51 protein-coding genes (2 of these 51 only partly in view) are annotated in these 57,455 nt (G+C 63.0%); 16 read left to right on the top strand and 35 right to left on the bottom strand.

Annotated features, from left to right (window positions below; genetic code table 11):
- The 4 genes in view from MUY37_RS14555 to MUY37_RS14570 are tightly spaced (at most 52 nt apart) and all read right to left on the bottom strand, a layout consistent with a single transcriptional unit that may run on beyond the window.
- A protein-coding gene (locus MUY37_RS14555; protein WP_499196076.1) for a GNAT family N-acetyltransferase crosses the window boundary here: on the bottom strand, positions 1–230 show its 5' end (the start). It extends 679 nt beyond the left edge of the window; only the first 230 of its 909 coding nucleotides appear in the window; the start codon lies at positions 228–230; its stop codon lies off the left edge, out of view.
- A gap of 11 nt (positions 231–241) precedes the next feature.
- Positions 242–1,210, bottom strand: coding sequence for a polysaccharide deacetylase family protein (locus tag MUY37_RS14560; protein ID WP_499196077.1), 969 nt, complete (start codon positions 1,208–1,210; stop codon positions 242–244).
- 52 nt (positions 1,211–1,262) lie between these two features.
- The gene (locus MUY37_RS14565; RefSeq protein ID WP_499196078.1) at positions 1,263–2,021 is read right to left on the bottom strand and encodes a competence/damage-inducible protein A; all 759 of its coding nucleotides are present in this window, start codon (positions 2,019–2,021) and stop codon (positions 1,263–1,265) included.
- A 34-nt stretch (positions 2,022–2,055) separates the two neighbouring features.
- Positions 2,056–3,564 (bottom strand): flavin-containing monooxygenase, encoded by a 1,509-nt coding sequence (locus tag MUY37_RS14570; RefSeq protein ID WP_499196079.1) that lies wholly within the window; start codon positions 3,562–3,564, stop codon positions 2,056–2,058.
- 183 nt (positions 3,565–3,747) lie between these two features.
- On the opposite strand from MUY37_RS14570, the gene MUY37_RS14575 reads away from it, so the two are divergent.
- Both MUY37_RS14575 and MUY37_RS14580 read left to right on the top strand, forming a co-directional pair.
- The gene (locus MUY37_RS14575; RefSeq protein WP_499196080.1) at positions 3,748–4,788 is read left to right on the top strand and encodes a LacI family DNA-binding transcriptional regulator; all 1,041 of its coding nucleotides are present in this window, start codon (positions 3,748–3,750) and stop codon (positions 4,786–4,788) included.
- 17 nt (positions 4,789–4,805) lie between these two features.
- Positions 4,806–8,129 carry an amidohydrolase family protein gene (locus tag MUY37_RS14580; protein WP_499196081.1) on the top strand — a complete coding sequence of 1,108 codons (3,324 nt, stop codon included), beginning with the start codon at positions 4,806–4,808 and terminating at the stop codon, positions 8,127–8,129.
- 69 nt (positions 8,130–8,198) lie between these two features.
- On the opposite strand, the gene MUY37_RS14585 is transcribed toward MUY37_RS14580, so the two are convergent.
- From MUY37_RS14585 to MUY37_RS14625, 9 genes are all read right to left on the bottom strand, one after another.
- Positions 8,199–9,542 carry a methyl-accepting chemotaxis protein gene (locus MUY37_RS14585; RefSeq protein WP_499196082.1) on the bottom strand — a complete coding sequence of 448 codons (1,344 nt, stop codon included), beginning with the start codon at positions 9,540–9,542 and terminating at the stop codon, positions 8,199–8,201.
- A 57-nt stretch (positions 9,543–9,599) separates the two neighbouring features.
- Positions 9,600–11,402, bottom strand: coding sequence for a methyl-accepting chemotaxis protein (locus MUY37_RS14590; RefSeq protein WP_499196083.1), 1,803 nt, complete (start codon positions 11,400–11,402; stop codon positions 9,600–9,602).
- Positions 11,399–12,937 carry a putative bifunctional diguanylate cyclase/phosphodiesterase gene (locus tag MUY37_RS14595; RefSeq protein ID WP_499196084.1) on the bottom strand — a complete coding sequence of 513 codons (1,539 nt, stop codon included), beginning with the start codon at positions 12,935–12,937 and terminating at the stop codon, positions 11,399–11,401. Before MUY37_RS14595 ends, MUY37_RS14590 begins: the two co-directional genes overlap by 4 nt.
- A 105-nt stretch (positions 12,938–13,042) precedes the next feature.
- Entirely contained in the window at positions 13,043–13,906 is an 864-nt protein-coding gene (locus MUY37_RS14600) for a CheR family methyltransferase (RefSeq protein WP_499196085.1), read from the bottom strand.
- Positions 13,897–14,994 carry a chemotaxis-specific protein-glutamate methyltransferase CheB gene (gene cheB / locus MUY37_RS14605; RefSeq protein WP_499196086.1) on the bottom strand — a complete coding sequence of 366 codons (1,098 nt, stop codon included), beginning with the start codon at positions 14,992–14,994 and terminating at the stop codon, positions 13,897–13,899. Before cheB ends, MUY37_RS14600 begins: the two co-directional genes overlap by 10 nt.
- An 11-nt stretch (positions 14,995–15,005) precedes the next feature.
- The gene (locus tag MUY37_RS14610; RefSeq protein ID WP_499196087.1) at positions 15,006–15,371 is read right to left on the bottom strand and encodes a response regulator; all 366 of its coding nucleotides are present in this window, start codon (positions 15,369–15,371) and stop codon (positions 15,006–15,008) included.
- 56 nt (positions 15,372–15,427) lie between these two features.
- Positions 15,428–15,862, bottom strand: a complete 435-nt coding sequence (locus MUY37_RS14615; RefSeq protein WP_499196088.1) for a chemotaxis protein CheW — start codon at positions 15,860–15,862, stop codon at positions 15,428–15,430.
- On the bottom strand, positions 15,859–18,267 hold the full coding sequence (locus MUY37_RS14620; protein WP_499196089.1) for a chemotaxis protein CheA: 2,409 nt from the start codon (positions 18,265–18,267) through the stop codon (positions 15,859–15,861). Before MUY37_RS14620 ends, MUY37_RS14615 begins: the two co-directional genes overlap by 4 nt.
- Before the next feature lie 63 nt (positions 18,268–18,330).
- Complete coding sequence (locus MUY37_RS14625) at positions 18,331–19,674, bottom strand: MATE family efflux transporter (protein WP_499196090.1); 1,344 nt, start codon at positions 19,672–19,674, stop codon at positions 18,331–18,333.
- A gap of 131 nt (positions 19,675–19,805) precedes the next feature.
- Here MUY37_RS14625 and MUY37_RS14630 point away from each other — a divergent pair, with 131 nt between their 5' ends.
- Together MUY37_RS14630 and MUY37_RS14635 are read left to right on the top strand one after the other, a co-directional pair.
- A complete protein-coding gene (locus MUY37_RS14630; RefSeq protein WP_499196091.1) occupies positions 19,806–20,573 on the top strand; it encodes a class II aldolase/adducin family protein in 768 nt (255 codons plus the stop codon).
- 25 nt (positions 20,574–20,598) lie between these two features.
- Positions 20,599–21,150, top strand: coding sequence for a (2Fe-2S)-binding protein (locus MUY37_RS14635; RefSeq protein ID WP_499196092.1), 552 nt, complete (start codon positions 20,599–20,601; stop codon positions 21,148–21,150).
- A 203-nt stretch (positions 21,151–21,353) separates the two neighbouring features.
- Here MUY37_RS14635 and MUY37_RS14640 read toward each other — a convergent pair whose 3' ends face one another.
- Complete coding sequence (locus tag MUY37_RS14640) at positions 21,354–23,471, bottom strand: TonB-dependent receptor (RefSeq protein WP_499196093.1); 2,118 nt, start codon at positions 23,469–23,471, stop codon at positions 21,354–21,356.
- A gap of 162 nt (positions 23,472–23,633) precedes the next feature.
- Here MUY37_RS14640 and arsC point away from each other — a divergent pair, with 162 nt between their 5' ends.
- Positions 23,634–23,978 (top strand): arsenate reductase (glutaredoxin), encoded by a 345-nt coding sequence (arsC, locus tag MUY37_RS14645; protein WP_499196094.1) that lies wholly within the window; start codon positions 23,634–23,636, stop codon positions 23,976–23,978.
- A 4-nt stretch (positions 23,979–23,982) separates the two neighbouring features.
- Here arsC and MUY37_RS14650 read toward each other — a convergent pair whose 3' ends face one another.
- A complete protein-coding gene (locus tag MUY37_RS14650) occupies positions 23,983–25,332 on the bottom strand; it encodes an MFS transporter (RefSeq protein ID WP_499196095.1) in 1,350 nt (449 codons plus the stop codon).
- A gap of 121 nt (positions 25,333–25,453) precedes the next feature.
- Between MUY37_RS14650 and MUY37_RS14655 the strand changes: the two genes are divergently transcribed.
- Entirely contained in the window at positions 25,454–26,062 is a 609-nt protein-coding gene (locus MUY37_RS14655) for a class I SAM-dependent methyltransferase (protein ID WP_499196139.1), read from the top strand.
- Here MUY37_RS14655 and MUY37_RS14660 read toward each other — a convergent pair.
- Positions 26,059–26,883 (bottom strand): glycerophosphoryl diester phosphodiesterase membrane domain-containing protein, encoded by an 825-nt coding sequence (locus MUY37_RS14660; protein WP_499196096.1) that lies wholly within the window; start codon positions 26,881–26,883, stop codon positions 26,059–26,061. The two genes, MUY37_RS14655 and MUY37_RS14660, sit on opposite strands and share 4 nt — an antisense overlap.
- A gap of 59 nt (positions 26,884–26,942) precedes the next feature.
- On the opposite strand from MUY37_RS14660, the gene lipB reads away from it, so the two are divergent.
- Both lipB and MUY37_RS14670 read left to right on the top strand, forming a co-directional pair.
- Positions 26,943–27,614 (top strand): lipoyl(octanoyl) transferase LipB, encoded by a 672-nt coding sequence (gene lipB, locus MUY37_RS14665; RefSeq protein ID WP_499196097.1) that lies wholly within the window; start codon positions 26,943–26,945, stop codon positions 27,612–27,614.
- Positions 27,611–27,874, top strand: coding sequence for a hypothetical protein (locus tag MUY37_RS14670; RefSeq protein WP_499196098.1), 264 nt, complete (start codon positions 27,611–27,613; stop codon positions 27,872–27,874). Before lipB ends, MUY37_RS14670 begins: the two co-directional genes overlap by 4 nt.
- Here MUY37_RS14670 and MUY37_RS14675 read toward each other — a convergent pair.
- Positions 27,871–28,746, bottom strand: a complete 876-nt coding sequence (locus tag MUY37_RS14675; protein ID WP_499196099.1) for an HpcH/HpaI aldolase/citrate lyase family protein — start codon at positions 28,744–28,746, stop codon at positions 27,871–27,873. The two genes, MUY37_RS14670 and MUY37_RS14675, sit on opposite strands and share 4 nt — an antisense overlap.
- 31 nt (positions 28,747–28,777) lie before the next feature.
- A complete protein-coding gene (locus MUY37_RS14680; protein WP_499196100.1) occupies positions 28,778–29,890 on the bottom strand; it encodes an alkene reductase in 1,113 nt (370 codons plus the stop codon).
- Between the two features lie 55 nt (positions 29,891–29,945).
- Between MUY37_RS14680 and MUY37_RS14685 the strand changes: the two genes are divergently transcribed.
- Positions 29,946–30,854, top strand: a complete 909-nt coding sequence (locus MUY37_RS14685; protein ID WP_499196101.1) for a DMT family transporter — start codon at positions 29,946–29,948, stop codon at positions 30,852–30,854.
- A 4-nt stretch (positions 30,855–30,858) separates the two neighbouring features.
- Here the strand turns inward: MUY37_RS14685 and MUY37_RS14690 are convergent, their stop codons facing one another.
- From MUY37_RS14690 to MUY37_RS14720, 7 genes are all read right to left on the bottom strand, one after another.
- Positions 30,859–32,175 (bottom strand): DUF2254 domain-containing protein, encoded by a 1,317-nt coding sequence (locus MUY37_RS14690; RefSeq protein WP_499196102.1) that lies wholly within the window; start codon positions 32,173–32,175, stop codon positions 30,859–30,861.
- A 59-nt stretch (positions 32,176–32,234) separates the two neighbouring features.
- On the bottom strand, positions 32,235–34,367 hold the full coding sequence (locus MUY37_RS14695) for a prolyl oligopeptidase family serine peptidase (protein WP_499196103.1): 2,133 nt from the start codon (positions 34,365–34,367) through the stop codon (positions 32,235–32,237).
- 209 nt (positions 34,368–34,576) lie between these two features.
- A complete protein-coding gene (locus MUY37_RS14700; protein WP_499196104.1) occupies positions 34,577–34,876 on the bottom strand; it encodes a GIY-YIG nuclease family protein in 300 nt (99 codons plus the stop codon).
- Between the two features lie 151 nt (positions 34,877–35,027).
- Entirely contained in the window at positions 35,028–36,014 is a 987-nt protein-coding gene (gene nadA, locus MUY37_RS14705) for a quinolinate synthase NadA (RefSeq protein WP_499196105.1), read from the bottom strand.
- An 88-nt stretch (positions 36,015–36,102) separates the two neighbouring features.
- A complete protein-coding gene (locus MUY37_RS14710; protein ID WP_499196106.1) occupies positions 36,103–36,879 on the bottom strand; it encodes a hypothetical protein in 777 nt (258 codons plus the stop codon).
- A gap of 79 nt (positions 36,880–36,958) precedes the next feature.
- Complete coding sequence (locus tag MUY37_RS14715; RefSeq protein WP_499196107.1) at positions 36,959–37,642, bottom strand: DUF4230 domain-containing protein; 684 nt, start codon at positions 37,640–37,642, stop codon at positions 36,959–36,961.
- Positions 37,627–38,499 (bottom strand): MBL fold metallo-hydrolase, encoded by an 873-nt coding sequence (locus MUY37_RS14720; RefSeq protein ID WP_499196108.1) that lies wholly within the window; start codon positions 38,497–38,499, stop codon positions 37,627–37,629. Before MUY37_RS14720 ends, MUY37_RS14715 begins: the two co-directional genes overlap by 16 nt.
- A 118-nt stretch (positions 38,500–38,617) precedes the next feature.
- On the opposite strand from MUY37_RS14720, the gene MUY37_RS14725 reads away from it, so the two are divergent.
- Complete coding sequence (locus MUY37_RS14725) at positions 38,618–40,081, top strand: glycerol kinase (RefSeq protein WP_499196109.1); 1,464 nt, start codon at positions 38,618–38,620, stop codon at positions 40,079–40,081.
- On the opposite strand, the gene MUY37_RS14730 is transcribed toward MUY37_RS14725, so the two are convergent.
- Together MUY37_RS14730 and MUY37_RS14735 are read right to left on the bottom strand one after the other, a co-directional pair.
- Entirely contained in the window at positions 40,082–40,540 is a 459-nt protein-coding gene (locus tag MUY37_RS14730) for a DUF1465 family protein (RefSeq protein WP_499196110.1), read from the bottom strand. It abuts the gene before it with no gap.
- A gap of 92 nt (positions 40,541–40,632) precedes the next feature.
- Positions 40,633–40,842, bottom strand: coding sequence for a YdcH family protein (locus MUY37_RS14735; protein WP_499196140.1), 210 nt, complete (start codon positions 40,840–40,842; stop codon positions 40,633–40,635).
- A 165-nt stretch (positions 40,843–41,007) separates the two neighbouring features.
- Between MUY37_RS14735 and MUY37_RS14740 the strand changes: the two genes are divergently transcribed.
- The 5 genes from MUY37_RS14740 (at position 41,008) to tilS (ending at position 46,432) form a co-directional block, all read left to right on the top strand.
- A complete protein-coding gene (locus tag MUY37_RS14740) occupies positions 41,008–41,163 on the top strand; it encodes a YdcH family protein (protein ID WP_115416003.1) in 156 nt (51 codons plus the stop codon).
- A gap of 71 nt (positions 41,164–41,234) precedes the next feature.
- Positions 41,235–43,505 (top strand): phosphoenolpyruvate--protein phosphotransferase, encoded by a 2,271-nt coding sequence (gene ptsP / locus MUY37_RS14745; RefSeq protein ID WP_499196111.1) that lies wholly within the window; start codon positions 41,235–41,237, stop codon positions 43,503–43,505.
- A gap of 141 nt (positions 43,506–43,646) precedes the next feature.
- Positions 43,647–44,477 carry a helix-turn-helix domain-containing protein gene (locus MUY37_RS14750; RefSeq protein ID WP_499196112.1) on the top strand — a complete coding sequence of 277 codons (831 nt, stop codon included), beginning with the start codon at positions 43,647–43,649 and terminating at the stop codon, positions 44,475–44,477.
- A gap of 109 nt (positions 44,478–44,586) precedes the next feature.
- Positions 44,587–45,492 (top strand): tetratricopeptide repeat protein, encoded by a 906-nt coding sequence (locus MUY37_RS14755; protein ID WP_499196113.1) that lies wholly within the window; start codon positions 44,587–44,589, stop codon positions 45,490–45,492.
- Positions 45,488–46,432, top strand: a complete 945-nt coding sequence (tilS, locus tag MUY37_RS14760) for a tRNA lysidine(34) synthetase TilS (RefSeq protein WP_499196141.1) — start codon at positions 45,488–45,490, stop codon at positions 46,430–46,432. Before MUY37_RS14755 ends, tilS begins: the two co-directional genes overlap by 5 nt.
- 6 nt (positions 46,433–46,438) lie before the next feature.
- Here the strand turns inward: tilS and MUY37_RS14765 are convergent, their stop codons facing one another.
- The 8 genes from MUY37_RS14765 to rimO form a co-directional block, all read right to left on the bottom strand.
- A complete protein-coding gene (locus tag MUY37_RS14765; protein WP_499196114.1) occupies positions 46,439–47,137 on the bottom strand; it encodes a L,D-transpeptidase family protein in 699 nt (232 codons plus the stop codon).
- Between the two features lie 42 nt (positions 47,138–47,179).
- On the bottom strand, positions 47,180–47,791 hold the full coding sequence (gene eda / locus MUY37_RS14770) for a bifunctional 4-hydroxy-2-oxoglutarate aldolase/2-dehydro-3-deoxy-phosphogluconate aldolase (RefSeq protein ID WP_499196115.1): 612 nt from the start codon (positions 47,789–47,791) through the stop codon (positions 47,180–47,182).
- On the bottom strand, positions 47,788–48,759 hold the full coding sequence (gene glk, locus MUY37_RS14775; protein ID WP_499196116.1) for a glucokinase: 972 nt from the start codon (positions 48,757–48,759) through the stop codon (positions 47,788–47,790). The genes eda and glk overlap by 4 nt, the downstream gene beginning before the upstream one ends.
- Positions 48,760–48,761: 2 nt before the next feature.
- A complete protein-coding gene (edd, locus tag MUY37_RS14780; protein ID WP_499196117.1) occupies positions 48,762–50,579 on the bottom strand; it encodes a phosphogluconate dehydratase in 1,818 nt (605 codons plus the stop codon).
- A complete protein-coding gene (gene zwf / locus MUY37_RS14785; RefSeq protein ID WP_499196118.1) occupies positions 50,569–52,011 on the bottom strand; it encodes a glucose-6-phosphate dehydrogenase in 1,443 nt (480 codons plus the stop codon). Before zwf ends, edd begins: the two co-directional genes overlap by 11 nt.
- An 85-nt stretch (positions 52,012–52,096) precedes the next feature.
- Entirely contained in the window at positions 52,097–52,894 is a 798-nt protein-coding gene (locus MUY37_RS14790; protein ID WP_499196119.1) for a transglutaminase-like domain-containing protein, read from the bottom strand.
- Positions 52,895–53,120: 226 nt separating this feature from the next.
- On the bottom strand, positions 53,121–55,487 hold the full coding sequence (locus MUY37_RS14795) for an EAL domain-containing protein (RefSeq protein WP_499196120.1): 2,367 nt from the start codon (positions 55,485–55,487) through the stop codon (positions 53,121–53,123).
- 242 nt (positions 55,488–55,729) lie between these two features.
- Positions 55,730–57,103, bottom strand: a complete 1,374-nt coding sequence (gene rimO / locus MUY37_RS14800) for a 30S ribosomal protein S12 methylthiotransferase RimO (protein WP_499196121.1) — start codon at positions 57,101–57,103, stop codon at positions 55,730–55,732.
- Positions 57,104–57,180: 77 nt separating this feature from the next.
- Here rimO and MUY37_RS14805 point away from each other — a divergent pair, with 77 nt between their 5' ends.
- Positions 57,181–57,455 carry the 5' portion of a DUF1761 domain-containing protein gene (locus MUY37_RS14805; protein WP_499196122.1) on the top strand. Its footprint extends 124 nt past the window's final position, so 275 of the gene's 399 nt are visible here — the first part of the coding sequence; it begins with the start codon at positions 57,181–57,183; the stop codon falls past the right edge of the window.

The raw sequence follows: 57,455 nt of genomic DNA on the forward strand, positions 1-57,455 counted from the left end.
TCGCGCGAACCGATCAGGAAACCCGGCATCGCTGAGCGCAGGCGAAGCTCCGCCGCCGCCGGGGCGGAAAGCACCCGCAGCCCTTCGACACTGTTCAGCGCGGGCACCGGCGGCACCCGCCCGGCGAGAATATCCTGCAGCGAAAAGGCCAGCGTGGCGACCGAGCGCTCGATCGAGAACAGCCGTCGCGATCCTACCGTGAACGGGATGCGATATTCGGTGGAAGGCATGAGATCACCCGTCACGATGCGCCGTAAAGCGCATTGGAGGCGAGCTGTTCCATAGTCCGTGCCGCGGTGCGGAAGGGGCTGTGCGGCATGGCGGCTGCGCCGGTTCCGTCGCCGATTTGCGGCGGGTGGCTGGTGAAGGTCGCCCCGTGCGCCCCCGGCGTTGCCGCTATGCTCGCGCAGAACCTGGCGAAGCGATCGCGGACGATCGTGTTGGCGCGCGTGCGGTCGCGGCTCATCAGCTCGAAACTGTGGCTGACGATATTGAGCATGGCGGTGCCTTCGCGCACGCAGAAGCGCAGCGCCGCCGCGAGCTCGCGATGCGAAAGCGCGGTGATCTGCGCGTGGCGCTGGCCACCATGGCTGTGGATCGATCCTACGGGGACTTCGATCGTGCCGTGGTGACGAACGACCCGGCGGTCGTCGGCGGACAGCGAAATGCGGCATTCCGAACCAGCGATACCGGGCACATGGCTGCTATCGTAACGGATCCCCACCTTCGCCAGCGCGCGCAGTGTCGCATCGTCCGCACCGAAATTGCCCGCCCTGAAGGCGGTGGGGACGGGAGCCCCGGCCCGCACTAGAAACTCGCGCGCGATTTCGATCAGTTCGACCTGCTCCGATTCCATAAAATCGTGCATGTTGCGGCCCGTGCGTCCGGCGAGCGGGTTGGCATCGCCCGCCAGTTCCAGCCATTCCGGGTGAAGGTGCAATTGCACGTCGTGCCCCCGTTCCAGGATCGGTTCGACGACATCCGCGATCGCCCCGGTACCCCATAGCAGCGCGGGCATGGGATCGACGAAGAAAACGCCCTTGATCCCGTGGGCGTCCATCACGTCCATCTGATACCCGATCCCGACATCGCCGGTCGGCGTGCGGCAGGCAATCGAGCGGTCGAACACCTCTTCGCGCGCATGCGCGCCGAGGCGCAGGGCAAGCCCCGCCGAATACTCCGTGTCGATCGTGATATAGACCCTAGTCATCGCGCGGACCCTATCATGCGAGGGTTAACGGCATGATGACGAAGCCGGGCCGTCAGATGCCGCCCGGGGTGAAGTCGAAACCGGCAGTCGCAAGCCCGTCGCACAGGCTGTCGACGCAGCTCTGGAGCTCGTCCTCCCGCGTCGAACGGACGACGAAATTGGCGCCCACCCGCCCTTCGCGAAAGAAGGGATAGCTGCCGATCTGACACTGCGGATGGGCCTGTTCGACCTGGCGCAGAATGTCGGCGACCTCGCTTTCGGGCGTCCAGCATCCGACCGTTTGGGACAGCAGCGGGGCGCCGCCTTCGAGCGTTCCGGTCAGCGCATCGAGCATGCCGGCGGTGATATGCGGCACGCCGGCCATGAGATGCAGATTGCCGAGCTTGATCCCCGGTGCTCCCGACATCCGGTTGGGGATCAGTTCGGCGCCCTCGGGCACGCGCGCCATGCGCAAGCGCGCCTCGGTCAATTCCTTGCCGATGCTGGCGTAATAGCGTTCGAGCATGGCCTTCGCCTCGGGATGGATGACCACCGGAACACCCATCGCCTCTGCCACCGCATCGACGGTTATGTCGTCATGGGTGGGGCCGATACCGCCGGTGGTGAAGAGGTAGTCATACGCTTCGCGCAAGGCATTCACCGCTTCGACGATGCGATCCATCACATCGGGAACTACGCGCACTTCCGACAGGCGAATACCCTGCACTTGTAGCCAACTGGCGACCTGGGCGATGTTCTTGTCGTGCGTGCGCCCCGAAAGGATCTCGTCGCCGATGACGACCAGACCCGCAGTATAGATGCGTTCATTCATGGATGGCACGCCTAACGTGCTCGTCGCATGAATGCTACTCTGCTGCTTCCAGTTGCTGGTCGGCAGCGCGCGCATTGGCGCCGTGACGGCGGAATTCCAGCACGCCATCGTCGACCGGCTCTTCCTTCATGCGTTTGCGATCGACCACATATTCCTGATTTAGCCGCCAGGGATAAGCGACCGCGTTTTTCGGCATGATCGATTTGGCGCGCTGGATATAGCCCGAAGAGAAATCGAAGATGTCGTCTTCCTCGATCCGGCCTTCTGCCTCGGCTGTCAGAACCGGCTCGACCACATCGACGCCCTTCGCGCGGCTTTCGTTGAGCACCCGGCAGATAAAATCGGAATTGATATCCGCGCGCAGAGTCCAACTGGCGTTGAGATAGCCGAACACAACCGCCAAATTGGGCAGGTTCGAGAACATGCAGCCCTTGTAATAATAATGCTGGGCGAGATCGATGGCCTGCCCTTCGCGCGAGAGCTGGATCTTGCCCGCCACCGCGAGTTTGAGGCCCGTTGCGGTAACGACGATATCGGCGGGCAGGAAACGATCGTCGGTCAGCCGCACTCCGCCTTTTTCGAAGGCTTTGATATGGCCGGTGACTATATCGGCCTTGCCACTCTTGAGCGCGGTGAACAAATCGTCGTCGGGGACCAGGCACAGGCGCTGGTCCCAAGGGTTGTAGGGCGGGGTGAAGGGCGCGAGATCGTAATCCTCGCCCATCGACTTGCGAATACGTTTGTGAAGTGTCGCAGCCATTTTCTCGGGCTGCGTCCGCGCGCGTTTGAAGCCGAAATCCTGCAAGGTGATGTTCTTCCACCGCGTGATCCGGTAGGCGAGTCTCTCCGGCAGGATCTTGCGCAGGAAATTGGCCAGCGCATCCTTTGCTGGACGGCTGAACATCCAGGTCGGCGTGCGCTGTAGCATCGTCACCTTGGCCGCCTTGCCGCTCATCGAGGGGACGATAGTGACGGCAGTCGCACCCGATCCGATCACGACGACATTCTTGCCGGTATAGTCGAGGTCTTCGGGCCAGAACTGTGGATGGATAACCTGCCCTTCGAATTCGCCGAAGTCGAAGCCCGGATCGTAGGGTTCGTCATAGTCGTAATAGCCCGATCCGAGATAGAGCCAGTTGGCGGTAAGGTGCTTTTTCTCGCCCTCGCCGGTCTCGAGCGTTACGTGCCAGCGCCCATCGCTTTCGCGCCAGTCGGCGGCGAGCACTTTGTGCCCGAACCGCATATGCTTGCGGATGTCGCGTTCATCGACGATACGATCCAGATATTCGAGAATGGCAGGCCCATCGGCGATCGACTTCTCGTGTTTCCACGGTTCGAAATCGAAGCCCAGCGTGTGCATGTCGCTATCCGAACGGATGCCGGGATAGCGGAACAGGTCCCAGGTGCCGCCCAGGTTCTCGCGGCGTTCGACGATGACGAAATCATGGCCCGGCGCCTTTTCCTTCATGTGCGCTGCCATGCCGATGCCGGAAATTCCTGCACCCACGATCATAACATCGAAATCGGTCGCCGTGTTCGTCATCTGTCTCTCCCAAGTTCCCGGAACCTAGCTCAGTCTGAACGAAAGCACCAGCCTCAGTTGCAGGGCGCAACCTAATCTGCGGGGTCGGTTCCATCGACGAGCGGATCGCCTCCGCGTCCTGCTTGGCTATCGCTTTCGCGCAGAGGCTGCGTTAGGGCGGTCGGAAAGGGGAACCTTCGCAGCATGTCTAGCAGCGCCAAGCAGAGGCCGCGGCGGGTCACTTCGATAGACGTGGCCGAACGCGCCGGGGTGAGCCAGTCGACCGTCAGTCGCGCGCTGGCCGGTTCGGAAACCATCACCCCGGCAACTCGCCGCCGGGTCGAGCTGGCGGCGGAGGAACTGGGCTATCACGTCAATATGCGCGCTGCGGGCCTGCGGCGCGGTGAAACGGGCACGATAGCGATCGTGGTCATCGGGCGCGAGGGACAGGGTCCCGCAGCCATCAACCCGTTTTACTACAGCCTGCTGGGAAGCACCTGCGCTGCGGCGGCAGAGCGCGGATACCAGGCGCTGGTTTCGTTCCAGGCCAAGCCGGAGGAGCTTTTCGGACATTATGTCGCGCGCCGCCAGGCCGACGGTGTGGTCGTCATCGGGACGGCGACCAATCACGCAGCCTGGGATTATTTCCGTGAACGCGCGGAAGATACCGATGGCATCGCTTTTTGGGGCTCGCCCTTCGACGACAGTGTCTGGGTCCGCTCGGACAATCGCGACGGGGGGCGGATTGCAGTGGAACGCCTTGTGAGCAGTGGTGCCCGGCAAATCGTGTTCGTCGGCGATACCGCATCTTCCCAGCGGCAATTTCGCGAGCGCTACGATGGCTATCGCAGCGCTATGGAAGCGGCGGGGCTTGCGCCGGTGGATGCCGTGGTCAGCGAAGGCGGTGATCGCGTCTCTCAGGGGCGCAACGCCATAGCGAAGTTGGTGGACAGCGGTGCACGCTTCGATGGCCTTTTCTTCGCCTGCGATGCGATGGCCTTGGGCGCGCTGGAGAAACTGGCCGCGCGCACCATCGATGTGCCGAACGATGTTGGCGTTATCGGCTTCGACGGTCTCGGCTCGGGCGAGTTCAGCTCGCCGCCTCTCACCACGGTCGAACCCGATTTCGCCCAGGCCGGCATGCTGTTGGTCGATACCGCCCTTGCATCGCAGGACGAACGCCCCGAACGCCGTGTTGCTGTCCATCTCGTCGAGCGCGCCAGCGTGCGCCGACCAATCGAATAATCCACCCGGAGAGACCCATGAAAACCAGTATTGCCTCCGTGCTTGCCGCGCTGTTCGCCAGCCAGGCCGCCCATGCCCAGGACCCGCAGCCGAGCCCCAACCCGGTGGAGGAGCAGGAAGTCGACGCATCGGCGGAAGAGGGGCCGACCGAAGGCAGCGGCATGGCTGTCGATGCGGCGCCCGCGACGGCCAATCCGGCAGCCGAGGCCGAGGACGAGCCATGGGACATCACCGCACCGCGCGGAGCGACGATCAGGCAGGTCCCGATCCGGACGGACGAAGGCACGTGGATGGATGTCGACGTGTCGCCCGACGGGCGCATGCTGGCCTTCTCGCTGCTGGGCGATATCTACACCATGCCGATCACGGGCGGTGCGCCGACGCGCATTGCCGACGGTCTCGCATGGGAAGTGCAGCCGCGCTTTTCGCCCGACGGTCGCCGGATCGCCTTCACCTCCGACCGCGGCGGCGGCGACAACATCTGGATCATGAATGCCGACGGGTCTGACAAGCGCCAGCTGACGAAGGAAGATTTCCGCCTTCTCAACCAGCCGAGCTGGTCGCCCGACGGGAACTACATCGTCGCCAAGAAGCATTTCACCACCCAGCGCTCGCTCGGCACGGGTGAAATCTGGCTTTACCACGTTTCGGGCGGCGGCGGCGTCAAGCTGGTCAAGCGCGCCAGCGAGACGTTGCAGAAGGAACTGGGGGAGCCGGTTTATGCGCCGAACGGCGAGGCGATCTATTATTCGCGCAACGTCACCGGCGGCCCGATCTTCGAATATGCGCAGGATTCGACGCAGGGCACCTTCGCGATCGAACGCTACGAGCTGGCCACCGGCGAGGTAACCACTGCCGCCAGCGGCTTCGGCGGCGCGGTGCGTCCGCAACCTTCGCCCGATGGCAACAGCCTCGCCTTCATCCGCCGCGACAAGGACCAGACCGAGCTGTGGGTCAAGGACCTTGCGACCGGCGAACAGCGCATGATCTATGGCGATCTCGACATGGATATGCAGGAGACCTGGGCGGTCTATGGCTTCTATCCCCTGATGGACTGGACGCCCGACGGCAATTCGCTCGTGCTCTGGGCAGGCGGCAAATTGAAGCGTGTCGCCGCAGATGGCAGCGGCGCGCGCGACATTCCCTTCACCATTAACGACACGCGCGGCGTCGCCGATGCGCCTCACCCCGTGATCACGGTTTCGCCTGACAGTTTCACTGCAAAAATCCCGCGCTTTGCCAGCGTCTCGCCCGATGGCCGCACGGTCGTGTTCGAGAGCCTCGGCAGGCTCTATTCCAAGCCGGTAGCAGGCGGCACGGCGAGCCGCCTTACCTCGGGCAATGACGATGCGCTCGAGCTATGGCCTTCGTGGTCGCGCGACGGGCGCCGCATCACCTATGTCCGCTGGACCGATGCCGGGCTCGGCCAGATCATGACGGCCAATGCCAATGGCTCGGGGGCGAGGGCGGTCACTTCGATGCGCGGCCATTACGCGAACCCGCGCTTTTCGCCCAATGGCAACACGATCGTGTTCGAAAAGCGATCGGGCGGATACCTGACCTCGCCAGAATTCTCGGAGAACGAGGGTGTCTATCGCGTCAGCGCCTCCGGCGGCACGCCCGAACTGATTGCGCGCGACACGTCGAACCCGCAATTCGGCGCCGATAGCGACCGCGTGTTCATGCTGGGCCGCAAGGATGGCAAGCTGCAACTGCTCTCCGCCGATCTCGACGGCGAAGCGCGGCAGGTCCACGCCGAGGGCGAACTGGCGACCGAATATCACGTCAGTCCGCGCGGCGATTTCGTTGCCTTTCGCGAGAATTACGAGGTCTTCGCCACGCCGCTTATGCCCGGTGGGCAGGCGGTGACGGTGGGCGAAAAGGCCAGCTCGCTGCCCGTGGTGCGCGCGTCGAAGGGCGGGGCGGATTATATCGGCTGGACGCAAGGCGGCGATATGCTGACCTGGTCGATGGGGCCGGTCCTCTACCGCGCCAGCATCGCCGCGATGTTCGCCAATGCGCCGAAGGACAAGGACGCACCCGAATTCGTCCCGCCGACCAGCGGGACTTCGCTCGAACGCATGGTCGCCGCCGACAAGCCGCGCGGCACGGTGGCGATCACCGGCGCGAAGATATTGACCATGGCGGGTGAGGGTGCGGGCGAGATCACCAATGGTACCATTGTCATCATCGGCGACCGGATCGCCGCGATCGGTCCGGCGTCCTCGGTCCAGGTCCCGCAGGGTGCGAGAGTGATCGACGCAGCGGGCAAGACCATTATGCCGGGCCTGGTCGATGCGCATGCGCATGGGCCGCAAGGCACGGGCGATCTGGTGCCGCAGCAAAACTGGTCGCTGGTCCAGAACCTTGCGATGGGCACGACGACGATCCATGATCCGTCCTCGCAGGCGAGCATGATCTTCGCCGCGGCCGAACGCCAGCGCGCGGGGTCGCTGCTCGCGCCACGCATCTTCTCGACGGCGGAAATCGTCTATGGGGCCAAGGCGCCGAGCGTCTATGCGCGGATCGACAGCTACGAGGATGCGCTGGCGCATATCCAGCGGATCAAGGCGCAGGGCGGCATTTCGATCAAGAATTACAACCAGCCGCGGCGCGACCAGCGCCAGCAGGTGGTGGCCGCCGCGCGTGCGGAGAACATGCTGGTGGTGGCCGAAGGCGGATCGCTGTTCGGCATGGACATGAACCTCATCGCCGATGGCAATTCCACCCTCGAGCACAATGTTCCCGGCGAAGTCTTCTACGAGGATGTGCTGCAATTCTGGGCTGGGTCGAACGTCAATTACACGCCCACGCTGGTGGTGACCTATGGCGGCCTGGCCGGCGATCCTTACTGGCGGCAGGCGACCGATGTGTTCGCCAACCCGCTGATGGTCCACACCCCGCCGCGCCAACTGATTGCGCAAACGGCACGGCGCGTGAAGGCGCCCGACTGGGCTTTCGTCGACGACGAGGCCGCGCGTGAGGCGAAGAAGCTCGCCCAGCGCGGGGTCAAGGTCAGCATTGGGGCGCATGGCCAGCAGGCCGGTGTCGCCGCCCATTGGGAGCTGTGGAGCTTTGCCCGGGGCGGCATGTCGGCGGTCGAAGCGCTGCGGGCGGGAACGATCGAGCCTGCCAAATCGCTCGGCATGGAGCGCGATATCGGCAGTCTCGAAGTCGGCAAGCTGGCCGATCTCATCGTCCTGGATGCCGATCCCAGCGAAAATATTCGCAATTCGGACAAGATCGACCGCGTGATGCTGGGCGGTCGCCTTTACGATGCGCGGACGATGAACGAGGTCGAGACCGGCGACGCCCGGCGCCTGCCCTATTGGTGGGAATGACCCCGGCCGAGACGGGCGGTGCGGATTGCGGTTTCGCGCTGCCCGTCTGCCGGGCCTGCATGACGGCTTCTATTCCGCGCGGATCTGCCCCAAAAACGCCTCCACGCGCTGTTTGAGCGCGCTGGCCTGACCTTCTAGCTCGGTTGCCGAATTAAGCACTTGGCTTGCGGCGGTACCGGTGGTGAGGCTGGTTTCGCGGAATTCGTCGATATGCGATGCGACCTCGTCGGTCGAACGGGCGGCGAGATCGATGCTGCGGGCGAGATCCTGCCCGGCGACCGATTGCTGGTCCACCGCGCTTGCAATCGAAATCGCGGTCGACTCGAGTTCCTTGATCTGCCCGGCGATCGAACGCAGCGCGCCGACGCTGGCGCCGGTCGAATCCTGCATTGCCCGGATCTGGGCGGCCACGTCCTCGGTCGCGCGGCTGGTCTGGGCGGCCAGTTCCTTGACCTCGCTGGCGACCACCGCGAAGCCGCGGCCTGCCTCCCCGCCGCGCGCCGCCTCGATCGAGGCGTTGAGGGCGAGCAGGTTGGTGCGCTGGGCGATCGACTGGATCAACTCGACGATTTGCCCGACCTGGTCCGCCGAAACCGCAAGGGCGGAAATGGTCTCGTCGGCCCCGTTGGCGGCGTCGGTCGCCTTGCGCGCCAGTTCGGCCGAATGGGCCGCCTGACGGCTGATTTCACCGATCGACAGGGCGAATTCGTCGGAGGCCGCCGCCGCGGCGGTCACGCCATTATTCGCCTGGTTCATCGACTGGGAAACGCGCTGCGACTGATCGGCTGCACGCTCCGCGCTGGTTGCCATCCCCGAGGCGGTCACATTCAGTTGGCTCGCCGCAGTCGCCACGCCGCTGACCACATCTGCGACTTCACTCTCGAAGGCGCCGGCCATGCGCATCAGTTCAGTCTTGCGTTTTTCCGCCGCTTCCTTGCGGTCGGCGAATAGTTCGTCGAGCTTGTGACCGGATTTCAGAAACACTTCCAGCGATCGGGCAAGATCGCCGATTTCGTCTTCGCGGTCGAGTCCTGCCACCTCGATGTCGCGGGAGCCCCGGGCCAGGCGCGACATGCCGTGCGACACGCGGAGAAAGGGTTCGATGACCTGATCGAGTATCAATTTGAGGCTTACGATGCCGCCGGCAAGAGATGTTGCGGCGATGGTAATCACCGCGAAACGGGCCGTTTCCGCAAATTCGGGATAGGTCAGACCGATGGCGGCGAGAACCGCAATCACGAGCAGGCCGCCGAGCGTGATACCCAATGCCAGCTTTGCCTTGCGCGCCAACGACAAATCCATGAACCAGCGCGACAGCGCCGAATTGCGAGTTCGCGATTGCGAATAGTCTATATCGACATCCGCGATTTCCTGGACCAACTCGTCGGCCATGATCGAACTGTATGCGGTCATCCCCGTTTACCCCTTTAAGGCTGCGTCAACCGTAAGGGCGGATTGCTTGCAATCGAGTTAAGCGGCGCGCACGTGTTGAAGGAATTGCGACACCTGCGTCTGAAGTGTCATCGCCTGAGCCTCGAGCTCGGTCGAGGAATTGAGCACCTGGCTGGCGGCCGCTCCGGTCGCGTAGCTGGTCTCGCGAACCTGCACGATATTGGATGACACTTCGTCGGCGGATCGTGCGGCAAGGTCGATGCTGCGGGCGAGATCCTGCCCGGCTACCGATTGCTGATCCACCGCGCTGGCGATCGATGTGGCGGTACTTTCGAGTTCCTTGATCTGCTCGGCGATCGAGCGCAACGCGCCGACGCTGGCACCGGTGGAATCCTGCATGGCGCGGATCTGCTCGGCGACTTCCTCGGTCGCGCGGCTGGTCTGGGTGGCCAGTTCCTTGACCTCGCTGGCGACCACCGCGAAGCCGCGCCCCGCTTCCCCTCCACGGGCCGCCTCGATTGAAGCGTTGAGGGCGAGCAGGTTGGTGCGCTGGGCGATCGACTGGATCAGTTCGACGATCTGGCCGATCTGGTCCGCCGAAACGGAGAGGGCGGAAATGGTTTGGTCGGCACCGCTGGCGGCAGCGGTTGCCTTGCGTGCCAAGGCAGCCGAATGGGACGCCTGGCGGCTGATTTCGCCGATCGACATGGCGAATTCGTCCGAGGCGGCGGCGGCAGCGGTCACACCATTCGATGCCTGCTCCATCGAATCGGTGACATTGGTCGTCTGGACGGATGCCTGCTCGGCGGTGGAAGCCATCGAGTCGGCCGTGGTCTTGAGCTGAGCGGAGGCAGACGCCACCCCGTTGACCACTTCGCCCACAGTCGTTTTGAACCGCTGCGCGAAGCGCGCCATTTCCTGTCTGCGTTCCTTGCGCAGGGCTTCACGTTCCTGCGCCATGCTCTCGATCTGTCTTGCTGCCTGAAGGAATACCTCCAGCGCACGGGCGAGGTCGCCGATTTCATCGTGGCGGTGTGTGGCAGGGATATGGATGTCCTTTTCCCCATCGGCGAGGCGCGTTGCGACCGCGGTCATCCGGCCAAGGGTCTGCGATACGTCGCGGCCGAGGAAGCGCGCGCTCATCCAGACAGTGGCAATTCCGGTGGCGGCGACGACGAAGAAGGCAACGAACAACCACATGATCATGGTTTGCGAACGCGCATCGGATACTTTTCCGATCGCTTCGATGTCCTCGCGGGTCTTCATGGCCCGGTCCACGAAGTCCTGGCCCTCGAAATAGACGCTGTCGGCGAATTCCTGCCATTGCGTTTGTGAGCCGCGCGATTGCTGCGCTGCCTCGACCCGTGTTCGCATCGAGGCCAGCATCGCGTTGAGCTGCTCGATCTGTGGCAGGAGGATCGGCGCGGCTTCGGTGACGTGATTTGCCAATCGGCTGAGATCGCGGTCGGTCTCGGTGAAAGCATCCTGCGCCGAGACGAGATCATTGCGATCTCCCGAAACGGCATAGCGCTGTACGAAGACAAGACCTTCATTGGTGTCCGCCACCATCCGTTCGCTCAGAAGGGCAGCGGCCGAGATTTCCATTCGCTCGGCCCGCGCACCGAGCGCGAAATATCCGCCCAGAAGCGTTGCGATCAGGCAGAGCAACACCACTGCGGCATTGCCTATCGAAATCGCCCGCAGCTTTCCGCCGACCGAAAGGCGCGACGGCCATCGGGCGGTAGTCTGCGCGTCGATCCCTCCATCGCTGGGATGCGCCCGAGCGGACGCTGCGCGCGACGCGGTTTCCCTCGGGCGATCCTCGGGAGATATCTCGTGTTCGGCGACCATGCCGTTGACCATGTCCTGGAGCGCGCTCATGCGACTTTTTCATTCCTGTTACTGGAGAGGTTCGGAAGTCCGGCCGGCTTGCCGAGATGCTGGGCGATGTCTTCCGCCGGCATGGCCTTGAAGTAGAGCCAGCCCTGGATTTGATCGCATCCCGCGGCACGGACCATGGCCGCCTGCTCTTCGGTTTCGACGCCTTCCGCAGTCACAGCCATCTTCATGGCGCGCGCGACGGTGATGCTGGAAAGCATCATTGCCCGGCTGCCTTCGTCCTCGCTCGCCTGAACCACAAGGCTGCGATCGAGCTTCAGCTTCTCGAAGCGGAACTGCCGCAGGAAACCGATCGAGGCATAGCCGGTACCGAAATCGTCGAGCGAGATTTTCACGCCGAAGCGCCGGACCACCGCCAGACTGCGTTCCGCGACCACGGGTTCGAGTACGAGGCAGGTTTCGGTGATCTCCAGCTCGAGGCGTTCGGGGTCGAAGCCGGTTTCCTCGAGGATGTGGCCGAGCTGGATCGGGAATTCCGGATTGCGCAATTGGGCGGCCGAAATATTGACCGACAGCGTAATGTCGTCCCAGGCGAGCGCATCGCAACATGCCTTGCGCAAAACCCAAAGGCCGATCGAGTTGATCAGCCCGCTTTCCTCGGCCACTGGAATGAAGATGTTCGGGCCGACATGTTTCCCGTCGGGGCGTTCCCATCTCAACAGGCATTCCACTGCCACGATCCGGCGTGAATGGCTGTCGACGAGCGGTTGGTAGTTGAGGCGAAACTCGTTCCTTGCCAGCGCTTCGCGAAGCTCGTCATTCATCTCTCTGAGCTGTTCGCGGCTCTTGTCGAAACTCGAGCTGAACCATGTGCAGCGCATCTTGCCGCCGCGTTTGGAAGCATACATTGCGATATCGGCGCGCCGGAGCAGTTCGGACGACGCGACCTCTTCGCGGGGGCTATGGCGGGCAAGGCCCATGCTCGCCCCCAGAGTAAGCCTGCGGTCCTCCACCTGGACGGGTTTGGCAAGGCGTTCGATAATGCGCCGACACACCCCCTCGAGGAGCGTGCCTGCAACCGGACCGCCGATCATCATCGCGTATTCGTCGCCGCCGAGGCGGTAGACCCGGGCTTCGCCATCGCTGACCTGCTTGAAGATTTCGGCGCATTCGCGGATCGCCGCATCGCCGACGAAGTGACCATAGTGGTCGTTTATCAGCTTGAAACCGTCGAGATCGATCATGGCGAGGGCGACTTCGTGGCCCTGTCTGTATTCATGCTGGATATCGGAATGCAGCGCACGGCGATTGGGCAGAAGTGTCAGACTGTCGCTGCGAGAAAGCTGTTCGACGCGGCGGATGTAGCGGATCCCGATAAATGCTGAAATCGCGGCTGCGATGCTGAACGCCACGGCGCCGAAAACGAGGATCGAGGACGAAGTCGCGAAGCCGAGAAAGCGATTGGCCAAGGCCACGGACCATGTCAGGAGAAAACTCCCGCCCAGCGCCGCCATGGGGCCAAATAGGATGGCCCGCGTACCGTCGCTCGCATGCGAGATGTCCGTGCTGGCAGTCATCCTTCCCGACGCGTCCCTCTTACGACCCTTGGCGACGGAGTAAATTGCATTCGCTAAAGAAGCGTAAACCGGCGGTTTACCTTGTCCTGTCGTCGTCCTTGCGGGCTAGGTGGCCGCTGCGCGCAGGCGCGGCCGGAGATTCGCCCGCTCCGCCAGAACAGGGCTGTAAAGCGAGGATCCGAACTCTGCCGGTTTGAATTTCGCGGTCTGCCCCACCACGGTTTCCCCCGCGCCGAGCATCAGCCATCCATCGGGGGCGATACCGCTGGCCAGCCTGTCGAAGGCGACGGCGCGCGTTTCGGGATCGAAATAGAGCAGCACGTTTCGGCACATGACCAGATCGAAGCGGCCCGGCGGTGGCGGAGCATTGAGGATGTTGTGTTGCTGGAACCGGGTCATGGACCGGATGCTGTCGATCGCCTGCCAATGGCCGTTGTCCTCGACGAAGAAATTCAGCATTTGAGAGACGCTGATCCCGCGCTGGATTTCGAATTGGGTGTAGCACCCGCTGCGGGCATGATCGATCGCCTTGCCTGAAACATCGGTGCCGAGAATCTCGATCTTCCAGTCTTTCCACCGGTTGGGCTGTTCGGCGAATATCATCGCCAGGGTCAACGCTTCCTGCCCTGTCGAACAGCCCGCCGACCAGATGGTCAGCCGCTTCTTCCCGTCCCGCTTGCGCGCGAGATCGGGCAGGACCTGATTGGCCAGCACCGAGAAATAGGCCTGATCGCGGAAGAAATAGGTTTCGTTGTTGAGCAATGCCTCGACCACCCGCGTAGCGAGATGGCGTTCGCCGGGGCGCTCGAGCATGCATGCGAGCTGGTCTACATTCTCTATGCCGAACTCGCGGAACAGGCCGGCAAGGGCGCTCGACACACGCCAGCGGCGCCCTTCCGTCAGTTGCTGTCCCGTACGCTGCGCAAGTAAATCGCCGATAATCCGATGCGCGGCGTCGTCTATCGCCATGCGTCGGCTCCCGCGCCAGACAGCAATTTGTCGGCAAGGTCGGCGGGGGGCAGGACGGCGCTGGCAAGGCCCAATTCGGTAACGGCACGGGGCATGCCCCAGACTGCGCAGGTTTCGGCGCTCTGCGCGAAAATCGTGCCGCCGGCCGATGCGATGGATTGCGCGCCGTCGGTTCCGTCGCGCCCCATGCCGGACAAGAGTACCGCCGCGACATGTCCGTCGTAAGCTTCGGCCAGGGTCTCGAACATCGGATCGACCGATGGCATGCACCCGCTTTTGACCGGATGGTAGGCCAGTCCCAGCACGCGGCAGCCCGTTGATTTGCGGGCAACCATATGGCCGTGGCCCGGTGCGATATAGATCTTGCCTCGTTCGATCTCGATCCCTTCATCCGCAAGGATCGCGTCGCGGCCTGCGGCCAGTTTCATTTGCTGCGCGAAGACCGGGATGAAGCTGGAGGGCAGATGCTGGGTGATCAGGATCGGCAGATCGAAATTGGCCGGTATCTGGCGCAGGAACAGGTTCAATGCATGGATGCCGCCTGTCGAAGCGCCGATGGCCACGACCTTGGGGGGCTTGCCTGCCCCCTTCCTGGTGCCCGAGGCCCGGACCATCTCGGACGGGCCGGGTTCCGAAACACCCTTGAGCGCCCGGATCTTGTCGAGCAGAGTGGATTTGTATTCATCATCGAAACCGCCGGGGCGGGGCTTGAGCATGGTATCCGCAGCGCCCAAAGACAGGGCGCTCACCGTTGCTTCCGCGCCATCGGCGGTGAGCGAGGAAATCACCAGAACCTGCGTGTCGGGCGCCGCTTCGAGGATTTTGGGCAGCGCTTCCAATCCGCCCATTCCCGGCATTTCCAGATCCAGCAGGATCACGTCCGGCTTGACCGAAGCGAGTTCGGCGAGGCCGCTTTCCGCAGTGCTTGCGGTTGCCACGATGCGCATGTCGTTTTCCTGGGCGATCATGCGCGAAAAGACCGTGCGGACGGTGAGTGAATCGTCGACGATCATGACTCTCACCGGATCGGCGCAGGACTTGTCCTGTGTATCCGATGTCAGGTCTGCGGAATTGAAGAGTGCGCCCATTTCGAGCCTCCTCAGGCCATTCCGACAAGCTGCAGCTTGATCTGCAGGGTTTCGTGATCGAAGGGCTTCATGACGTATTCGTCGGCCCCCGCGCTGATTGCCTCGCGAATGTGGGCGACATCGTTTTCCGTAGTGCAGAACACCACCTTGGGCTTGTCCCCGCCCTCGCGCTGTCGCAACTGGGTGATGAATTCGATACCGGTCATGACGGGCATGTTCCAGTCCAGAAGGACTACGTCGGGCATGCCGTCATTGCATTTGTCGAGGCCTTCCTGGCCGTTTTCAGCCTCTTCGACAGTGAAGCCGAGAGTTTCGAGAATGTGCCTCGAAACCTTCCGGATGACGCGCGAATCATCGACGATTAGGCAGGATTTCATTTCTATGACCTCTGGAGTGTTCGGCTGGTTGCTAGCGCCTGTAGGTAACTATTCGCTTAAGCTGCCCGGGCCACGGGGCCGGCGACGAGCACATCGACATCGATCAGCAGAGTGGGGCCGCAATCGGTTTCGACCATCCCCCTCGCGGCCATCTGCCATCCGCGACCGAAACCCCCTGGCACCTCGATCGGCTCGCTTCGGGCCTCGCCGACATCATATGCTTCTTCGACCAGCAGGGCGTAGGAATGCCCACCGACCTGGACGACTGCCGCTCGGCGGTCGGAATCCGGCTCCTGCCCGCCAAATCCCAGCGCAATCTGGCAGTCTATCACGGTGAGCGCCTGGCTGCGCATGGCGGTCAGGCCGAGAATGAAATCGGGTGCTCCGGGAATCGGCGTGATTTGATCGATCTCGATCACCGACTGGACACGGGCCGCGGGGATCGCCGCGCGACGGCCCGCGATAAGGCACATCAGAAGAAGATCGTTCATGCCGTTTTCTCTACTCTGGCTCGTTTCAACGCGCTCAGCAGCGCCTCTCGGTCGTATCGATAAATGCTCTCATCATCGTTCTCGGCTGGCTCGGGCTCCGGGCGCAGGCGAATGACGTGGCGGGCGGGGGATGCAGGCCGCAGATCGTCATCGACCAGTTCGATTGCGACGTCGGTCTCCTCTTCCGCCTCGGTCGACACGCGATAGCCGGCCGCCTCGACCAGTGGTTCCAGAATGGTGCGTGCCCAGTCGCTGTTCGCAGGCAGGCGGCAGGACGCCGTCCGCCCGGTCTTGCGCGCGGTGTCCTGGGCCGCGAACAACCCATGGCCGTCGATGACCGGCACGGGTTCGCCGTCGATGAGCGTAACGCCTTCGACAGCGGGATCGGCACTGGAAGGAACGATTTCGCCATCCATATCGGCGGCGTCGAGCACTTCGCTTACGGCATAGACCACTTCGTGTTCGCCATCGGACAGGCGCAAGAGGCGGCATCGGCCTTCCGGCAGCTCGCCATATTCCAGCCCGAGAAGCGAGAAGATGGCGCCGTCGATCACCGCCTGCTTGCGCGACCCCTCGATATCGATCGCCTCGCGGGAAATGGTGTCGATCCTGCGGACCAATTCGAGACGAACGGCGCGGCGGCGTCCGTCGAGGCCGGTGAACAGCATCACAGGCCGGGCCTTGCGTTGCTCGGTCTGTTCCTCCTCGGGCAATGTTCGGGCCATGCTGCGCATCTCGTCGATCAGCCGGTACTTTTGCGCAATGCTGGGGAGGTCGAGAAGCATCATGGGTCGACCATCGTCCAGCAGGGTCGTGCCCGCATAGAGGCCGGTTTCCATGATCGCGGGTGCGATCGGTTTCACCACGACATCTTCGTGATCGTAAACCCGGTCGACCGCGAGGGCGAAGACATCGTTCGAGGCCATGCGGACGAGAACGAGCGTCATGGTTGCCCAATCGATGCTGCCGGGGTCCTCGCTTCCGAGAATTTCGCCCAAAGCGAGGCAGGGCACGCGTTTGCCCCTGAAGGTGACGAGGCGGCGATCTCCGGCCTCGGCGAAATCGACATGGTCGCTGGATCCGAAGACGATCTCTTCGACATAGCTTCGCGGAATGGCATAGCGCTGGCCGCCGCTCCCGACGGTGAGCGCGGCGATGATGCTCAGTGTCAGCGGCAGCTTGAGATGAAAGCTGGTGCCTTCGCCTGATTTGGTCGTGACGTCGATCGAGCCGCCGACATGTTCGATATTGGCGCGCACCACATCCATGCCCACGCCGCGCCCCGATACGGAACTGACTTTTTCCGCAGTGGTAAGGCCCGGTTCGAAAATGAGGTGGTGTTTGCGCCTGTCCGACATCTCGTCGATTTCCGCCTGGCTGTATATCCCGGCCGCCACGGCCTTGGCTGCCAGGCGATCCGCATCGATACCGCGCCCGTCGTCGCTGATCGCCAAAGTGATTTGGTTGCCCGACTGGCGGGCGGCGAATTTGAGCAGGCCGATCTCGTGCTTGCCGGACTTGATACGCTCGCCCGGCCCTTCCAGGCCGTGGTCGATCGCATTGCGAATGATGTGGGTCAGGGGATCGCGGACCATTTCGATCATCTCGCGATCCAGTTCCACTTCGCCGCCTTCGAAATCGACCATCACCTGTTTGCCGAGTTCCGTCGAAAGATCGCGCACCAGGCGGGGCAGGGAGCTGAAGAGATGTTCGAGCCGCTGCATCCGCATGCGCGTGATGGAGCTGCGAACTTCGGCGAGAATGGTACTCAGACGATCGAACGGGCCGTCGATCTGCGGGTGATCTCCGGCGTCGCGCAATCGGCGGGCAAGGTCGTTGCGAGCCAGAACCATGTCCGACACGCCTTTCATCACCTCGTCGAGCAGTTCGGTCGGCAGGCGAATGGTGCGCTGGACGCTTGCACCGCGCGCCGCTTTGGGGGCAGCATCCGCCTTGCCCTCAGCGGGCGATGCGGCTGTGACCTGTGTGGTTTCTGACGATTTGTGTGGCTCGGCCGAGGGCATGCCAGGCACATCGGGATGCGGGTTCAGCGCGGCGATCAGCGCATCGTCGCCGCCTTCGGGATGGTCCTCGCCCGCTTCGATGGAATCGATCATTTCGCTGATCCGATCGATGATGGCGAGCACTGCGGAAACGAGAGTGCTGTCGGCTTCGCGGCGGCCGGCGCGGCAATCGGCCAGCGCGTCTTCAGCCGCGTGGCTGAGCTTTTCCAGACGCGGAAAGTCGAAAAAGCCGCAATTGCCCTTCACCGTATGGACGAAGCGGAAAATGGTATCGAGGCGCGCCCTGTCCGACGGATCGGCTTCCCAGGCGACGATTTCGCCGCCGCTCGCTTCCAGCATTTCCCGGGTTTCCGCGACGAAATCCGCCAGCAGGTCATCCATGATACAAGGCCCCTCGTACGATCGGGAAAGGCTATGGACCAGGATGGTTAACGTTTGGTTTGACTATCGGCGCCCATCGTCGGGGCCGGAACGCAGCACTCTCCAGACTATGAGGGCCGCAAGGAGGCCGCCCGCCAGATTTGCCACCAGTTCGGCGGCATAGATCGCATCAGAGCCCCATTCATCCCTGAAAACCCAGCCAAAAGGCAGCATGACAAGGAACACGCGCGCGGCGCTCTGGGCCAGAGCGAACCCGGCGCGGTCGACGGCGTTGAGCGCGCCATTGGCCACGATCAGAAGGCCGAACCCAACATAGCCCCACACCGAAATTTCGAGATAGCGCGTGAACTGTTCGATGACCGCGGGGTCTTCGGTGAAGAACCGCGCGAACCAGCCTCCCGTGGCATAGAGCAATACCGCTATGCCGAGGCCGTAGGCGATGCAGAACAGGCCCGACCACCACATCGCCCGGCGCGATCGGTCGGCGCGGCGGGCGCCCCAGTTCTGGCCCACGATCGCCCCGATCGAGCCGGACAGCGCGAGCAGCGGGACGACCGCGAAACTCTGCAACCGCCCCGCCGCGCCGAAACCCGCGACGGCGGATTCGCCCTGGCTCGCGAGCAGCGCAGTCAGCACCGAAAGACCGATCGGGTTGATCGCATTGGAGAAGGCGGCCGGCCCCGCCACCGACAGGATTGCCTTGCTCGAGGCACCGACATCGCAGTCGCGGATCGCCGCCGGGTGGATCTGCAACTGCGCCCCCTTGATCAGCCATAGGGCGACGAGAACGGCGATGAAGAACCCCGCAATCGTCGCATAGGCGGCGCCCGCCACGCCGAACCCCGCGATGCCGAAGGCCCCGGTGATCAGGATCGGGTCGAGCACCCAGTTGGCGATCGAGTACGTGATCGAGACATAGCTGGTCTTGCGCGCCTCGCCCTGTCCGCGCAGCACGCCGTTCAGCCCCATCTGCAACAGCATGACCGGCAGCCCCAATGCATAGGGCCGCATATATTGCCCGATCAGGGGTAGCAGGTCTTCCGATGCCTGCATCAGGCGGAACAGCGGGTCGAGGAGGATGTAGAGAACCAGGCCGAGGACCACGCCGGTCGCCAGCGCGAACACCGCGCCGAAATTCGCTCTCCGCTCTGCACGCTCTGAATCGCCTTCGCCCAGCGCGCGGGCGATGACCGAATTGATCCCGACCATGACCCCGACGCCGAGGCTAGAAAGCGCGATGGTGATCGGGAAGATGAAGCTGACCGCCGCCAGCTCTTTTGCCCCAAGCTGGCCGATGAAATAGGCGTCGATCAGGCCGACCGACATGATCGCCGCGACGCCGAATATCATCGGCATGGTCTGGCTTACGAGGTGGCCGCGAATGCTGCCGCGGGTCAGTTTTGCCATCTCGCTCATCGCTTGGGGCGGTAGCGGTCAGCGGCGAGCTTGCCTAGCGCGGAGTCCTGCCCGCTTGCCGACCGCCGTATCCTCATGCGATACAGGTCTCGAAACAAAACCCCTTACGGAGAGACGACGCCATGGCCACGCAGATGAAGACCCGCGATTTCGAATGCAGCGATGCCGAATGGCAGGCGCGGCAGGACCTGGCAGCGTGCTATCGCATTTTCGAGCATCTCGGCTGGGGCGAAAGCATCTATAACCACATCTCGGTTGCCGTGCCGGGCGAGGACGATACTTTCCTCATCAACCCTTTCGGGCTGCTCTATGATGAGGTGACGGCTTCGAACCTCGTGAAGATCGACGTGGAAGGTAACAATGTCGGCCCGTCGCAATATATGGTCAACAAGGCCGGCTTTACCCAGCATGCGTATTTCCACAAGCATCTGGGCACCCGCGCCACTGCGATCTGCCATGTGCACACCACCGCGACCATGGCCGTATGCAGTCACAAGGACGGGCTGGTCCCGACCAATTTCTATGCCTGCAATTTCCAGAACCAGATCGGCTATCACGATTTCGAAGGCGTCACGGTGCGTCCGGAAGAGGGTGAGCGGTTGGTCGAGAATCTGGGCGATCATTCGATCCTGATGCTGCGCAATCACGGCCCGGTGGTGATGGACAAGACCATCCCCGGCATGTTCGTGAAGATGTGGGCGTTGCAGCGCGCCTGCGAGATCCAGATCGCCACGCTCAGCCAGGGTTCGGCCAATATCGTCCCGCAGGAGGTGGTCGATGTGCATCAGCGCGACCTGTCCGTGATGCAGTCGCAGGGCGGGGCGGGCGTATTCGATTTCGAAGCGTGGAAGCGCCGCGTGTCGAAGATCGACGATAGCTGGAAATACTGACGCCTAGCGTCGAGGCGCCCGCTGCATGACCAGCATGACTGTCAACGGGAAGCCGGTGCGCTTTCTGATGGATCCCGACACGCCACTGCTATGGGCGCTGCGCGATGCTGCCAATCTGACCGGCACGAAATTCGGCTGCGGCGAGGGCGATTGCGGCGCCTGCATGGTGCATGTCGACGGCGAGGCGCTGCGATCCTGCCTCATCACCATTGCCGAAGCCGAAGGGCGGTTCATTACCACGATCGAAGGGCTAAGCCGCGATCGCTCGCATCCGGTGCAGCAGGCGATGGTGGCGGAACAGGCAATCCAGTGTGGCTATTGCACGCCGGGAATTGTCATGGCGGCGAGTGCTCTTCTGGCAAAAACGGCGGCGCCAACCGAGGCGGAAATCAAGGCCGGGATACCCAATCTTTGCCGCTGCGGCGTATATCCGAGACTGGTCCGCGCCATCCAGCGCGCGGGCCGCGTGGCCCGGCGCAGCGAGACGATCAGCGCGGCTCCAGCGCCCGGTATCAACGCCGGGGACGCCGCGCGGGAAGTCCCCGCGATCAACGCACCTGCGGACCAGTCGGATTAGGGTGACGAAGGCGACACCCTGTCATCCGGGCTATGTGGCTCCATAACTCTGAAACAAAAGAGTAATTCTGGGATGCGGGCGGGTGACGCATGGTGCTGGACGCCCCCCCGGACAGCACGGCACGACAGGAAACGGCGGGCACCATAGGTACCCGCCGCTCGTGTAGGAAAGCCTGTTATCTTCCGCGAAGGCGGAGGCTTTCGTCAGATTTCTAGGCGCACACCGATCCGCGCGCTGAAGGGTTCGGCGGGCTGGATATTGTTGTTGCCGTGCGCGCTCGGATAGTAGGTTTCGTCGAACAGGTTTTCGATGTTGAGCTGGACGCTGAAGCGATCGTTGACCGTGTAATAGGCCGCCGCATCGACGCGCCAGTAGCTGGGCAGTTCGACCGTGTTCGAGAAGCTGGCGTACTGATCCGCCTGATGGATCACGCCGAGGCCGAAACCGAGTGCTTCGGTCACGTCGAAGCGGTTCCAGGCAGCGATTTGGTGCTTGGGCGTCTGCTGGAGGCGCTGACCGGCGGGGCCGAAGCTGCTGGCCGTGCGCAATTCGCCGTCGAGATAGGTGTAGCCGATATTGGCCTTCCAGAAATCGGTGATCTCGCCCACGGCGCCAATTTCGAACCCGTCGACGCGGCTCTCACCCGTCAGCGTGGTGTTACCGAGGGTGTCGGTGAAGGGGGTCTTGCTGCGATCGAGGCGGAAGATCGCCGCCGTCACCAGCACCTTGTCGAGCGGCGCCCATTTGAGGCCGAGTTCGTAATTGGTGAACTTCTCAGGCTCGAACTGCGCCGAGGTTGGGCTGAGCAGGAGGAACTGGTCGCCCGCCTGCGGCAGGAAGCTCTCCGCATAAGAGGCGTAGATCGACAGGTCCGGGTTCGGCTTGACGATCAGGCCGAGGCGTGGGCTGACCTTTTCGTCCACCCGGTCGCCGCTGATGCCGGTGTTCACATTGACGGTCTCGAGATCGAAGCGATCCCAGCGCAGGCCGCCAACCAGTTCGATATGATCGCCGATCTGGAGCTGTTCCTGGATGTAGAAGCTGAGTGTTTCGAGCTGCGAATCCCGCAGGCGCGCACCCACGTTGAGCGCAAAGGGCGGCACGAAAATCGTGTCGGCCAACGGGGTTTCGTTGGGATCCAGTCCATTCGGGTCCGGCGCGCGGGTGAAACTAACCGTGTCGCGACCATTGAGCGTATCCTGGCGGCTGGCCTCGAAGCCCAGCAGCAAGGTCGATTCGATCGTGTCGCTTCCGGTCTGCCAGACGAGGTTGCCCTGGCCGATCCAGTTTTCGCGATTGGTGTAGTCGCGATAGCCACCGAGGAAGACGGTGTTGTCTACCGTATCGACGCCGGTCGGCAGGATATTGGCATAGACCTTGTCATAATCGGCATACTGCACCGTGGCATTGGCAGTCAGACCGCTGCCGAAATCGTGTTCCAGGCGGACGCGGCCGATATGAACCTGCGCTTCGGCTTCGTTGAAATCGCGATCGCCGAAGAAAGTGTCGTCGAAGCCGCGCAGCGGGCCGGTGCCGCCGACCGACGGCACGCCGCGATCGGTGACGCGCTTGTCATCGTCATACGTATAGCTGGCGATCAGCGTGGTTTGCGGCCCCAACTGAGCGGTCAGGGTCGGCGATATGCCGAAAAAGCGGCCTTCGTAGAAATCGCGGTGGCTGTCGAATTCCTCATAGGTGCCGTTCACGCGCAATGCGACGCCATCGGATAGCGGCTGGTTGACATCGGCCAGCAGGGCGAAGGCGCCGAAGCTGTCGACCGACGCCTCGCCGGAGATGGCCTGCCCCGAGAACTTGGCGCGTTTGGCCACGCGATTGATGGCGCCACCACCAGCGCCGCGACCGAAGATGAGCGCATTGGCCCCCTTGAGCACTTCGACGCGTTCGATGTTGTAGAGCGAGCGGTAATACTGCGCATCGTCGCGCAGACCGTCGATATAGAAATCGGCGGTGCTTTCCTGGCCGCGAATGAACACTTCGTCGCGGTGCCCTTCGCCGGTTTCCATACTGATGCCGGGAACGTAGCGCAGCGCTTCGTTGAGCTGATGGATCGCCTGGTCTTCCAGTTGGTCCTCGGTGATGAAGCTGACGCCCTGCGGAACGTCGATCAACGGGGTAGGCGTCTTGGTCGCACTCGAGCCGTCGTCATTGTCATATCCCGTACCGCGATCGCCGGTAACGACAATGTCGGTCGGCAGATAGTCGCGTTCGGGCTGGTCTGCATCGCGTGCTTGGGCAGCGCTGGCTGTGAAGACGAAGGCTGCACCGGCGAGAAGCGCGGCGCGCGAGACTTGATCCCTCATAATGTACTTTCGAATCCTGCGAATGATTATCAATTGCTCGCGGCCTGCTATTGAGAGCTATTCGCATTTGCAAGCTTCATCTGCGTGAAAAAATCGCAAGGGTCGCTTTCACTGATCGCAACACTCGCTTAGGCGACGGCGCAAACGAAGGAGACTCGACCCATGAAAGCGACCATCTGGCACAATCCCAAATGCGGCACCTCACGCAAGACGCTCGCCATTCTCGAAAACCTTTCGAAGGTGGACGTCGAGGTCGTGGAGTATCTCAAGGACCCGCCCAGCGCCGAAAAGCTCGCGCAGCTTTACAAGGATGCGGGCATCGCCCCGCAGCAGGGCTTGCGCCTGCGCGGAACCGACGCCGAGGAGCGCGGCCTGCCCGCGGCTGACGATGCCACCGTGCTGGCGGCCATGGCGGCAGAGCCCATTCTGATCGAACGCCCGCTGGTGGAAACCGAGAAGGGCGCGCGCCTGTGTCGTCCGCAGGACCGGGTGCTCGAAATCCTCTAGCCGCTCAGCGCCGGTCGAGCGTCAGCGTGCTGTCGGCCTGTAGCGCTCGCGAGCCATAGGCGAAAACGACCACGCACAGGGCGACGATCAGGCCGAAGCCCAGCCAGTCGGAATAGTTGTAGAGCCAGACGCCGAGCGCCGGGGCGTAGATGAAGCTCGCCCCGGCGACCGAGGCGGTGACGCCGCCGGCCTGGCCCTGTTCGGCCCGCGAGACCGCGAGCGATGTGCCCGAAGTATTGCCCGGCCGAAACAGGCCGAAGCCGAGCGAGGCGATCGAATAGCCGAGCGCGATCGTGTGCAGGTTCTGTCCCACGCCCAGCACTACCGTACCGAGCGCCGCAATGGCGATCCCCCATAAAGATGCCGCGCGCGGCCCCAGCTTAAGCCGCGGGATGAGCCCCCATTGGGCAAGCAGGGTGGCAATGGCACCGGCCATGAGGACAAGACCGACCGGACCTGCCCCGGCAGTCGGATCGCCGCGCAGTCCCAGCCGGTCGAGCACGAGGAAGCCTGCGATCCCGAGGATCATCGCCTGGGCATGCCCACCGATCAGGCCCGAGATGACCCACGGGCGCAGGCGCGGCTCGAACCAGCGCAATTTCGCCGGAGCGTTTTGGCTCTCTTCCTGCTCCTCTTTCGAGACCTCGGCGGTCGGGCTGCCTGAATAGGGCGCGTCATAGGCACTGCCACGGGCGGGAAACCGGGGCACGTCGTCGGGCAGCCGCAAGCGCAGGGCAATCAGCGTGACCAGGCCGATCAGCGCGAAGATCAGGAACGGGCCGGCAAGCCCAAAGAAGGGAAGCACCATAAGCGGAGCGAGCGCGGGGCCGATCACCGTCCCCAGGCCGAAGCTGGACGCGACCAGCGACAGCGCCTGCGTGCGCTCCGACCGGGGCGTGCGGCTGGCGACATAGGCCTGGACTGCGGGCGGTGCGGCGCTGCCGAACCCGCCATAGAGGCTGCGGGCAGCCGCGAACAACAGCAAGGCCCAGAAGGCTGGAAGAACCCCCGCAAGCCCCATCCACAGCATGATCCCGCACAGCAGGAAGCTGGCGATGAAGCCGAGCATCCCCAGCGCCATCATCGCCTTGCGCCCACGCCGGTCCGACCGCTGCGCCCAGATCGGGGCGCAGATCACCCATAACAATGCCGACCAGCTATAGGCCAGGCTGATCCAGACATCGTCGACGCCCAGCGAGGTTCCGATGGAGGGCATGACCGACTGCATTGCGGTATTGCCTGCCGCAGTGGTCAACATGACCGTGAACAGCAGCGCCATGCGCCCACGCGGAATGGCGTGCTGCCCGGCCGCCGGAGGCGCCGTATCAGAACTGGTGGGGTCGAAGTCTGCCATTGTGAGGGCGGTAGGGGGGTGCCGGTCAGCTTGCAATGGCGCAGCGAGCCTGCCAGACCGCCACCCCAACGAAATTGTCACAGGGTTTGCGATTTTGACCGGACATCAGGGCTTTGGCGTTATCGAACGCACGAGCTGGCGCAAGCGCGCGGCGCGGCTTTTCGGCCAGTGGGGCGTGTTCTTCCGCGGGTTTCTCGAAGAGCCGCGCATGGTCGGCTCGATCATCCCATCCTCGCGCTTCACCATCCGCAAAATGCTGGCGCCGGTCGATTGGGAGCGGTGCGAAGTGTTCGTCGAATACGGCCCGGGTGTCGGAACCTTCTGCCAGCCCGTCCTCGATCGCTTGCGGCGCGACGGCACGCTGATCGTGATCGACACCAATCCGCTCTATATCGACTATCTCAAGAAGCACTTTACGGACAGTCGTTTCCACGCCGTGCACGGTTCGGCTGCCGATGTGGTCGAGATCGTCGAGGCGCATGGTCACAACGGGGCGGACTACGTTCTTTCCGGCCTGCCTTTCTCGACCCTGCCCGATGGCGTCGGGCCGGCGATCGCGAAATCGACTTACGACGTCATCCGGCCGGGCGGCGCCTTTCTGGTCTACCAGTTCTCGGCCAGGGCGCGTGAGTTCATGGCCCGGCATTTCAAGCGCATCGATAGCGGTTTCGAATTCTGGAACGTGTTGCCGTGCCAACTCTTCTGGGGCTGGAAGGACCGCGAGGACTAATCCTCGGTCGCGGCGTCCGGATTGTCGGACAGACGGCCGAGCTGGGTGTGAACGGCCGCCAGGACGCACACGATGACCACGATCATGATCGCATTGAGCAGGCCTGAAATCACTGCCTCGCCCAGCAGCGCGGCCTGTTCTCCCGCGATCGCGAAGGCCAACCCCAGAACCAGCGAGATCACGATCGAGAGCACCACGAAGGCGGCGAGCAGCAGCAGGTAGAAGAAAAACAGCCGGATGCTGTTGCCGCGGGTCAGCGCCCAGGACCGTTGCAGCGCCCTGATGGGATTGAGTTGACCCTCGATCGCGATCACCGGCGCCGCCAGCGAAAGCTTGGTCACGATGTAGCACACGACCACGAAAGCGATCACGCCGCCCAGCACCGCCAGCGCCGGCAATCCGGTGACTGCGCCGACCCCGATGAGAAGCCCCGCGACAATGGCGAACAGAGCGGTTTGAAGCAGTTGCGCCGCTATGTAGGTCGGGACCGATTTCACCCCGGTCGACAATGCCTCGCCCACAGTGGGATTCGCGCGCCGGCGCACCAGCGCCAGCATGGCCAGCAGCCCAGTACCCTGAACGATTGCGAGTATGAGGTAGACCCACCAATAGCTGGCATAGAGATCGTTGATCGCGCCCATCATCGCGTCCAGGTTGCCGCTCGCCTGGGCAGCCTCGAGATCGCCCATTCCGGGCAAGGCGATCGCCAGCGCGGCATAAGGCAGAAAAAAGAACACGCCGGCAATGACGGCCAGCAGACCCCGATTGCGGGACAGCAGCCCCATGGCGTCTTTCCAAGCGGTGTCGAGATCGAATTTCATGCAGCGGTTCTCCCGTTTGCCCCTTGATAAGCGCTTCTCCAGTCGCCACGCAATCGCGCATGTCGTCCAATTTACCCGAAAATATCGAATGGCATGCCGAAGCGAGGCCAATCGGCTATCGCGAAGCGCTCGAACACATGACCGCTCGCAACCGGGCGATTGCCGAGGGCGAGGCGCGCGAGCAGGTCTGGCTGCTCGAACACCCGCCGGTCTATACTGCCGGAACCAGCGCCGACGGGGCGGAACTGCTCGACCCGCGCTTCGAAGTGATCGAAGCCGGGCGCGGCGGACGCTATACCTATCACGGACCGGGCCAGCGTGTCGGCTATATCATGCTGGACCTGAAAGAGCGGGGCCGCGACGTGCGGTGTTTCGTCCATTCGCTCGAAGGGTGGGTCATCGCCACATTGGCCGATATCGGGGTGGAGAGCTGGCGTAGCGAAGGGCGGATCGGCATCTGGACTCGCGACATTGACGGGCGCGAGGCCAAGATCGGCGCTATCGGTGTGCGGGTAAGGCGCTGGGTAACGATGCATGGATTTTCGGTGAACCTTGCGCCCGATCTGTCTCACTTCACCGGAATAGTCCCCTGCGGCATCGAGGAATTCGGCGTCACCAGCCTGGCGCGGCTCGGAATCGACCTTGCGCCGTCCGCTTTCGATGAGGCATTGCACGCGCGCTTGGGCGATTTCCTCGCATCTCTCGCCGGTCAGGAGTGCTGCTTGCCATGATATTACGGTCTGCCTTTCTACTCGCATGCGGTGCCGCGTTGCTCACCGCATGCAGCAACGAGACCCCGGCGGAGGAAACGGAACAGGAAGCGGATCGCGATGCCAAGGGCGATGTGATCGGCGGTACGATCAGCGACGATATGATCCCGCTGGACCGGCTGCGTTCGCAGTCGCCGCCAGTGCGCGCGGCGCAGGATTCGCCCCAGTCCGAACCCGCCGCTGATTCGGATGACGGCGAGGCAACCGAACCGGAAACCTAATCCTCGCCGAGCAGCCGCCTGGCGCGTTCCAGGTCGCTGCGATCCACGCGCCGGTCGCCTACCGTAAGCATGGTCGCGCCGGGATTGGTCGAGAATGCCGAGACGATCTTGAGCGCTTCGGACATCTCGCTTTCGAGCGGTGCGAAGGCCGCGTTGATCCCGGGAAGCTGCGAAGGATGGATCGCCAACATGCCCGTGAAGCCATCCGCCCGCGCCGCCTCGGCGATACGGGCGCAGACATCGTCATCGCGTGTGTCGCGAAAGGGATGTTCGATCGCGCCGATGCCGCGGGCGTGGGCGACCAACAAGATCTGCGCGCGGGCATAGGCGAACCCATCGCTCCAGCGACCCGCCGGACCACGCAGGCGGCGCGCGCCGAGAGAATGGGCCAGCCCGACGGCGTCCCAAGTCAGTGCGGAAACCCGGGGGTGCAGTTCATCGGCAAGTCGCCCGATCGCCAGGGCGCTGGCGGGGGTCGATCCGAGTTCAGGCATAATGCGGGTAATGTTCGCCGCAAGGCCGCGGTGATCTTCGATTTCGTACAGGACCGAAGCCAGTTGACGGATATCGTCCGCGCCGCGGCACCGGCTCAGCACGATGCCATGCGGCGATCCCTCCATCGCGGCGTCGAGATCCGCGCGCCAGTCGGCGGTGTCCATGCCGCCGATCCTGGCCCAGCGCTGAAATCTGCGCGTGGCCAGAACCTGTTCGCGATGCGAGCGCAGCCAGTTGGCCGCCTCGATTCTGGCTCGTGCCTTCTGCGCCGGCGCGCCGGAGCGAGCGAGATCCAGAACGATTGCATCGGCCCCGGATCCGGCTATCGACTCGAGCGCCTCGCGCTTATCCGTCGGGACCAGGATCCACGAACGCATGACCGCCTCCAAATGATCGCCGCACGGCGAATCACTCGGCGGCAGCTTGCTCTTGCGCAATTAGCACAGGGTAATCGACATACCCTTCGGGACCACGTCCATACCAGCTATGCGGCACGTTTTCATTAGGCGCTATCGCTGCGCCGAGGCGGAAGCGTTCCGGCAGGTCGGGATTGGAGATGAAATCCCGGCCCCAGCTAATCGCGTCGGCCCGGCCCGCCTCGATGTCGGCGACGGCGCCCTCGGGCGAATAGTCGCTGTTGAGGATGAGCGGTCCCGAATAGATCTGGCGGATGAGCGGGCTCTGTTTGGGAACCTCGGTGGCCCCGAACGTCCCGTCCGGTCCCGGCTCGCGCAGCTCGAGAAAGGCGATGCCGAGATCCTCGATCACCCTGGCTGCGGCGCCGAAGGTTGCTGCGGGATCGCTGTCGTCGCACCCTTGCGTTTCGCCATTGGGTGACAGACGAACGCCGACGCGGTCCGCACCCCAGACATCGACGAGCGCGGTGAGCACTTCCCGCAGGAAGCGGGTACGGTTTTCCGGGCTGCCGCCATATTCGTCGGTGCGCAGATTCGTGCTGTCGCGCAGGAACTGGTCCACCAGATAGCCATTCGCCCCGTGTAGCTGAACGCCGTCGAAGCCTGCCTTCTTGGCGTTTTCGGCAGCGTGGCGGTAGTCTTCGACGATCCGCCTGATGTCCTCGGTCGTCGCCTCGCGCGCCTGTTCGTAATCCTTGCGGCCCTCGAACGTGTGCGCATGACCCGGCGCGGTCGTCGCGCTGGCCGAAACCGGCGGATTGCCGCCGAGGAACAGCGGGTGGACGAGGCGACCCATATGCCACAGCTGGAGGACGATAAGCCCCCCTTCCTCGTGCACTGCATTGGTGACCAGTTTCCAGCCCTCGACCTGTTCTTCGCTCCAGATACCGGGCGCCGCAGGCCAGCCGAGACCCTCGACGCTGATGCCGGTCGCTTCCGAAATGATCAATCCGGCGCTCGCCCGCTGGCGATAGTAGGTCGCCATCATTTCGTTGGGGACCGAGCCGGGCTGGGTCGAGCGACCGCGCGTGAGCGGTGCCATGAAAACGCGGTTTCTGGCTTCGAGTGCGCCCATGGTGAGCGGCTGGAACAGGGTATCGTGCATGCGGGGACAAATCCTTTTTGCTGGCGCGACTTGGCCCTTGAGCTAAGGGCGGCCCATGAGCAGCGCAACCATGCCACCGGACAAGAATGGCTTTCAGGCAAGTGCGTGGCACTTTGTCGCGCTGATCGCTGGAAACGTTGCGCTTGCGCTGGGGCCTTGGCTGGTGCGCCTGTCGGATAGCGGGCCGGTTTCGGCCGCCTTCTGGCGCCTGTTGCTGCCCGTTCCGATCCTGGCGTTCCTGGCGTGGCGTGCGCGGTCACCCGGCCCGCTCGACCGCAGGCTGGCGCTTCTGTGCTTGATGGGCGGCGCCTTTTTCGCCCTTGATCTGGCTAGCTGGCACGTAGGTATCGAACAGACCCGGCTGGCGAATGCGACGCTGTTCGGCAATTCCGGCGGGGTTATCCTGATGATCTGGGGCCTGATCGCGGCGCGCAGGGCGCCCACGGGGAAAGAAGGCGCCGGGGTGCTGGCGGCGCTGATCGGGGCGGCGATTCTGCTTGGCCGCAGCCTGGAGATTTCGGCCGCTACTTTTGTCGGAGACCTGTTCTGCCTGGCGGCGGGCGTGTTCTATGCCTTCTACCTCCTGCCCGCGCAGCGTGCCCGGGCAGTGCTTGGGCCATGGACGGTTTTGCTGCTGGTCAGCCTCGCGGCTGCGCCATTGCTCCTCGGCATGGCGCTCGCTGCGGGGGAACCTATCCTGCCGGGCGAGGCCGGTTGGACGCCGCTGGTGACCCTTGCCGTCAGCAGCCAGGTGGTCGGGCAGGGCCTGCTGGTTTTCTCGCTGCGTCATTTCCCGCCGCTCATCATCGGCATGGCCTTGCTGACACAGCCTGCCCTCGCGGCGCTTGTCGGCTGGCTGGCGTTCGGCGAAATGCTCGTCCCGCTCGACATTTTGGGTATGGTTCTGGTCGGCGCGGCGCTCGTCTTGGCGCGGGCGCCAGGCCGGGGCGGTCGGGTGCGCTAAGCCATCACCAGAAGGACTGGTTGAACTGGGCCACATGGGTCTCGAACCGCTCGAGATCCGGGCCGACGAGGATCAGACGCGCCTGTTGCGCCAGGTGCTCCGCTTCTTTCTTGAGCAGACCCTGCCGCCGTTCGTCCTTGATCGGCACTGCCGTGTTGGCGAGCGTGTCGAGCATCACTTCCGCAGCGATCGGCGAACTGGCCACGGCACTGCGGATCGCCCCGAACCCGCGCTTCACATAGTGATCGAAATCGTCCGGGACGGGAATGACGGGGCAATCATCCCTATCTTCGCCGCAAATATCCTTGCGCAAATCGCGTCGGCCGATCTCCGCCGTCGCGGCGCCAAGCCAATGGAGCGCGGTGATGGCCGTGAAGGGGTCGTTGATGCCGGGCGACAAGGCGCGCAAACCGATCTCGACCAGTTCGTCGATAAGAAACTGTGGGTCCTGTTCGGGCGTGCGTGTCGAACCGAGCGTGAAGCAATCGCGCACGCGCTCCTCGATACATTCGGGCTCGCAGCCCTCTATGTCCATGAAAGGCACATCGCGGTGCACGAAATCGCCGGTGCGCACGCGGAGCGAAAAGGTGCAGCCACAGTCGCGGGCGATCTTCGCCAGTTCCTCGAAGTCGATCAGTTGGACATAACCGGTTCCCCAGGCAGTGATCGGCTTGCCGGCAACGGACTCGACGGCATCGCCGAAGGTGTCCTCGACCGGATAGGTTTCGCGGATTGCCTCCAGCAGGCGTTCGCCGATGCCCTTGAGCACCTTGTTGATGCGGATACTCGAGGGAATATGGTTGAGAAAGAAGACCAGCACGGCCACGCACAGGCCCATGAGAATATAGGCAACCAAGAGCGAGAGCTGCGGGGTAAAACCGGGCAGGGCCGTGGCTGCGGCATCCGCGCCGGTCGCCGCGGTCTCGTCCTCCGCCCGAACGGCGCGCAGCACGATGATCGCATAGACAAAGCTGCCGATGAAGGTCGCGAGGCTGAGCTGGTTGCCGCGATCCTCCATGAAATTGGTCAGCAGGCGTGGCCCGTAATTGCCGCTGGCATAGGCGACCGCGGCAATGGTGATCGAGAACACTGTCGACGCGACCCCGATCATGCTGCCTGCCATGACGGTAAGCATATCGGCTGCGCCCTTGGGGCGGGCGGGCACGATCCAGTCCACGTCGTTCAGAAACTCTGCGAAACCGGCCCGATCGACCGCCACCATCGCAAACGCCAGCGCCGCCGCAACGAGCGAGAACAGCGCCGGATAGAACCAGTAATTCGCGTTTAGCCGTGCCCAGAAAAAACGTATGTCGGCGGTCAAGCGGGCATCCCCTGCCAGTTGCGGTCAGGGGATGAACGCGCGAATCGCAATTGGGTGCCTCACTCCGCTCCGCTGCCGATTTCGCGGTTGAGATAGGCGAGTAGCAGCGCGGCGCGCTTGGCGTCCTCCTCGTGGTCCGAACCGACCGAATGCCCGCCCTCGCGATATTCGTGATAGTAGAAGGTCTGGCCGAAGGCCTCGTGCTTGGCCGCCGCCTTGCGCGCGTGGCCGGGATGTACCCGGTCGTCGAGCGTCGAGAGGTAATAGAAGGCGGCGGGGACATCGGGGCCGTCGCGCATGTTCTGATAGGGAGACCAGGCGCGCATGAAGGCCCAGTCCGCAGGCACATCCGGGTTGCCGTATTCGGCCATCCACGATGCACCCGCGAGCAGCTTGTTATAGCGCTTCATGTCGATCAGCGGGCTGCCCGAAATGATCGCGCCGTAAAGGTCGGGCCGCTGGTTGGCGACCGCGCCTACCAGAACGCCGCCATTCGACCGGCCCGAAGCGGCGATGCGGCCGGGATCGGCGAGGCGGCTGGCCACGAGGTCGTCGGCCACGGCATGGAAATCGTCGAAACTGTTCTGGCGTTTCTCGCGCAGCGCATCCTCGTGCCAGCGCGGACCGTATTCCCCACCGCCGCGGATATTGGCGAGCACATAGGCATTGCCGCTTGTCACCCAAAACAGGCCCAGCGGACCGCTGCGATAGGGCTCGGCGGTAAGATATTTGGGCGTCTGCGCGGCGCGGAACCCGCCATAGGCGTGGATCAGCGTGGGCAGCGGGCCTTCGGCGCCCTTGGGCCGGACGAGGTAATAGGGGACCTTGGTCCCGTCCTTCGAGGTCGCGAATTTCTGTTCGAAGGTAAACTTGTCCGCATCGAACTGCGCCGGTTCGCTGGCGATGGCGAGGGGTTCGCCCTCGCTCGGCACCGCCCACAGCGTCGGCGGGGTCAGCATGTTTTCGACTGTGACGAAGGCGGTATCGCCCTCGCCGCTGGTCTCGGCGATCTGGACCGTGCTGTTGGCGGGCAGGTCCATGGCGCGCGCGGCCCAGCCCTCGGTTCCCGGGGTCAGCGCGATCAGCTTGCCCGAGACATCGTCGAGCACCTTGACCCAGAGTTTGTTTTCGGATGCGGCGACTTCTTCGACGGCCTGTGTCTCGCTCGGGCGGAAAACGACGACAGGATCGGGATCGGAACCGCGCAACACGTCTTCCAGCGACCATGCGAGCAGGGTGCCAGGCTGTGCGACACCGCGCGAGGTTTCGAAGGCGGAATTGAGCTTGGCGATCACCTGACCGCCGAGAACCGCTTCGAATTCGGCGTCCTCGGGCAAGGGCAGCGGTACGAGCGTGCCATCCTCGCGCGCGAGGCTGTACTGGCTCGTCCAGAAGCTCGGCCCCCGGCGCACGAAGCGCCAGCGGGTGTCGCCGTCGAGGATCGAAAAACCGTTCATGCTGATGTCGGACTGTTCGCCTTCGGCGATCTGGCGTGCCTCGGCGAATTCGGTGCCGCGCTGCCACAGCTTCACGAGCCGCGGATAGCCGGAGTCGGTCAGCGAGCCTTCTCCCTCGTCGGTGCCGACGAATAGCGTGTCACGATCGAACCAGGCGACGTTGGACTTAGCCTCGGGCAGGGTAAAGCCACCCTCGACAAAGGCGCCTGTCGTGACGTCGAATTCGCGCACCACATCGGCATCGGTTCCGCCGGGGCTGAGCGAGATCAGGCAGCGGGTGTATTCGGGCGCGAGGCAGTCTGCACCGTGCCAGATCCAGCTTTCGCCTTCTTCCTCTCCCAACCGATCGACATCGATCAGCACGCGCCATTCGGGCGCGCCGACCATGTAGCTATCGAGGCTGGCAATACGCCACAGCCCGCGCGGATTGTTCGCATCGCGCCACAGATTTGTAACCTGGTCGCCCATGATCGCATCGGGCATGGCAATCTGGCGCGTATCGTCGAGGATCTGCTTCGCCCAAGCCTTGGCCAGCGGATATTCGGGCCGCGCGGTCAGCACGGCTTCGGTATCGGCGTTCCACTGATCGACCTTGGCCAGCGCGCGCTCACCCTGAATTTCCTCGAGCCAGATATACGGGTCGTCCGCATCGGTTTCCTGCGCGGCGAGGGGTGTGGCGGTGAAGGCAAGCGCGGTGGCGAGCGCGAAGCGTGCGACGGGCGTGGTCTGTGTCATGCCGGGTGGTGTATTTGTGCGGCGGGAGAGGGGCAAGCGGGTAATGCACATTCGGAAACCAGTGCCGAAGGCGCGGCTGCCGGGCTGGATTGCCGCGTCGCTTTGCTCCTCGCAATGACGAGGAGGCGGGAAAGGCGCCAAGACGGAAAGAAGATCAGTCAAGCAGCCCCTTGTCATTGCGAGCCGCAGGCGAAGCAATCCAGAGGCCGTCAGTCGCAAATCTCGGCAAACAGGTCCCGCCATTGCGGATTGTGCTGTTCGATCAAGGCGAGCTTCTTCTTCCGCGATCCGCCCTTCAACTGTTTCTCCCGCAGAATCGCGCTTTCCATATCGCCGTGCATTTCGAACCAGACGAGCAGCTTGCAGCCATAGCGCTTGGTAAAGCCATCGATCAGACTTTCGCGATACTGGTAGGCGCGCTGCGGAAGGTTTGAGGTCACGCCGACATAGATCGTGCCGTTTCGCTTACTGGCTATGATGTAGACGGCGGGTCCGACAGTGCGGGACATCGGATCGGACTGGATTGCCGCGTTGCTGCGCTCCTCGCAATGACGAAGGCAGGAAAATGGTCCGCAGCCGACCTAACTCGCCAGGGCCAGCGCGATCCCCTCCGTCATTGCGAGCCGCAGGCGAAACAATCCGGAGCTGTCCAGCGAAAGGCTATACCCGCCCCAGATCGCCCTTGCCGATCGTGCCGCTGGCCATTTCCAGCATGCGGTCGAGGCTCTGCTTGGCTTTCAGGCGCAGGCCTTCCTCGATCTCGATGCGCGGTTCCAGATCGCGCAGGCAGGCGTACATCTTCTCCATCGTGTTGAGCGCCATATAGGGGCAGATGTTGCAGCTACAGTTGCCGTCCGCGCCGGGCGCGCCGATGAAGGTCTTTTCGGGCAGCGCCTTTTCCATCTGGTGGATAATGTGCGGCTCGGTCGCCACGATCAGCGTGTCGCCTTCGAAGGTCTTGGCGAATTGCAAAATGCCGCTGGTCGAGCCGACATAGTCGGCGTGGTCGATAATCGTCGGCGGGCATTCGGGGTGCGCGGCAACCGGCGCATCGGGGTGCTGTGCCTTCAGCTTGAGCAGCTCGGTTTCGCTGAACGCCTCGTGGACGATGCACACGCCCGGCCACAGCAGCATTTCGCGATTGAACTTGCGGCTCATATAGCCGCCCAGATGCCGATCCGGGCCGAAGATGATCTTCTGGTCTTCGGGGATCTGGCTGATGATCGTCTCCGCGCTGGAGCTGGTGACGATGACGTCGGAGAGCGCCTTAACCTCGGTCGAGCAATTGATGTAGGTCAGCGCGATGTGATCGGGATGCGCTTCGCGGAACGCCTTGAATTTCTCGGGCGGGCAACTGTCTTCGAGGCTGCAACCGGCATCCATATCGGGCAGGACGACGATCTTTTCCGGAGAAAGGATCTTGGCCGTATCGGCCATGAACTTCACGCCGCAGAACACGATCACATCGGCATCGGTTTCGGCCGCCTTGCGGGACAGTTCGAGGCTGTCGCCGACGAAATCGGCGATATCCTGAATGTCGGCCGTCTGGTAGTAATGCGCGAGGATGATCGCGTTCTTTTCCTTACGCAGGCGGTTGATTTCGGCGAGGAGATCGGTGCCGGTCGGCAGGCTGGTTTCGGCAGTCATTGAATATCCCGTTGGATGCGTGTGAGGCGCTTATAGCTGCAACGGACGCGATGGCGAGTGCGTTCCGGGCAAGCGCGTTTGCATCCTGTCACATGGCGAAGCCCGGCGGGAGGAAAGCCTTCATCGGGCGCTCGGCTCCGGCGCTATCGGCGATGACCCATTCGGTGAAAGCGTAGCCCATCGGAGAATAGGCAAGCAGCATCGAAACGATGAAGGTCGCGGCGTAAATGCCCAGTCCCCAGCGATAGGCCGGGTGGATGCCGCCGTGCCTGCGCCTGTCCGCGATCATCCCGATGATCGGAAAAATCATCGTGGCGGTGATCGTTATGGTCCATGCATTGGGGATCATCAGCGGCATGGGAAGCAGACGACCAAGTCCGGGTCCCGTCAGCACCGCCATCGAACACAGCATGAGGCGGCGATGCCAGCCGCCATAGCGCTGGCGCTGCAACGCCCATAGAGCAAGGCCGCCGAAGCACAGTAGCAGGGCCAGGTTGCTGATGAGGAATTCGTTCACGTCGAAAAAGAACGGGCCGCCCGTGCGGCGTGCGACCACGATCATGATCGTGCCACCCGCGATCACCATGGCCGGAACCCAGAGATAGGCGAGTTTGCCGAGCGCGGTGTGCAGCTTCCAATTGCGCTGCGATGCCGTCAGGTGCTGCGCGAGATAGAGGCCGATCCAGCCCATGAAGACGAGAGCATGGACGTGGTAGGCGGCGGGTACGTCGAAACTCGACCGGCCCATTGCGAGATTGACCGAAAATCCGGCGACGATGATGAACGACATGACGAAGGCCATGATCGTGAAAAAGCGCGTATCGCCGTGAACGACAGTTTCGCGCGGCGCGGTTGCGATGGCCATGGTCCCAAGCCCCCCTCAAAGCCAAGCGACCGATCTGTCTTTTGGCCAAGGCCTATAGCGGCGCCGGGACAAGGTCAAATCACTCGGGCGCGGGCTCCCCGTCGAAGCGCACCTCGACCGACACGTCGCCATAGCCCGCGACCTGCATCGGGATGGCGAGGTTCTGCCGCACCGCATCCTTCGCCGCTTGCCGGGCAAGCGCGAGAACCTGCGGATTCTTGGCGAATTCGGCGGCCTTGCGTTCGGCCTGCTGCGAATTGTTGCGCGCGAGGTCGGTGCTGGCGTCGCGGCTGACATAGGCGCCCTCGGTAAAGGTTTTCTGCGCTGCTTCGTCGAGGTTGGGGCGCGAGATCCGCAGCGGCGGCAGGATCACGGTCAATTGCTCGCGTTCCTCGTCCCATGCGAACCGGTCGCGGTCCATGCTCGACAGATCGAGGCGGTATTCGACCGTCGCCGGGATGATCGCCGCCTGACGGCTTTCGAGCAGGTCGAGATTGAGCACGCCGCGCCGGTCGACGCTTTCCGCGACGACTTCGAAGCGGGACGAGAAGACAGTCAGCGAATTCTGCTTCTCGAAAGCGAGCATCGCGCTGCCCACCGGATCGCCTTCTTCCTGATAGAAGGCCCGCCAGCCGAGCCAGGCGACAGCGGCCAGCAAGACAATCACGATCAGCCACGGCACCGCCTGCACGCGGGCGAGCGGCTGCTCGCGCCGGACCTCGGGTTGGATTTCGGGTGTCTCGGTCTTCAGATCGTCTGCCATACATCGCCCGAACGGGCGACGAGGCCGCGCTGTTCCAGATCGATCAGATGCGCGGTGACCGACATTTCCGCCGCCTTGTGCAGCTTGGTGTCGAGCCCCTTGTACATCTTGGGCACGAAATCGCTTGCCGCATGCGGGCCTTCGCCCAGATGGCGAAGAATCTGGTTCTCACGCTGGCGGCGATGGCCGATCATGCCGCGCACCAGCTGGCGCGGTTTTTCGACCGCTTCGCCATGCGCGGGATAGAAAACCCGATCTTCGCGCGCATAGAGCTTGTCGAGGCTCTTCATATAATCCCCCATATCGCCATCGGGCGGGATAACCACGCTGGTCGACCAGCCCATCACATGATCGCCGGTAAACAGCGCGCCGCTCTCCTCCAGGGCGAAGCACAGATGATTGGAGACATGGCCCGGCGTTGCCACGGCGGTCAGCGTCCAGCCGGGGCCGGTCATCTGCTCGCCGTCCTCCATCACCCGGTCGGGCTCATAGGTCGGGTCGAAAGCCTCATCGGAACGCGGCAGGTTGCTGTCGATCACCAGCGGCGCGCAGCCGACGATGGCCGCGCCGGTCCTGGCCGCCAGCGTCTTCGCGGCCGGCGAGTGGTCGCGATGCGTATGCGTGCACATGATCGCACAGACATGTTCTTCGCCTATCGCGGCATCGAGCGCGAGCAGATGCTCTTTCTCGTCCGGCCCGGGATCGATTACCGCGCAGCCATCGCCGAGGCCGACGATATAGGTTTGCGTTCCGGTGAAGGTATAGGGCGACGGATTGGGAGCGAGCACGCGGCGCACCAGCGGTTCGAGCTGCATCGCCTTGCCGGTCGGCCACGGTTTGGGAGGAATTCCAGCCATTGCAATGCAACTCTAGAGGTTCGGATCGCGCGAAGTCGAGACAGATTGTGCCCGGGCCGGTCGAGTTCTGCTTTCAGCGGGCGTTGCATCGGATCGAGGCGAGCGGCAGAAGAGCTGCATGGGAGAACACATACTCGTCCTCGATGCCGGTACCACTTCCACCCGGGCGATGACTTTCGCACCCGATGGAACGGTGGAGGCGGTCGCGCAGAAGGACCTTACGCAGCACTATCCGAAGCCCGGCTGGGTCGAACACGATGCGGCCGAGATCTGGAACAAGACGCTTGCCTGCGCGCGCGAGGTCGTGGGCGGGGATGCCGGACGCATCGCCGCGATCGGTATCACCAACCAGCGCGAAACCGTGGTCGCGTGGGACCGAACCAGCGGCGAGCCGCTGACGCGCGCGATAGTGTGGCAGGATCGGCGGACAGCGGAATTCTGTGCGGGCATGAAGGATTACGGTCACGAAGCCGAAGTCCAGAAGCGAACCGGCCTGCTGCTCGATCCCTATTTCTCGGGCACCAAGATGCGCTGGCTGCTCGATCATGACGAAGGCGTGCGCGCTGCCGCAGCACAGGGCACGCTGGCCTTTGGCACGGTCGAAAGCTGGCTGGTCTTCAAACTGTCGGGTGGGGCGCATCTGAGCGATGCGAGCAATGCCAGCCGCACGCTGCTGCTGGCGCTCGACGGGGCGCAGTTCGACGAGGATATGTGCGAACTGTTCGGCGTACCGCGTGCCACACTGCCCGAAGTGGTCGATACGCATGGACGGCTGGCCGAATGCAGCGCCGACCTGCTCGGCGCGGCGATCCCGATCTGCGGCCTTGCGGGCGATCAGCAATCGGCAACGATCGGCCAGGGATGCCTTGCGTTCGGCGAGACCAAGGCGACCTATGGCACCGGCGCGTTCGTGCTGACCAATAAGGGGCGGGATATCCCGCATTCGGACCATCGCCTGCTCGGCACCGTGCTTTACCAGGAGAACGGCACGCGGACCTATGCCATTGAAGGCGCGTGTTTCGTGGCGGGCAGCTTGGTGCAATATCTTCGCGACCAGCTCGGGCTGATCGGCAATGCCGCGGAAACCGAGGAGCTGGCCCGCTCGATCGAAGACAGCGGCGAAGTGGTGATCGTGCCTGCGCTGGCCGGGCTTGGCGCGCCGCACTGGCTGCCCGATGCGCGCGGCGTGATTTCGGGCCTCAGCTTCGCCAGCGCGCGCGCGCAAATCGCCCGCGCTGCGCTGGAGGCGATGGCGCACCAGACCCACGATCTCGCCAGCGCTTTCGAGGCCGATGGGGCGCCTTGGTCGCGTTTGAGGATCGATGGGGGGATGAGCGCCAATGACTGGATGGCGCAGGACTTGGCCGATATTCTCGATCTGCCGGTCGAACGACCCGACTTCATCGAAACGACCGCGCTCGGCGCGGCCATCCTGGCGGCGGTCGGCTGCGGGATGCACGACACTCTCGAATCCGCGGCGCAAGCGATGCGCGGCAAGGCGAGGGTGTTCGAGCCGGACATGGAAGGCCCGGTGCGCGAAACCCGCCTTGCGCGATATGCCAAGGCGCTGGCGGCGGTGTGATCAGGCTGAAGCGAAGGCCTGCGCGATCCGATCCTGGAGCGAGGCGACCGGCATATCTTCCCCCTGCCTTTCGCGGCGCCAATCTCGATCGAGGCGGGCCACCCTCGCGTGGAGCCTTTCGCTCTCTTCGATTAAAGAACGTGTCTCGGGCTCAAGCCGCGTCAGATTGTCGGGGTCCGCCTCGCGCTCGACTGGCAAGTTACCACACCGCTCAAGCTGTTGTTCGGAAAGCTCCCCGGCACGATAGGCGCGCTGGTTGAGCAGCCAGGCGAGGATATGCATCAAACGTGTGGTCGTGCGCAGCCCCTCGATCGAAAGCGCTACCCGCGTCAGGTCTCCGACATGGGACGCATCGTCCTGAAACCGCAAATCGAAGGCGGCGCGCGCATCGTCCGCGAGCACGAGGGCTTCCGAATAGAGATCCTCGATGATTTCTTCGTTGATGTCGCGAGCTGGCATGAAAAGGCAATTACGCCTCCGCCCTGCTCGCCGCCAGCGGATTAACCACACTTGTCCCGCGCTGATACGCGCCGGGGCTCAAGAGGCGGGTTTCACGCGATTATGTCCGGTAGCAGAACATCCTCGATGGCTGCTATCCGGTCCTTGAGCGCAAGCTTGCGCTTTTTTAGCCGGGCCATTTGCAACTGGTCGACGAAACCGCTCTGCGCACCGGCATCCGACAGCGCCGCGATTGCTACATCGAGATCGCGGTGTTCGCTGCGGAGCAATGCCAGCCGCTTGCGCAGTTCCTGTTCGTTCACGCCGACCTTCCCAGAAAATCGTCTCACTCGACCGTTTCGTCGCATGCCTTCAACAAGGCCCTTTGTAAATTATCAATCCTGTGGTTTGATACCTGTTCTGCGGCCCGTGCCGCACCCGCGCACGAGTCGCTCCTGAGGTCGCACAACCGTCAAGGAGACAACCCGATGCAATCATCACATGTCGACGCGCTCAAAGCCAAGCACGCCGGTCTCGAGGCCCGCCTGCACGAGGAGCAGACCCGACCGGCGCCCGACATCGCGATGATCCAGCAGATCAAGAAGCAAAAGCTCCTTATCAAGGAAGAACTCGCTTCCTGCTGAACCTGATTGTCGGGAAGCGGGGCTACGGGTCCCGCTTCCGCCTTTCCACGAATTTGCTATAGGCTGCGGCCATGTCAGCCGCATCTTCAGCACGCCAGATACTCACCCGCCTGCACGAGGTCATGGCCGGGCGCACTCATGCCCAGCACAAGCTCGACCGGGTGGTAGAGATCATTGCCGAGAGCCTGACGAGCGAAGTCTGCTCGATCTATCTGCTGCGCGAGGGCGCGCTGGAGCTTTACGCCACGCGGGGTCTCAATCCCGAAGCGGTCCACGTTACCCGCCTGGCTATCGGCGAGGGCCTGGCAGGCACGATCGCGCAGAATATCGAAACGCTCAACCTGGCCGAGGCCAAGGCGCACCCCGACTTCGCCTATCGCCCGGAGACGGGCGAGGAAAAATTCCATTCCTTCGCCGGTGTGCCGATCGTCTACCGCGAACGGGCGGTCGGCGTGTTGTGCGTCCAGCACGTCGAACCACGCCGATACGAGGAAATCGAGATCGAAGCGCTGCAGACCACTGCCATGGTCCTGTCCGAACTTATCGCGCACAAGGAACTTGTCGACGAGGAAGGGCAGATCGATCTCGAAATCGCGCATATCGAGAACGACGTGTTGCAAGGATTGACCCTGGTAAAAGGCCTCGCGGCCGGGCAGGCGGTGTTCCACCAGCCACGCATCGAAATCGATCAGGTCGTGGCAGAGGATATCGAGGCCGAGCGCCAGCGTGTCTATCGCGCTTTCGACAAGATGCGCGACCAGATCGACGCGCTCGGCAAGGAGCCGGAATTCGGGAAGGGTGGCGAGCATGTCGAAGTGCTCGAAACCTACAAGATGTTCGCCTATGACGAAGGGTGGAGCCGCCGGATCAACGAGGCGATCGATAGCGGGTTGACGGCCGAGGCGGCGATCGAACGCGTGCAGCAGCGCACCCGTATGCGGATGCGCGAGATCGACGACCCGTTGCTGGCCGACCGGATGCATGATCTGGAAGATCTGTCCAACCGCCTGCTTCGGATCGTATCCGGCCAGTTGGGTACTGCTGCGACGCAGGGTCTAAGACGCGATACGATCCTGTTCGCCCGTAATCTAGGCCCGGCCGAACTGCTCGAATACGACCGGCGGCGGCTCAAGGGCGTGGTTCTCGAAGAGGGCTCGCTCACCGCCCATGTCGTTATCGTCGCCCGCGCGATGGGCGTGCCCGTACTGGGGCGGGTGTCCGGTATCCGCACCCGCGTCGCGGAAGGCGATGAGGTCATTCTCGATGCCGTCGAGGGCACCGTCACGCTGCGCCCGACGCAGCAGGTGATCGACGCCTTCGCAACGCGTTTCGCCAAAACGCGCGAGAAGCAGGCGACTTATGCCGAATTGCGCGATGTCGAACCTTTCACTCGCGATGGCACGCGCATCACGGTAATGATGAATGCAGGCCTGCGCGACGATATGAGCGCGCTGGCGATGAGCGGCGCGGATGGGGTGGGGTTATTTAGAACCGAGTTCCAGTTCCTCGTCTCCTCCACGCTTCCGCAGCGTGACCGTCAGTTGCGGCTTTACCGCGATGTGCTCGACGCCGCAGGGGGCAAGCCGGTTGTGTTCCGCACCGTCGATATCGGCGGGGACAAGGCAGTTCCCTATCTCGACAGCGCGGTGGGCGAGCGCGACGAGAATCCGGCCATGGGCTGGCGCGCCTTGCGCCTGTCGTTAGAGCGGGAAGGCCTGCTGAAGGCCCAGGCACGCGCATTGCTGGAAGCGGCCGGGGGCCGTTCGCTTTCGGTCATGTTCCCGATGGTGAGCGAGCCGTGGGAATTCGATGCCGGAAAGCAGGTTTTCGAAGACCAGCTCCGGTTCCTGCGCGAGCGGCGCAAGCTGGTGCCCGAAACGATCGAATATGGATGCATGCTCGAAGTGCCGGCGCTGGCCGATGTTCTCGACATTCTCGCACCCAAGCTCTCGTTCATTTCGGTCGGCACCAACGACCTCACGCAGTTCCTCTTTGCCGCCGACCGGGCCAATCCCAAGCTGGCCGAACGGTATGACTGGTTGAGCCCTGCCATTCTGCGCTTTCTGGCGCGCGTCGCACAATCGCTTGTGGGGCAGAATGTCAGGCTGGGCATATGCGGCGAGATGGGCGGACGCAGGCTCGAGGCCCTGGCGCTTCTCGGCATCGGCTACCGGCGCCTTTCGATCACCCCGGCGGCGGTGGGGCCGATCAAGGAACTGGTCCGCAAAGTCGATCTCAATGAACTGACGCAGCAGATGACGCGCTGGCTGGCTACGCCGCCGGCTGATATGCGCGCGGAGCTTCAGCGCTGGGCAGTCCAACACGATATCGATCTCGACTGATTTCGTCGCGAAACCGCCTCTCTTCGTCGGTACGCGTTTAATGTGTTATACTGCGATCTTGACAGAAGGTCGGCCGTGTCGCTTGTCCGCTGTCAAGACCAGGCGCGGGGAAACCGCGGGATCGCATTATTCGGGGATCGCATGAGCGAGGAAGACAATCACGAGCAGGAACAGCGGGAAGAACCCGATCGGGTTGGCGCAAGACTGAGGCGCGCACGCGAAGCGGCGGGACTGGATATCGCCCAGGTGGCGGCGGAAACCCGTATTCCCCAGCGGCATCTGCTGACGATCGAGAATGGGTCGCTGGCCGATCTGCCGGCGCGCACCTATGCGGTTGGATTTTCGCGCACCTATGCGCGTCTGGTCGGGCTCGACGAGCGTGAAATCGTCGAACAGGTCCGCGAGGAATTGGCGGAAGGCGACGAGAACGGCGTCGGCCCGGCCAAGTTCGAACCCGGCGATCCCGCCCGTGTGCCGGGGCGTGGTCTTGCATGGTTCGCACTGTTCGCCGCAGTGCTTTTATTGGGCGGGATATACGCCTTCTATAACAGCTATTTCGCCCCGGGACTGGGGCCTGCTCCGCTGAGCCAGCCGCAGGAACAGGTAGCCCTCGGCTCGCAAGACGAGGGTGAGGCTTCGCAGCGCCCCGAAACCCCTGCCGCGTCCGGGCCGGTGGTGTTTACCAGCGAGATGGATGGCACATGGGTCAAGTTCTACGATGCCAATGGTGAACGCCTATACGAAGCGCAGATGGCGGAGGGTGACAGTTTCACAGTGCCCCCGGACGCCGAAGGGCCGCAGGTCTGGACCGGCCGACCCTATGCCCTGGCGATAACGATCGGCGGACGCCCGGTTCGCAAACTCTCCGAAGAAGACGAGATTATCAAGGACGTGCCGATAACGGCGGAAGCGCTGCTGGCGCGGACCGATGATCGAGCCGCGCCTGAAACCGACAGCAGTAGCGGCGGCTGATCGCACCATCCCCCCCCGGAAGGGGATAAGCCTGCTTCATGGCCTCGACAGATTCGCGAGGCTAGGGCACTCTCGCAACATACGGATATCCCACGAGGAGCCTCCCCCGATGACGTTCGGATCCTTCGCCCGCAACCTGTCCTTTCTCGGAGCGGGGTTTGCCCTGCTCGCCACTTCAACGCCGGCGCTGCCGCAGGATGGCAATGACGAGGCGCGCCTGCGGCGCCTCGAAGCCGAAGTGCGGGCCTTGCAGCGCAAGGTTTTTCCTGGCGGGGACGGGCGCTTCTTCGAACCCGAGATCAGCGCGCAGCCCTCGGTGCGGTCGACCGTGTCGGGGTCCTCGACCACGGCGGTGACCGATATCCTCGCCCGGCTCGATGCGCTTGAGGCGCAGCTTCAGCGCCAGACCGCGCAGAACGAGGAGAATGCGAATACAATCCGCTTGCTTACCGAGCGGATCGATGCGCTGGAAGGCGGCGGTGTCGGCAATCCGGAACCGGTCGCGGTTACTACGGGTGGGGGCGAGGAAGCACCCGGCGCATCGCGCTCGCTGGCGGCGGAGGCTTCCGGCCCGAGCGACGAGCGGCTTGCCGCAGTCCAGTCGATCGCCAAGCCCCAGACCGACGATCCGGCGGACGATGAATATTCCTATGGTTATCGTCTCTGGAATGCGGGCTTCTATCCCGAGGCGCAGCAGCAGCTTACGCTGTTCGTCGAGCAGAATCCCGAGCATTGGCGCACGACCTACGGGCGCAACCTTCTGGGCCGGGCCTATCTGGACGATGGCAAGGCAAAGGAAGCCGCCCCCTGGTTCCTCAAGAATTACCAGGAAGACAAAACCGGGGCGCGGGCGGGCGACAGCCTGCTTTATCTTGCCGAGGCGATGATTGCGCTCGACGATACCCGCCGGGCCTGCATCGCCTTGGCCGAATTTTCCGAGACCTATCCGGCGCTCGCAGCGGGCCGTCTACAAGGCCAGTACGAGGCCAATCGCGCCAAGGTGAACTGCAATTGACGAGCGGTTAGACGAAGCTGTTCTCGCGCGGTTCGAAGCCGGTTTTCGCGCGCACAGGCCCAATGGCACGCTCGGGCTGGCGGTATCGGGCGGGGCGGACAGTATGGCGCTGCTGGTTCTCGCCCACGCCCTGTTCGACCGCATGATCGAGGTTGCAACGGTCGATCATGGCCTGCGGCCCGAAGCCGGTGAGGAATGCGCGCTCGTGGCCCGCGTGTGTGAGGAGCGGGGCATCGCTTGCCGTATCCTCAAGGTTACAGTGGCCGAGGGGAACCTGCAGGACCGCGCGCGCTCCGCCCGCTATGCCGGGCTTGGCGAGTGGGCTCGCGATCGGCAACTGGCGGCCATTGCCACCGCGCACCATGCCGACGATCAGGCCGAAACGCTGCTGATGCGGCTCAACAGAGGCAGCGGGCTGGCTGGTCTGGCCGGAATTCGCTCATCGACGATGATCGAGGGATGTCCCGTTCCCGTGGTCCGCCCCCTGTTGCAGTTCCGCAGGGAGGAACTGCGCGCCATCCTGCGCGCGACAGGCACCCCTTTCGCCGACGATCCCAGCAACCGCGACGAGAGCTTCGAGCGCGTGAGGATAAGGCGCGAACTCGAAAAGGCGGACTGGATCGACCCGCTCGCCCTAGCACGCTCCGCTGCCCATCTCGAAGAAGCCGAGCGCGCCCTTGCGTCGATTGCGGATCAGTTGTGGGATAGCGAAGCCACAGTGACCGACGGACATATTGCCGTACCGATCGCGGATTCGATCGATGTGTCATCCCGCCTCGTGGCACGCGCCATTGCGGGCTTCGGACAAACCGTGTCGCGTGGGGAGGTCGCCGGCTTCCTCAAAACCCTCGACAGACGCGGCAATATTGCCGGTGTATTGATCGAGAAACAGCAGGATGTGTACGCCTGCTCGCCCGAGCCGCCGCGCCGGTCGGGTTGAGCGCGATCAGATGATGCTATCGCCCATACCCATCCGCTTGCCATCGGTAATGACGACACGATCGCCCTCTTTGGCGATGGCGAACAGGCGCTTCGCAATATCGTCGGGAACGCCGATACAACCATGGCTGGCATACCCGTTTTCCACTTCGCTCCCCCCGTGGATCGCAATCCCGTCATTGGTCAGGAACATGCTCCAGGGCATCGGCGCATTGCCGTATTTCTCCGAAACATTATGCCTCTGCTTCCACAGGATCGGAAAGACGCCGGTGGGGGTCGGGTGTTGATCGGTACCCAGCATGACCGCCGCGGCGCCGATCTCGTATCCGCCCCGGAATATCGAAATCACACGGGCCTGGAGATCGACCGTGACCAGTAGCGGGCCGTCCGGAACGCCCTCATCGTCCCAATGCCATTCGCCATACTTTATCGGCCCTTCGATCGGCAGGACGCGGCGAACCGTATAAAGCCGCTTGGCATCGGCTGCGGCCTTCGCCGCGATCGCGCCGTGGGCGAAAACCGGTTGCGACACGGGCGTCGGGGTTTCGATGGCGGGCTCGGACATGTCGTTTTCCGCCGTTGCGCGGCCACCGATGGCGATGCCTGCAAGCACCAGCGCCGCTGCCACGGTTCCGCCACCAATCCATTTCAGAATCACGTCCATGCGTCCAATATGCGCCTGCAATGGTGAATTTTCCAGTTTCACCTTGGAAACCGTCTCGAACCGGCACCGTTCGGACGACGGGAGCTAACCGGCCAGAGCGGCAGCTTCCCGCGCCAGCGCTTCGACGTTTTTTTCGTTCACCGGCCCGCGAGGGGCGACCCAGCTACCCCCGACGCACAAGACCGGATCGAAAGCCAGCCAGTCACCCGCATTGGCGAGCGATATGCCGCCGGTAGGGCAGAAGCGGCACTGGCCGAAGGGCGCCGCAAGAGCTTTCAAGGCGGGCAAACCGCCAGCTGCCATTGCCGGAAAGAACTTGAAATGGGTCAGCCCTAGGTCGAGCCCGCGCATGATGTCGCCTGCATTCGCGATGCCAGGCAGAAACGGAATGCCTTCGCGAATGGCCGCCTTGCCAAGCGGTTCGGTAAGGCCTGGTGAGACGATGAACTGGCTTCCCGCATCGATTGCATCGGCCAGCTCGCACTGATTGGTCACTGTTCCAGCCCCGACTATCGCGCCGTCGACTTCGCTCATAACGCGGATCGCGTCGAGGGCCACCGGGGTACGCAGCGTGACTTCGAGCACCGGCAGGCCGCCCGCCACCAAGGCGCGGGCCAGCGGCCGCGCATGCTCCACCTCGTCCACCACGATGACCGGGATTACCGGGGCGGTCTGCATGATATCCGCGATGGTCATCGATGCTCCCTTACGAAGGCCGCTGCGGCACCGAACAGGCCCGGTTGCGGGTGGGTGATAAGTTTGACGGGGATCGAGGCCATCAGTTCCCGGAAACGCCCCTTGGCCTTGAACCTTTCGGCAAAGCCCGATCTGAGCAGCGTTTCCCGGATCCGGTAACCGAGCCCCCCGGCGATTACGACGCCGCCGAAACCACCCTGGGCAAGCGCAATGTCGCCCGCGACGCTGCCGAGCGACATGCAGAAGCGATCCACAGCCGCTGCGGCAAGACTGTCACTGCCATCCTGTCCGCGCGTCCAGATGGCAATGTCGTCTTCCTCGGCGACAGGCTTGCCCTCTATCGCGGCAAGCGTCTGATAAATGTCCGATATGGCCGGCCCTGCCACGACCCGCTCCACCGATACGCGCGTGTGGCGCTTGCGCAGGCGTGCAAGAATCGCGTCGTCGATCTGATCGAGCGGGGCAAAGTCGATATGACCGCCTTCGGTGGCGGATACGCGGTAAGTCCCGTCCGTTTCGCGATAGAGGTGCGCAACCCCTAGGCCGGTACCGGGGCCAATCACGCTGAGGCGGCCAGTCGGGGCAAGAGGTCTGTCGGGGCCGGTCAGATGGATGAACTGGTCTTCGCCGACCCGTGCGACGGTATGCGCTACCGCTTCGAAATCGTTGACAATGCAGTATCGTTCGACACCCAGCTTCTCTTTCAAAACGGCTGGGCGGATGATCCATGGATTGTTGGTAAAACGGATGATATCATCGCTGACTTGGCCCGCGATGGCCATCGCAACGCGGGGCGGGAGGGTGCCCCCGATCCGTTCACGGAAACTCTCCCATGCGGTCTGAAAACTCGCATGATCCTTTGTCCGAAGCGTTTCGGGATCGCTCAGCGCAATCCTGCCGTCATCCTTTGCGGTGGCTATGGCGAAACGCGCATGGGTGCCGCCGATATCGACGGTGACGATCTCCATGCTCACAGCCCCGCCATCGCCAACATCGATGAGGCGCCCTGTTCCGCGCCATCGGCATGCTGGCGGAACAATGCAAAGAACTCGCGCCCCATCCCCATTTCGATCTCGGGCTGGGGCGCGGCCTCACGATTGTCGAGATCGGCCGTTGTCGAAAGCTCGCCGCTAGCGGCGCACACACGTATAGCGTCGCCATCCCGCAACCTGGACAGCGGGCCGCCGCCCAATGCTTCCGGGGTACAGTGGATCGCGGCGGGCACCTTGCCGGATGCGCCCGACATGCGCCCATCGGTTACCAAGGCGACCTTATAGCCGCGGTCCTGCAGCACGCCGAGCGCGGGGGTCAGTTTGTGGAGTTCGGGCATGCCATTGGCGCGCGGGCCTTGGAAGCGGACGACGACCACGACGTCGCGGTCGAGTTCGCCGTTGGTGAAAGCCTCGTTCACATCGCGCTGGGTCTCGAATACGCGGCACGGGGCCTCGATGGTCCAACGCTCGCGCTCCACCGCTGAGGATTTGAAGCAGGCGCGGCCCAGATTTCCCTCGACGAGACGCATCCCGCCATCGGGCTGGAAAGGGTCGGAGGCAGGGCGCAGCATTGTGGTGTCGCCCGAAGGCCCGGGATCGCGCCAGGTGAGCGAATCGCCATCCATGCCCGGTTCGCGGCTGTAGGCATCGAGCCCGCCCTCCCAGATCGTCAGGATATCCGCATGGGCGAGACCTTCCTCCAGCAGAGTGCCGATGACATAGCCCATGCCGCCCGCTTCGTGGAAATGGTTCACATCGCCCGACCCGTTGGGATAGACCCGCGCGACCAATGGGACGGCGCTCGAGAGTTCCGACAGATCGGTCCAATCGAACGCGATGCCTGCCGCCCTTGCCATAGCGGGGATGTGGATCGCATGATTGGTCGATCCGCCCGTGGCGAGAAGGCCGATGGCGGCGTTCACGATTGCTTTCTCGTCGACGACACGCGAAAGCGGGCGGAAATCCTCGCCTCGCTTGCCGATGGCAGCCAGACGGTGCGTGGCCGCGCGGCTCAATTCCTGCCGGAGCCTGGCGCCCGGATGGATGAAGGCCGCGCCGGGAACGTGGAGGCCCATCATTTCCATCATCATCTGGTTGGAATTGGCCGTGCCGTAAAAGGTGCAGGTGCCGGGTGAATGGTAGCTGCCCATCTCGCTGGCGAGCAATTGCTCCCGTCCGACCTTGCCCTCGGCATAGAGCTGGCGGGTACGCTGCTTTTCCTTATTGGAGATACCGGTGCCCATCGGGCCGGAGGGCACGAAGATCGCCGGCAAGTGCCCGAAGCGCAGCGCCCCCATCAGCAGGCCGGGTACGATCTTGTCGCAAATGCCGAGCAGGGCGACGCCATCATACATGGAATGGCTCAGCGCCACGACGGTCGAAAGCGCGATCGTGTCGCGGCTGAAGAGCGAAAGTTCCATGCCCGCTTCACCCTGCGTCACACCATCGCACATTGCGGGTGTCCCACCGGCTACCTGAACCGTCGCCCCGACCTCACGCGCCCAGATTTTCATCAGCTCGGGATAACGGTGATAGGGCTGATGGGCCGAGAGCATGTCGTTATAGGCCGTCACTACACCAAGGTTCGGCCCCTTGGCGGCCATAATTGCGGCCTGGTCCTCCTCGGCTCCGGCAAAGGCATGGGCCAGGTTCGAGCAGGAAAGCGTACCGCGATTGACCTGTCGGTCGCTTTCGCGGTCCATCAGGTCGAGATAGGTCGCGCGGCTTTGCCGCGAATTTTCGATCACCCGCTGGGTCACCCGATGGATCGTGTCGTTCAGCGGTCTATTCGTCATGCCAGCTCACCCCGTCGCGTTCGGCCAGTGCAATCGCCGCGCTCGGCCCCCAGCTGCCTGCACCATAGGCTTTGGGCGTGATGCCTTCCTGCTCCCACAGGGTGCGAATGGCGTCGATCCATTCCCACTGTGCCTCCACCTCGTCGCGGCGGACGAACAGCGTCTGATCGCCTTCAATCAGATCGAGTAAAAGCCGTTCGTAGGCGATGCGCCGCACGGTACCGGAAAAGGCGTCCGGCATGGCGATGTCGAGCGGGATCTGGCGCAGGCGAATGCCCTCGCGGTCGAGGCCGGGCACCTTTGCCATCATCGATAGCTGGACGTTTTCTTCGGGCTGGATCCCGATGACCAGGCGGTTGGGCCGGGTAGTCGCGCCGCGATCGGCAAAGATCGAATGCGGGATGCAGCGGAACTGGACCACGATTTCGGTCACTCGCTCCGGCAGGCGTTTGCCGGTGCGCATATAGAAGGGCACGCCCTTCCAGCGCCAATTGTCGACATGGGCCTTGAGCGCCACGAAGGTCTCGGTCTCGCTGTCCTTGCCCAGTTCGTCGTCATAGCCGGGAACCGCCTCGCCGTTCACGGCCCCGGCACGGTACTGGCCGGTCACGGTCTCGTCTTTGGCAACGGGGCGCAAAGCGCGCAGAACCTTAACCTTTTCGTCCCGCACCGCGGTGGAATCGAAGCTGGTGGGCGGTTCCATCGCGACCAGCGCAAGCAGTTGCAACATGTGATTCTGGACCATGTCGCGCAGCGCCCCGCTATCGTCGTAATAGGCAATGCGCGATTCCAGGCCGACCGTCTCGGCCACCGTGATCTGGACGTGATCGATGTAGGTCGCGTTCCATACAGGCTCGAACAGCAGGTTCGCGAAACGCAGCGCCAGGAGGTTCTGTACCGTTTCCTTGCCGAGATAATGATCGATCCGGAATATCCGGTCTTCCGAGAAGGCTCTCGCTACAGCGTCGTTGATTTCTTCGCTCGAGGCGAGATCGGTGCCGAGCGGCTTTTCCAGCCCGATCCGGACGTTTCCCTCGGTCAGCCCGGCATGGACGAGGCCGTCGATTGTCGGCTCGAACAGGCTGGGTGCGGTCGACAGGAAGATCGCCAGACCCTTGGCGTATTCGCCCACCTCCTCGGCCAGCGCCTCATACCCCCCGAGCGTGGTCGCATCGACGGGCACGTAGCTCAGCCGATCGAGAAATTGCGCGATGCCCCCGCGCCGGTTTTCGGGAAGAAACTTCTCCAGCGCTGCACGCGCGAAATCGCGATAGGCCGCAGTGGTCATTTCCGAACGCGCAGTTCCGACCACCTTGAGATCGGGTTCCAGCAACCCATCGGCGTCCAGCGCGCATAGGGAAGGTAACAGCATGCGTTGCGCCAGATCGCCGGTGGCTCCGAACAACAAGAGGCGGTCCGCGGTAATATTCATGCAGTGGCCCACGCGATCATCGTGTCATTGCTCCTCGTGAGTTCGGGTACCAGCGCGAGAGCGAGCACACCAGTCGGCTGCATTCCTATTCTTGCGAAACCGAAACCGAACTCGTGCGGAAGTCGCTTGGCCCAAAGCTGGTGAGAAAGCTCACATCCGCGGCATCGCGTCCGACGCCGATCTTCACGGTCCGGGAAGGATCGGCCATCCCGGTCGGATCGACCAATTGCCACGTCCCCCCAGCGGGTGTCGTCGGGTCGGCAAGGAAGACTTCGGCAACCGCGTGAAAGTCGGGCGGATCAACCCCGGGGGCGTAACAGGCGACGTAGCGTGCGGGAATCGCACTGGCGCGTGCGAGGGCAATCAGGACATGGGCATAATCGCGGCAGATACCCTGCCGCGCAATGAAGCTCTGTGCGGCACCGGTCCCGGAATCCGATACGCCGGGAACATAAGTGAAATTCTCGCCGATCCAGTCCCTGATCCGAGCGATGCGCGCGCCGCCCGTGGTATCGCCGAACTGAGCAACGACGAAAGACTGGAAGTCATCCGCCGGGCAGTACCGACTGTCGAAGAGATATTCGACCGCCTCGCCAGGCAGGCGATGGGCGGGCAGGGCAGACAGCTCTTCCAGATCGGAAACCTGTCGCTCGATTTCGACACGCGCGCGATAGGCGACTGTGCACTCGCCTTGCGCCCTCATCCAGATGCGTTCGCCGATGTCATGCAGCGCCGAGACACGCGTATACCGCTCGTCCGGGGCCAGATCGGTATCGCTCGAGAGGATAGTCTGCTCGGGGATTGCAGCGGCTTCGAACTGCAACAGGATGTCCGTCGGTGCAGCGAGGTGGAAGGCGAAGCGGGTTTCGATGGAGATCGGCATATGGCCGGTCAACGAGGGAGAGGCGGGGAGGTTTCGTTGTCATGTTTTTGAAAACCGCATGAGAACCCCCGCGAAAACGAAAAAGGGCCCCGAAACGGGGCCCTTCGAATTCTATGTGGCGATACCGCTCAGTCGTTGCGGAAAAGCCAATCCCAAAAGCTCCACATGGTCGTACCTCCTGTTACTTCAGGAGTTATATGTCATTAACCATAAGTGTTTGTAAAGTTTAAACCATGTTTGCGGCTGGCCTGTTTAGCGTAAAGTCTTGATATTCCAGAAGATTAGATAAAGATAAGGGGCGTGAAAATGCAAAGCCCTGGACCTGCTGGCAGCCCGCTTCCTCAAAAAGAACGATGTCTTGCGGGTTTTCCAGACCCTCCGCCACCACGGTGATTCGCGCCTCGCGGCCCATTGCGGCTATGCTCGATACGATGGCCCTTGCCTTGGGGTCCTTCGCCATATTGGCAACGAAGAGCCGGTCGATTTTCAGCTCGTCGAAGGGCAGTTCGTAGAAGGCTTCGAAGCTGGCGGCGCCGACGCCGAAATCATCCATCGAAATCTTGACGCCGAGGGATCTGAGTTCCTCGAGAATACTCGCTGCGACGGTATGATCGGAAATACGCGCGGTTTCGGTGATTTCGAGGGTCAGATACGCAGGATCGAAACGCGTTGCCTGCAGCACGTTGCGGACGATACCGGCGATCCGCATATCGCCGAGAAGCGTGGCGGAGAGATTGACTGCCATGGAGATCACCCGCCCGCGAAAATGGAGCAATTGTCCGGCCGAACAGGCGCTTTGCAGAACGTAGCGGGTCAAATGCTCCATCCGTCCCGCTTTTTCGCATTGCTGGATGAAGTGCTGGGGCGAAATGAAGCCGCGTGCGGGATCGTGCCATCTGACGAGCGCTTCAACACCGGCAATCGACTTGGATGCGAGGTCGATCTTGGGTTGGTAGACGCAATAGATTTCGCCTGCCTCCATCGCCTCGTCGATCCGTGCCCGCAAGGAGATGTCCCATAGCAGATCGCTTTGCGATCCCGTTTCGGCAACTGCGATAGGATTGTGAGCTTCCGAGGTCTCTTCGGCGGCGGCAACGGCAGCGGCCAGTCGAACGGTCGGGTCATCATCGATCGCGGCGACGCCGAATGTGATCCCCACATCCACGGAAAACCCGCCTACCTGAACGGGTGCAGCGAAAATGGCGCGCAAGCCCTCGAGGTGATCGGTTACCGCATTGGTGTCGTCGCTTGCTACATGCCAGCCCAGGTGGTGCCCATCGCTATAGATGGCCAGATTGGGATCGGCCGCGCGCAATCGGTCGACAAGTTTAAGGACATAGCTTCCCTTATCGTCCGAGCGTAAGGTCTTGAGGATACGTTCGTAGTTCTGGATTTTGGCTATGACGACATGGCCGCTTCCGGTTTTGTCACGTATGAGTCGGCTTTCGAGAGCGCGGAGTTTTGGCAGGCCGGTTTCGCTGTTCACCATCTCGACACGGCGCTTCCAGCGTACGCGAGAGCGGAGGGCACCGTAAGTCGCTAGAAGGGATAATGCGTAAGCAAGCTCGAGCCTTACGCCGATCTTCGCTGATAAGACGAATACGACAGGCAGGACAAGAACGATACCGAAATATGCCGTCCAGCGCCGTTTTCGAGGCTTAGCTATCATGACCGCTAGAAGGAGCATCGCGGCGAAAAAAGGTAGAACAAGGCTTCCGCGCAAATATGTTGTTCTGCCGGACTTCAGGGTTTCCCCAGCGTATATATCGATAAAACTCGCGGGACCGTTGGTGCTCCCGGGAATAAGTTGTGGTGTGCCGCCGGCGTAGTTACTGTGGCCAACCACCACGGTTTTGCCGGTCACATCTATGTCGTCGTAGTCATTCTTGGATTGCGCGCTGATCAGTTGCTCAAGCAATACGACCGGAATCTCACGGCTGTTGAAGCCGTAGTCGATTGCAAAGCGTCCTTGTTGTGCATCTGATACCCCGCCAATTGCTGCACCAAGCGACCGGACCAAAGAGCCGTCTACTTCGTATCCATAGTGAATCTCCCACGCGAAACCGAAGAAATTCCGATCAGTCTGATCAGATACGACACGTCCGACAGCGCTCGCAATGTCGGGTGAGGTCCGTCGAAGCATTCTGTCGCGCCCCGCCTCCTCGACAATCCGATCGACCAATGTGATGCGGGGGCCGAGATCGGCGATTGCGCGGGCAAGCCGCGCATCGGCAGCCGGATTGTCGGACGTTTCGAACGTGACATCGAGGAAAACCTTGCCGACGCCGAGCCGATCGAGCTCGTCGAGCGCTGCGGCCACCTTATATCGCCGCTCCGGCGCAGCGGGATCGTTGAGCGCTTCGTCGGAGCCGACAAACACGACGTCACCGGATGGATGCCGGTCGGCGATGCGCGATTGGATCAGCCAGAGGAACTGATCGACCGGTTCGAACAGAAGAACGCCGTATGTGGCAAGCGTAATCAACCCCGCCCAAAGCAGGTGCCGTAGGCGTTCGAACAGCCGCCTGCTGAGCAGCGCGCGTCCGCCACCGACGATTGCCTCTGCCGCCTTCAAGATGCGTGTTCCACCCATCGAACACCCTTATGGCGCCCTTAAGTTTAAGAAAAACTTGATGGCCCACTCGCTGTAAGCCCTTGCCCCAAGAGCGCCGGGGGTTACGAAGGTTAATGCGAGTTTAGGAACTTGGCTGAACGGAATTCGAACCGCGGCTGGATTGGCGGATCGTCCGGGGGCGATTTCCCGTTCCGATTGAATTGGATAAGCGCGCGGGGGAAAGGTAACCCGGCGGGGTTAACAGGCCGGATGCGGCTGTATCAGTGTACCACTCCATACAAGTCGTGCGCGTCACTGTCCTCTATTGAGACAGTTACAATATCGCCCGCAGCGAGGTCGCGCGGCACATTGCGCAGGTAAACCGCCCCGTCGATCTCCGGCGCGTCTGCCTGGCTGCGCCCGGTTGCGCCGATGTCGCCATCTTCATCCGGTTCGCCGACTTCGTCGATGATGACCGGAATCGTAGTCCCCACCTTGGCCGCGAGCTTCGCCGCGCTGATCCGTTCGGTGACTTCCATGATCCGGGCGTAGCGGTCTTCCTTGATGTCTTCCGGCACGGGATCGGGCAGGGCATTGGCCCGTGCGCCTTCGACGGGTTCGAAGCGGAAGGCACCGACACGGTCGAGCCGGGCTTCCTCCAGCCAGTCGAGCAGGTACTGGAAATCCTCTTCGGTTTCGCCGGGGAAGCCCACGACGAAGCTCGAACGGATGGCGATTTCGGGACAGGTCTCGCGCCACGACTTGAGGCGTTCGAGAACCCTGGCCTCGTTGGCCGGGCGTTTCATTGCGCGCAGCACCTTGGGGCTCGCATGCTGAAACGGGATATCGAGATAGGGCGTAAGCAGCCCCTCTGCCATCAACGGAATTACCGCGTCGACATGGGGGTAGGGATAGACATAGTGGAGCCTTACCCAGGGCGGCACGCCTCCGCCGATGTCGAGCTGACCAAGCTCACGCGCGAGGTCAGTCATGTGAGCCCGGACCTCGCGGCCTTTCCACTGGCGGCTTTCGTGGCGCGTATCGACCCCATAGGCGCTGGTGTCCTGACTGATCACCAGCAGCTCTTTCGTCCCCGCAGCAACCAGCTTTTCCGCTTCGCGCAGCACGGCATCGATCCGGCGGCTGGCGAGTTTCCCACGCAGGTCCGGGATGATGCAGAAGGCACAGGAGTGATTGCATCCTTCGGATATCTTGAGATAGCTGTAGTGGCGTGGCGTCAGCTTGATGTCGGGCTGTGGGATCAGATCGACATAGGGGCCTTGCGACGGCGGGGCGTGTTCGTGCACGGCCTCGACCACCTGTTCGTATTGGTGCGCCCCGGTGACCGCGAGCACCTGCGGATGTGCCGCGCGAATGGCGTCGGCTTCCTCGCCCATGCAGCCGGTCACGATGACACGGCCGTTCTCGGCAATCGCCTCGCCAATGGCCTGCAGGCTTTCTTCCTTCGCGGAATCGAGAAAGCCGCAGGTATTCACCAGCACTACGTCGGCACCGGCATAGTCCGGGCTCATCGCATAGCCATCGGCGCGCAGGCGCGTGAGAATCCGTTCGCTGTCGACCAATGCCTTGGGACAGCCGAGGGAAACCATACCGACCTTCTTCTGGTCGGGGATCGGGGTGGTGGTCGTACTCATGATTGCGCGCGCCTCTACACCCGCGGGCGGCTTTGCGCTAGCTTAGAGCGTATCGGGTATTTGAGGGAGACGGAGAAATGAGCGAGATCAACTGGTTGCCCGTGCTGCTTGGCGCGCTGGCCTTCTTTCTGGTGGGGGCCATCTGGTACGGGGTCCTGTTCAGCAAGGCGTGGCAAAAGGCAGCAGGGGTTAGCGACGAGCAGCTTCAGGGCGGAAATATGGCGCTGATCTTCGGTCTGACATTCCTGGCAGAAGTCGTGATCGCGATGACGTTGTGGCATCTGATCGTCCGCACCGGCGCCAGCGACCGGGCGGTGATGATGATGGCGGTCGGTTTCGGCGCCGCGATCAT

This window comes from Qipengyuania sp. ABI-127-1, from assembly GCA_022953095.1.
Classification (GTDB): Bacteria; Pseudomonadota; Alphaproteobacteria; order Sphingomonadales; family Sphingomonadaceae; genus Qipengyuania.

Coding starts and splice junctions, on each gene's coding strand:
- MUY37_RS14560 (WP_499196077.1), bottom strand. CDS start 1,210: ATGACTAGGGTCTATATCACGATCGACACGGAGTATTCGGCGGGGCTT.
- MUY37_RS14565 (WP_499196078.1), bottom strand. CDS start 2,021: ATGAATGAACGCATCTATACTGCGGGTCTGGTCGTCATCGGCGACGAG.
- MUY37_RS14570 (WP_499196079.1), bottom strand. CDS start 3,564: ATGACGAACACGGCGACCGATTTCGATGTTATGATCGTGGGTGCAGGA.
- MUY37_RS14575 (WP_499196080.1), top strand. CDS start 3,748: ATGTCTAGCAGCGCCAAGCAGAGGCCGCGGCGGGTCACTTCGATAGAC.
- MUY37_RS14580 (WP_499196081.1), top strand. CDS start 4,806: ATGAAAACCAGTATTGCCTCCGTGCTTGCCGCGCTGTTCGCCAGCCAG.
- MUY37_RS14585 (WP_499196082.1), bottom strand. CDS start 9,542: ATGACCGCATACAGTTCGATCATGGCCGACGAGTTGGTCCAGGAAATC.
- MUY37_RS14590 (WP_499196083.1), bottom strand. CDS start 11,402: ATGAGCGCGCTCCAGGACATGGTCAACGGCATGGTCGCCGAACACGAG.
- MUY37_RS14595 (WP_499196084.1), bottom strand. CDS start 12,937: ATGACTGCCAGCACGGACATCTCGCATGCGAGCGACGGTACGCGGGCC.
- MUY37_RS14600 (WP_499196085.1), bottom strand. CDS start 13,906: ATGGCGATAGACGACGCCGCGCATCGGATTATCGGCGATTTACTTGCG.
- cheB (WP_499196086.1), bottom strand. CDS start 14,994: ATGGGCGCACTCTTCAATTCCGCAGACCTGACATCGGATACACAGGAC.
- MUY37_RS14610 (WP_499196087.1), bottom strand. CDS start 15,371: ATGAAATCCTGCCTAATCGTCGATGATTCGCGCGTCATCCGGAAGGTT.
- MUY37_RS14615 (WP_499196088.1), bottom strand. CDS start 15,862: ATGAACGATCTTCTTCTGATGTGCCTTATCGCGGGCCGTCGCGCGGCG.
- MUY37_RS14620 (WP_499196089.1), bottom strand. CDS start 18,267: ATGGATGACCTGCTGGCGGATTTCGTCGCGGAAACCCGGGAAATGCTG.
- MUY37_RS14625 (WP_499196090.1), bottom strand. CDS start 19,674: ATGGCAAAACTGACCCGCGGCAGCATTCGCGGCCACCTCGTAAGCCAG.
- MUY37_RS14630 (WP_499196091.1), top strand. CDS start 19,806: ATGGCCACGCAGATGAAGACCCGCGATTTCGAATGCAGCGATGCCGAA.
- MUY37_RS14635 (WP_499196092.1), top strand. CDS start 20,599: ATGACCAGCATGACTGTCAACGGGAAGCCGGTGCGCTTTCTGATGGAT.
- MUY37_RS14640 (WP_499196093.1), bottom strand. CDS start 23,471: ATGAGGGATCAAGTCTCGCGCGCCGCGCTTCTCGCCGGTGCAGCCTTC.
- arsC (WP_499196094.1), top strand. CDS start 23,634: ATGAAAGCGACCATCTGGCACAATCCCAAATGCGGCACCTCACGCAAG.
- MUY37_RS14650 (WP_499196095.1), bottom strand. CDS start 25,332: ATGGCAGACTTCGACCCCACCAGTTCTGATACGGCGCCTCCGGCGGCC.
- MUY37_RS14660 (WP_499196096.1), bottom strand. CDS start 26,883: ATGAAATTCGATCTCGACACCGCTTGGAAAGACGCCATGGGGCTGCTG.
- lipB (WP_499196097.1), top strand. CDS start 26,943: ATGTCGTCCAATTTACCCGAAAATATCGAATGGCATGCCGAAGCGAGG.
- MUY37_RS14670 (WP_499196098.1), top strand. CDS start 27,611: ATGATATTACGGTCTGCCTTTCTACTCGCATGCGGTGCCGCGTTGCTC.
- MUY37_RS14675 (WP_499196099.1), bottom strand. CDS start 28,746: ATGCGTTCGTGGATCCTGGTCCCGACGGATAAGCGCGAGGCGCTCGAG.
- MUY37_RS14680 (WP_499196100.1), bottom strand. CDS start 29,890: ATGCACGATACCCTGTTCCAGCCGCTCACCATGGGCGCACTCGAAGCC.
- MUY37_RS14685 (WP_499196101.1), top strand. CDS start 29,946: ATGAGCAGCGCAACCATGCCACCGGACAAGAATGGCTTTCAGGCAAGT.
- MUY37_RS14695 (WP_499196103.1), bottom strand. CDS start 34,367: ATGACACAGACCACGCCCGTCGCACGCTTCGCGCTCGCCACCGCGCTT.
- MUY37_RS14700 (WP_499196104.1), bottom strand. CDS start 34,876: ATGTCCCGCACTGTCGGACCCGCCGTCTACATCATAGCCAGTAAGCGA.
- nadA (WP_499196105.1), bottom strand. CDS start 36,014: ATGACTGCCGAAACCAGCCTGCCGACCGGCACCGATCTCCTCGCCGAA.
- MUY37_RS14710 (WP_499196106.1), bottom strand. CDS start 36,879: ATGGCCATCGCAACCGCGCCGCGCGAAACTGTCGTTCACGGCGATACG.
- MUY37_RS14715 (WP_499196107.1), bottom strand. CDS start 37,642: ATGGCAGACGATCTGAAGACCGAGACACCCGAAATCCAACCCGAGGTC.
- MUY37_RS14720 (WP_499196108.1), bottom strand. CDS start 38,499: ATGGCTGGAATTCCTCCCAAACCGTGGCCGACCGGCAAGGCGATGCAG.
- MUY37_RS14725 (WP_499196109.1), top strand. CDS start 38,618: ATGGGAGAACACATACTCGTCCTCGATGCCGGTACCACTTCCACCCGG.
- MUY37_RS14730 (WP_499196110.1), bottom strand. CDS start 40,540: ATGCCAGCTCGCGACATCAACGAAGAAATCATCGAGGATCTCTATTCG.
- MUY37_RS14740 (WP_115416003.1), top strand. CDS start 41,008: ATGCAATCATCACATGTCGACGCGCTCAAAGCCAAGCACGCCGGTCTC.
- ptsP (WP_499196111.1), top strand. CDS start 41,235: ATGTCAGCCGCATCTTCAGCACGCCAGATACTCACCCGCCTGCACGAG.
- MUY37_RS14750 (WP_499196112.1), top strand. CDS start 43,647: ATGAGCGAGGAAGACAATCACGAGCAGGAACAGCGGGAAGAACCCGAT.
- MUY37_RS14755 (WP_499196113.1), top strand. CDS start 44,587: ATGACGTTCGGATCCTTCGCCCGCAACCTGTCCTTTCTCGGAGCGGGG.
- eda (WP_499196115.1), bottom strand. CDS start 47,791: ATGACCATCGCGGATATCATGCAGACCGCCCCGGTAATCCCGGTCATC.
- glk (WP_499196116.1), bottom strand. CDS start 48,759: ATGGAGATCGTCACCGTCGATATCGGCGGCACCCATGCGCGTTTCGCC.
- edd (WP_499196117.1), bottom strand. CDS start 50,579: ATGACGAATAGACCGCTGAACGACACGATCCATCGGGTGACCCAGCGG.
- zwf (WP_499196118.1), bottom strand. CDS start 52,011: ATGAATATTACCGCGGACCGCCTCTTGTTGTTCGGAGCCACCGGCGAT.
- MUY37_RS14790 (WP_499196119.1), bottom strand. CDS start 52,894: ATGCCGATCTCCATCGAAACCCGCTTCGCCTTCCACCTCGCTGCACCG.
- MUY37_RS14795 (WP_499196120.1), bottom strand. CDS start 55,487: ATGGGTGGAACACGCATCTTGAAGGCGGCAGAGGCAATCGTCGGTGGC.
- rimO (WP_499196121.1), bottom strand. CDS start 57,103: ATGAGTACGACCACCACCCCGATCCCCGACCAGAAGAAGGTCGGTATG.